The sequence below is a fragment of the Paenibacillus cellulosilyticus genome (assembly GCF_003182255.1).
Taxonomy (GTDB): domain Bacteria; phylum Bacillota; class Bacilli; order Paenibacillales; family Paenibacillaceae; genus Paenibacillus_T; species Paenibacillus_T cellulosilyticus.
The window spans coordinates 57672-115342 of the sequence record NZ_QGTQ01000014.1 but is presented as its reverse complement, the minus strand read 5'-3'; the positions used below and the strand labels follow the sequence as shown (position 1 = coordinate 115342).

42 protein-coding genes, 1 pseudogene and 1 other annotated feature (2 of these 44 cut by a window edge) are annotated in these 57671 nt (G+C 49.9%); of the genes and pseudogenes, 11 read left to right on the top strand and 32 right to left on the bottom strand.

Annotation, left to right across the window (positions count from 1 at the left end):
* Positions 1–1218: the 3' portion of a glutamine--tRNA ligase/YqeY domain fusion protein gene (locus DFQ01_RS17855; protein WP_110045263.1), read on the top strand. It extends 483 nt beyond the left edge of the window; only the last 1218 of its 1701 coding nucleotides appear in the window; the start codon falls outside the window, past its left edge; its stop codon occupies positions 1216–1218.
* Between the two features lie 395 nt (positions 1219–1613).
* On the opposite strand, the gene bshB2 is transcribed toward DFQ01_RS17855, so the two are convergent.
* Positions 1614–2276, bottom strand: a complete 663-nt coding sequence (bshB2, locus tag DFQ01_RS17850) for a bacillithiol biosynthesis deacetylase BshB2 (RefSeq protein ID WP_110045262.1) — start codon at positions 2274–2276, stop codon at positions 1614–1616.
* Between the two features lie 18 nt (positions 2277–2294).
* Positions 2295–2639: a YojF family protein gene (locus DFQ01_RS17845; RefSeq protein ID WP_110045261.1), complete on the bottom strand. Its 345-nt coding sequence runs from the start codon at positions 2637–2639 to the stop codon at positions 2295–2297.
* Between the two features lie 627 nt (positions 2640–3266).
* Between DFQ01_RS17845 and DFQ01_RS17840 the strand changes: the two genes are divergently transcribed.
* On the top strand, positions 3267–3950 hold the full coding sequence (locus DFQ01_RS17840) for a transcriptional regulator (protein WP_110045260.1): 684 nt from the start codon (positions 3267–3269) through the stop codon (positions 3948–3950).
* Between the two features lie 361 nt (positions 3951–4311).
* Here the strand turns inward: DFQ01_RS17840 and DFQ01_RS17835 are convergent, their stop codons facing one another.
* The 20 genes from DFQ01_RS17835 to gpmA all read right to left on the bottom strand — a co-directional run bounded on the left by DFQ01_RS17835 (position 4312) and on the right by gpmA (position 33112).
* Positions 4312–5112 (bottom strand): alpha/beta hydrolase, encoded by an 801-nt coding sequence (locus DFQ01_RS17835; protein ID WP_110045259.1) that lies wholly within the window; start codon positions 5110–5112, stop codon positions 4312–4314.
* Positions 5109–6131 (bottom strand): ABC transporter substrate-binding protein, encoded by a 1023-nt coding sequence (locus DFQ01_RS17830; protein WP_110045258.1) that lies wholly within the window; start codon positions 6129–6131, stop codon positions 5109–5111. The genes DFQ01_RS17835 and DFQ01_RS17830 overlap by 4 nt, the downstream gene beginning before the upstream one ends.
* A 70-nt stretch (positions 6132–6201) precedes the next feature.
* Positions 6202–7404 (bottom strand): helix-turn-helix domain-containing protein, encoded by a 1203-nt coding sequence (locus DFQ01_RS17825; protein WP_110045257.1) that lies wholly within the window; start codon positions 7402–7404, stop codon positions 6202–6204.
* A gap of 147 nt (positions 7405–7551) precedes the next feature.
* Positions 7552–9423: an arginine--tRNA ligase gene (locus tag DFQ01_RS17820; RefSeq protein ID WP_110045256.1), complete on the bottom strand. Its 1872-nt coding sequence runs from the start codon at positions 9421–9423 to the stop codon at positions 7552–7554.
* 45 nt (positions 9424–9468) lie between these two features.
* Positions 9469–9688, bottom strand: a binding site (T-box leader).
* A 219-nt stretch (positions 9689–9907) separates the two neighbouring features.
* Entirely contained in the window at positions 9908–10840 is a 933-nt protein-coding gene (locus tag DFQ01_RS17815) for a carbohydrate ABC transporter permease (RefSeq protein ID WP_110045255.1), read from the bottom strand.
* A 15-nt stretch (positions 10841–10855) separates the two neighbouring features.
* Positions 10856–11842: an ABC transporter permease gene (locus tag DFQ01_RS17810; protein WP_110045254.1), complete on the bottom strand. Its 987-nt coding sequence runs from the start codon at positions 11840–11842 to the stop codon at positions 10856–10858.
* Between the two features lie 109 nt (positions 11843–11951).
* Positions 11952–13685: a type 2 periplasmic-binding domain-containing protein gene (locus DFQ01_RS17805; RefSeq protein ID WP_110045253.1), complete on the bottom strand. Its 1734-nt coding sequence runs from the start codon at positions 13683–13685 to the stop codon at positions 11952–11954.
* 116 nt (positions 13686–13801) lie between these two features.
* Complete coding sequence (locus DFQ01_RS17800; RefSeq protein ID WP_110045252.1) at positions 13802–15574, bottom strand: sensor histidine kinase; 1773 nt, start codon at positions 15572–15574, stop codon at positions 13802–13804.
* Positions 15575–15589: 15 nt separating this feature from the next.
* Entirely contained in the window at positions 15590–17164 is a 1575-nt protein-coding gene (locus DFQ01_RS17795; protein WP_174812587.1) for a response regulator transcription factor, read from the bottom strand.
* A 231-nt stretch (positions 17165–17395) separates the two neighbouring features.
* On the bottom strand, positions 17396–20374 hold the full coding sequence (locus DFQ01_RS17790) for an endo-1,4-beta-xylanase (protein ID WP_146216895.1): 2979 nt from the start codon (positions 20372–20374) through the stop codon (positions 17396–17398).
* 173 nt (positions 20375–20547) lie between these two features.
* Positions 20548–21459: a hypothetical protein gene (locus DFQ01_RS17785; protein ID WP_110045249.1), complete on the bottom strand. Its 912-nt coding sequence runs from the start codon at positions 21457–21459 to the stop codon at positions 20548–20550.
* Between the two features lie 224 nt (positions 21460–21683).
* A complete protein-coding gene (locus DFQ01_RS17780) occupies positions 21684–22565 on the bottom strand; it encodes a glycoside hydrolase family 43 protein (protein WP_110045248.1) in 882 nt (293 codons plus the stop codon).
* Positions 22566–22589: 24 nt separating this feature from the next.
* Positions 22590–24242 (bottom strand): MGH1-like glycoside hydrolase domain-containing protein, encoded by a 1653-nt coding sequence (locus DFQ01_RS17775; protein ID WP_110045247.1) that lies wholly within the window; start codon positions 24240–24242, stop codon positions 22590–22592.
* A 21-nt stretch (positions 24243–24263) separates the two neighbouring features.
* Positions 24264–25895 (bottom strand): response regulator transcription factor, encoded by a 1632-nt coding sequence (locus DFQ01_RS17770; protein WP_110045246.1) that lies wholly within the window; start codon positions 25893–25895, stop codon positions 24264–24266.
* A complete protein-coding gene (locus DFQ01_RS17765; protein ID WP_174812586.1) occupies positions 25870–27651 on the bottom strand; it encodes a sensor histidine kinase in 1782 nt (593 codons plus the stop codon). Before DFQ01_RS17765 ends, DFQ01_RS17770 begins: the two co-directional genes overlap by 26 nt.
* Positions 27652–27660: 9 nt before the next feature.
* Positions 27661–28500 carry a carbohydrate ABC transporter permease gene (locus tag DFQ01_RS17760; protein WP_110045244.1) on the bottom strand — a complete coding sequence of 280 codons (840 nt, stop codon included), beginning with the start codon at positions 28498–28500 and terminating at the stop codon, positions 27661–27663.
* Positions 28501–28503: 3 nt separating this feature from the next.
* Positions 28504–29394, bottom strand: coding sequence for a carbohydrate ABC transporter permease (locus DFQ01_RS17755; RefSeq protein WP_110045243.1), 891 nt, complete (start codon positions 29392–29394; stop codon positions 28504–28506).
* Positions 29395–29477: 83 nt separating this feature from the next.
* The gene (locus DFQ01_RS17750; protein ID WP_110045242.1) at positions 29478–30851 is read right to left on the bottom strand and encodes an ABC transporter substrate-binding protein; all 1374 of its coding nucleotides are present in this window, start codon (positions 30849–30851) and stop codon (positions 29478–29480) included.
* A 269-nt stretch (positions 30852–31120) separates the two neighbouring features.
* Positions 31121–32266 carry an NAD(P)/FAD-dependent oxidoreductase gene (locus DFQ01_RS17745; protein ID WP_110045287.1) on the bottom strand — a complete coding sequence of 382 codons (1146 nt, stop codon included), beginning with the start codon at positions 32264–32266 and terminating at the stop codon, positions 31121–31123.
* Positions 32267–32389: 123 nt separating this feature from the next.
* Positions 32390–33112: a 2,3-diphosphoglycerate-dependent phosphoglycerate mutase gene (gpmA, locus tag DFQ01_RS17740; protein ID WP_110045241.1), complete on the bottom strand. Its 723-nt coding sequence runs from the start codon at positions 33110–33112 to the stop codon at positions 32390–32392.
* Between the two features lie 262 nt (positions 33113–33374).
* Between gpmA and katG the strand changes: the two genes are divergently transcribed.
* From katG to DFQ01_RS17720, 4 genes are all read left to right on the top strand, one after another.
* Positions 33375–35567: a catalase/peroxidase HPI gene (gene katG / locus DFQ01_RS17735; RefSeq protein WP_110045240.1), complete on the top strand. Its 2193-nt coding sequence runs from the start codon at positions 33375–33377 to the stop codon at positions 35565–35567.
* A gap of 201 nt (positions 35568–35768) precedes the next feature.
* Entirely contained in the window at positions 35769–37253 is a 1485-nt protein-coding gene (locus tag DFQ01_RS17730) for a spore germination protein (RefSeq protein WP_110045239.1), read from the top strand.
* 11 nt (positions 37254–37264) lie between these two features.
* Positions 37265–38347 (top strand): GerAB/ArcD/ProY family transporter, encoded by a 1083-nt coding sequence (locus DFQ01_RS17725; protein ID WP_110045238.1) that lies wholly within the window; start codon positions 37265–37267, stop codon positions 38345–38347.
* Positions 38340–39479 carry a Ger(x)C family spore germination protein gene (locus DFQ01_RS17720; RefSeq protein ID WP_110045237.1) on the top strand — a complete coding sequence of 380 codons (1140 nt, stop codon included), beginning with the start codon at positions 38340–38342 and terminating at the stop codon, positions 39477–39479. The genes DFQ01_RS17725 and DFQ01_RS17720 overlap by 8 nt, the downstream gene beginning before the upstream one ends.
* Positions 39480–39538: 59 nt before the next feature.
* Here DFQ01_RS17720 and DFQ01_RS17715 read toward each other — a convergent pair whose 3' ends face one another.
* From DFQ01_RS17715 to DFQ01_RS17690, 6 genes are all read right to left on the bottom strand, one after another.
* The gene (locus DFQ01_RS17715) at positions 39539–40558 is read right to left on the bottom strand and encodes an ABC transporter substrate-binding protein (RefSeq protein ID WP_110045236.1); all 1020 of its coding nucleotides are present in this window, start codon (positions 40556–40558) and stop codon (positions 39539–39541) included.
* A gap of 198 nt (positions 40559–40756) precedes the next feature.
* The gene (locus DFQ01_RS17710; RefSeq protein WP_110045235.1) at positions 40757–41509 is read right to left on the bottom strand and encodes an ABC transporter permease; all 753 of its coding nucleotides are present in this window, start codon (positions 41507–41509) and stop codon (positions 40757–40759) included.
* Positions 41506–42327: an ABC transporter ATP-binding protein gene (locus tag DFQ01_RS17705; protein ID WP_174812585.1), complete on the bottom strand. Its 822-nt coding sequence runs from the start codon at positions 42325–42327 to the stop codon at positions 41506–41508. The genes DFQ01_RS17710 and DFQ01_RS17705 overlap by 4 nt, the downstream gene beginning before the upstream one ends.
* The gene (gene tenA, locus DFQ01_RS17700) at positions 42315–42986 is read right to left on the bottom strand and encodes a thiaminase II (RefSeq protein ID WP_110045233.1); all 672 of its coding nucleotides are present in this window, start codon (positions 42984–42986) and stop codon (positions 42315–42317) included. The genes DFQ01_RS17705 and tenA overlap by 13 nt, the downstream gene beginning before the upstream one ends.
* 41 nt (positions 42987–43027) lie before the next feature.
* Positions 43028–44317, bottom strand: a complete 1290-nt coding sequence (locus tag DFQ01_RS17695) for an acetylornithine deacetylase (RefSeq protein ID WP_110045232.1) — start codon at positions 44315–44317, stop codon at positions 43028–43030.
* 244 nt (positions 44318–44561) lie between these two features.
* Complete coding sequence (locus DFQ01_RS17690) at positions 44562–45275, bottom strand: response regulator transcription factor (protein ID WP_110045231.1); 714 nt, start codon at positions 45273–45275, stop codon at positions 44562–44564.
* Positions 45276–45733: 458 nt separating this feature from the next.
* On the opposite strand from DFQ01_RS17690, the gene DFQ01_RS17685 reads away from it, so the two are divergent.
* Both DFQ01_RS17685 and DFQ01_RS17680 read left to right on the top strand, forming a co-directional pair.
* On the top strand, positions 45734–46108 hold the full coding sequence (locus DFQ01_RS17685) for a hypothetical protein (protein ID WP_110045230.1): 375 nt from the start codon (positions 45734–45736) through the stop codon (positions 46106–46108).
* Positions 46109–46197: 89 nt separating this feature from the next.
* A complete protein-coding gene (locus DFQ01_RS17680) occupies positions 46198–49752 on the top strand; it encodes an NEAT domain-containing protein (RefSeq protein ID WP_174812584.1) in 3555 nt (1184 codons plus the stop codon).
* 114 nt (positions 49753–49866) lie between these two features.
* Here DFQ01_RS17680 and DFQ01_RS17675 read toward each other — a convergent pair whose 3' ends face one another.
* Complete coding sequence (locus DFQ01_RS17675) at positions 49867–51627, bottom strand: glycoside hydrolase family 2 protein (protein ID WP_110045228.1); 1761 nt, start codon at positions 51625–51627, stop codon at positions 49867–49869.
* 314 nt (positions 51628–51941) lie between these two features.
* Here DFQ01_RS17675 and DFQ01_RS17670 point away from each other — a divergent pair, with 314 nt between their 5' ends.
* From DFQ01_RS17670 to DFQ01_RS17660, 3 genes and pseudogenes are all read left to right on the top strand, one after another.
* Positions 51942–52334, top strand: a complete 393-nt coding sequence (locus DFQ01_RS17670; protein ID WP_110045227.1) for an acyl-CoA thioesterase — start codon at positions 51942–51944, stop codon at positions 52332–52334.
* 24 nt (positions 52335–52358) lie between these two features.
* Positions 52359–54014 carry a helix-turn-helix domain-containing protein gene (locus DFQ01_RS17665; RefSeq protein WP_110045226.1) on the top strand — a complete coding sequence of 552 codons (1656 nt, stop codon included), beginning with the start codon at positions 52359–52361 and terminating at the stop codon, positions 54012–54014.
* Positions 54015–54136: 122 nt separating this feature from the next.
* Positions 54137–55115, top strand: a pseudogene (locus tag DFQ01_RS17660) (iron-hydroxamate ABC transporter substrate-binding protein).
* 60 nt (positions 55116–55175) lie between these two features.
* On the opposite strand, the gene DFQ01_RS17655 reads toward DFQ01_RS17660, so the two are convergent.
* The 3 genes from DFQ01_RS17655 to DFQ01_RS17645 form a co-directional block, all read right to left on the bottom strand.
* On the bottom strand, positions 55176–55952 hold the full coding sequence (locus tag DFQ01_RS17655; RefSeq protein ID WP_110045225.1) for an SDR family oxidoreductase: 777 nt from the start codon (positions 55950–55952) through the stop codon (positions 55176–55178).
* A 159-nt stretch (positions 55953–56111) separates the two neighbouring features.
* Positions 56112–57083, bottom strand: a complete 972-nt coding sequence (locus DFQ01_RS17650; protein ID WP_174812583.1) for an ABC transporter substrate-binding protein — start codon at positions 57081–57083, stop codon at positions 56112–56114.
* Between the two features lie 39 nt (positions 57084–57122).
* A protein-coding gene (locus DFQ01_RS17645; protein WP_110045223.1) for an ABC transporter permease crosses the window boundary here: on the bottom strand, positions 57123–57671 show its 3' portion. It continues 234 nt past the right edge of the window; only the last 549 of its 783 coding nucleotides appear in the window; the start codon falls outside the window, past its right edge; it ends in the stop codon at positions 57123–57125.

The following is a 57671-nucleotide window of genomic DNA, read 5'->3' as shown; positions in this document are numbered from 1 at the left end:
CGTATGCGAGATGGCGAGTTCCCGAATGGAGCGAAGACCGTTCGAGCAAGGATCGATATGAGTTCGCCGAATATGAATATGCGCGACCCGGTGCTCTATCGAATCATTCATGCGGAGCATTATCGAACGGGGAACGAATGGTGCATCTATCCGATGTATGATTTTGCCCATCCGATTCAAGACGCGGTTGAAGGCATCACCTACTCCCTCTGCTCGATCGAATTCAAGGATCATCGTCCGCTGTACGAATGGGTTCTGAATGAGCTGGACATTGCTGCTCCGCCTAGGCAAAGGGAGTTCGGTCGGCTGAACTTAACGGGCGTCGTCACCAGCAAGCGATTCCTGCGGACCTTGGTGCGGGACGGTTATGTAGACGGCTGGGATGATCCTCGTCTTCCAACGCTGCAAGGCTTGCGGAGAAGAGGCTTCACGCCATCGAGCATTCGCAGCTTCGTCGAAGCCATTGGCGGCATCCGTACGGAAAGCACCGTCGATATATCGCTGCTCGACCACTGCCTCCGGCAGGATTTGAAGGAAACAACGACAAGTCTTATGGCAGTTATACGCCCGCTCAAGGTGGTTATTACCAACTATCCTGAAGGTGAAACCGAGATGCTGTCGGTCGAGAACAATAGCGACAACAAGTTGTTGGGATCGCGGGAGGTGCCATGGAGCCGAACGCTTTATATCGAGCGGGAAGATTTTATGGAGGAGCCTTCTCCGGGCTTCCATCGGCTGGTGCCTGGTGGGGAAGTTCGGCTGAAGGGCGCCTACTTCATCCGATGCGAGGACGTTATCAAGGACCCGGATACTGGTGAAGTGGTCGAGCTGCACTGCTCCTATGACCCGATTACGAAGAGCGGCACCGGGTTCACGGGGCGCAAAGTGAAAGGTACGATCCACTGGGTATGTGCAGCCTATGCGGTTAAAGCAGATGTTCAACTGTATGAAAAGCTGCTGTTGGAACAAGACATTCCGAAGACGAATGATGGAGATTGGGCGGACATCATTAACCCGGAATCGAAGGTGATCATTCGCGATGTGCTCATTGAACCTTCGGTTGCCGACGCTATTAGTGTGGGTGTGGGTGCCGGAAGGGATCGAAGATATCAGTTCATGCGGCATGGTTACTTCTGCGTCGATACGAAGCTGACAACCGATGAACGGCTGACGTTTAACCGGATTGTGCCATTGAAGGATAGCTGGAATCGGAAGTGATTCGTTCGAGGATTGATGTGGGGTCGTGCGGTTGCTGATGATTGTGTCGCCTTGATAGTGTCGCCATTGAGGTTGCGCTACGCAGCATACGCAGCTGTACACAACGCCGAATTCAGCTATACGCAGATGGTGGGCAGCCGCAGTAGTCGTGGGCAGCCGCAGGTGTCGGTAGGCAGCTTGTAACGGCTGCCACAGCGGCTATTGTGGGGTTTATGTGTTTATAAAAAATCTAACGGTTGCAGCGGGCCTTATTGGTGCAGAATCAATGGATTCCGTTCGCAAATACACCGAATAGGCTCCCATGCAACCGTTAGTGTTCGAAAAGCTGCTATTGACGCTAGGGAAGCGCTGCTGCAACCGTTAGAGGTGTCAGCGACATTTTACAAATCAATAGGTTAGTCGTTAAACCGATACGTCCAGAAGCGCTCTCTGCCAAAGCGGTCCTCCAGCTCTCGATCCGACAGCTTGTTCTTACCCATCAACTCCGGCGCTTGGAACTGGGAGCGATGCGCTCGAATCGACGCAATCTTATTCTCAAGGAAGCCTCTCACGTCAACGATAACGTCCGCATGACCGATGTCCTCCGTCGTATTCTTGGAGAAGGCCATGCAATGAACAATTGGCCGGTCCTTCTTCGGCATCGCGGCAACCGCACGAATAACCGCCGCACCGGTGGCATCATGGTCAGGATGCACAGCGTAGCCAGGATAGAACGTAACGACTAATGTTGGACGAAGCTCCTCGAGAAGTTCGCTGATCTTCCCGTCCAGCAGCTGCGGTTCCTCGAACTCGATCATTTTGTCATGGAATCCGAGCAGCCTCAAATCTTGTATACCGATCGCTTTGCAGGAAGCCTTCAATTCTTCCAGGCGAATCGCTGGCAGCGTCACACGATTGGCAAAAGGCGGAACGCCCATATTCCGGCCCATCTCGCCCAATGTCAGACAAGCGTAAGTCACCTTGGCACCATTATAAATATGGATCGCCAGCGTGCCGGATGCTCCAAACGCCTCATCATCCGGATGCGGCAAAACGACGAGAATTTGTTCGTGGTTCATATGTCTCCCCCTCTTCCCTTAGAACGGCTGCTTGCTCAGCTGCAGTGCGACAACAAGTTTCCCCTGACCGTCATGGCCCGCCATGATCAGTCTCTCCGTGTCCAGCTGCTCGTAGTGAGTCAGCCCTTCGGTGTAGATCCAGCCAAGCTCCATTTTCAAACCGATCCGATAGGGCCCGTCACCTGATATTGCTCCGTGACCGAAGCGAATCTTCGTATTCGTAATGAAGATCGAAGCCGGATGCTTGTTGCTATCGAAATGAGCAGCATATGCGCCCGTCGTCATCTCCAGATGGATGTATAGATCCTGATTCTTCAAGGCTTCGATTCTTGCTTCAACGTCTGATTTATTAATAAGCTCCATCTCAGCGCCTCCTCAACTGACCACTTGTACATGTACATAACAAACACTACTTACAAAAGCATAGCGTAAATTAAAAGGAAGGGCAACGTTGACGCTTGTTCGACTTTCATTCTATGCGCTGATAATCGTATGCGACTGGGGATCTGGTGTTCGAATTATACTAGTTTGGTCTAACGGTTGCCCGAGCGCTTAATTGGCACGTATCAGCGTTTTCCCAGCTCTAACGGATGCGATCGCGCTTAACCAACTATTATCTCCTCGGATTGACGCCATACTGACGCTTTAAGCTCAACTGCACCCCTTAGCCATCAGAAGCAGCCTATTTCCGCTCATTAGGCTGTGGCAACCGCTAGGTCATTAAAGTTAAGGCCGATGCCAACTGAACGGTCGAGCTCCCCTACCATCCAGCATCCATCCATCCATTCATCTATCCATCCATTCATACATCATCCTCCATTCATTACTTATTAGGCTGCCATCTTGTACAATTCCATCCGGTATGTTACAGTCGTCTCATATTAATCGGTGTGAAGAACATACCGCTTCGATACGTCCTGCTCCAGTGAGCGTCGGCGTATAGGGGCGGTTTTTGTTTTTTAGTCCAACATTTCGATAGGACGGTGACGTATGAGTAGGTTTGACGAGGCTTATAAGCGTTGGATGGAGCAGCAAGTTGCGGAAGCCGGGAGCGTTAGACGAAGGGAATTGTTGCAGAAGGAATTGAGCAGAGGGTCGATCGATTTCTTGCAGTATATCTGGTTTCCCGTTATCGGTCATTTCGATCACTTATATCCGGAATATGAGATTCGAGATTTCAATAACGGTTATCGCTACCTAGACTTCGCCTATATGCCGGGCAATGCAAAGGGCTGCATAGAAATCCAAGACTATCGGAGCCATGCGCGGGACATCGAAGTCAGCCGCTTCAAAGATCTATGTATGAAGCAATCGCTCCTGGTGCTCGATGATTGGCTTTTTCTCCCGATCGCTTATTTATCGATTCACGATGATCCTGGAATGATCAAGCAGCTTGTCCTTTCGTTCGTCGGAAAATTTCTGGCCAACGCCGTGTCTTCCGATCTTCACTGGGCGGAAGCCGAAACGCTAAGGTTCGCTCATCGTCTGCTGCGTCCAATTACGCCTAGCGAGTTGTCCAATCACTTGCAGCTGTCGGATAATCGCACGCGTGTCTTTCTACGAAGGCTGCTGGATAAGAAGCTGATTGAAGTTGCAAGCGGGAATATGCGATATCGCACCTATCGTCTCTCCGGCAATAGTGGAATCGGGGATTTCGCATCATCATCGCGTTAACGGTTCTCACCGTTGCTATTGCACATAAATCGCGGGTTAGAAAATTGTAATGGTTGCTATAGAGGTTAGTTCGTCCAAATGATGTTGTTATCGATGGAAAATGACCATTTAAGCTCTCCGGCATCCTTTATCCATATCAATCATAGGTTTTATTCAAAATAAGCCTCAACACAACCGTTGCTAAGAAAGTGCTGGCAGCGTTCAGGCGGGCAAGCCGGGCGGGCGGGCAAGCCGGGCGGGCGGGCAAGCCGGGCGGGCGGGCAAGCCGGGCGGGCGGGCAAGCCGGGCGGGCGGGCAAGCCGGTCAGGCTGCCGAGAATCTCGACAGCCTGACCGGCTTCGTTTTCTTAACAATAAAATAATTACGACCAAATAAACCGAGGAATTTGTCCCAACGTAGAAGGTATGACGCTCACATGTTCTGTATCTGCGAACGTAAACCGTTCCAGTGCAATCCCCTTATCCAGCAGCGGCTCCATTCCTTGCGCGACAAGTGCTGTCCCTTCCAGCATGTCCGGAAGCTCATTCGCGCCTATCGCAAGCAGCAGCCGAACGTTTCTGTTCTGCTGCCAGCTTGCCCGGAACGATTCGAGCTCCTGCAGCACCTTGTTATCGGCCCACCACACCGAGGAGCTCCCAGCGATATAGTGTGAGAATAGGTGTGATCTCGTGAATAACGTATGCAGCACCAGCAATCCGCCAAGTGAATGCCCGACAATGGCTTGCCGATCCCGATTAATCGGCCAACGTTCCGCGATAACGGACATCAGTTCATTTTCGATAAAATCGAGAAAATGATCTGCTTCGCCGTTCGGCGGCCAAGCTCTTCCATCTGGACGCACGGGCAAGGCGGCGCCACCTACGTTCATAGTGAAATCGCGGCATCTGCGATCGACATCGAACGGCTCGCGTGACGGATAACCGATGCCAATCACGAGAATAGGGTCATACCCTTTTGGCTTGCGCGTCTGAAGTCTGACTGTCTCCGCGAGTGTCAGGAATAAGGCATCGCCATCAAGCGCGAACACTACCCCGTAACCTTCTGCAGGTGCCTCAACCGACGGAGTCGCTGCCATAATACGATAATCCAATCCTCTGTCCGAGGTCACTTCAAATTCCGTATATCGATCCATTAGGTAAGGCACTTCTGTCCACTTACTCATTGCTGCAGAAACCCGATCACATCGTCGATGACCTTCCCTTGTGCGTTATAACCGCCGCTGAGCCAGTAGTCGCTTGTTGTCTCAAACACATGTCCCGCTTTCACTGCAGAAGCACTCTGCCACAACGCGCTGTCCTTCAGCTCCTTCAACGCGCTGTCGCCTTGATGCCCATCATTGACTAGGAAAATATAATCGGCGTCCAGCTCAGGCAGAATCTCCAGCGATACCTCAAGCGCACCGCCTGTTACGACTTCGCTCTGTGCGAACCCGAGCTCTTTCGAAAGAACGGCTCCGCTATAGTAATCGCCGTTCATGAAGAACATCCCTTTGGCATTGAACCGGATAATGACCGCCTTATGCCCTTCTATGCTACTTGCCAGCTTCTCCTTGGCATCTGCCACTTTATTCGCATACGCGGTGATAGCCGCCTCAGCCTGACTTTCCGCTCCAACAATCGTTCCAAGCTTCTCGATCGAGCTGTTCACATTAGCTGAGGCATTATCGAACACATAGGTCGGGGCGATCTTCGAATACTGCTCATAGATGCCCTTCTCCGCGTAATACTTGTTGTGCAATACGATTAGGTCCGGCTTATACGCCAACACCTGCTCAGCAGACGGAAGTCCGCTTGCGAAGCTAAGCGCTGGAACGCTGCCCAATTTATCCTGCAAATAGTTTTGCGGTTCTACCCCATTGGACCATTGCGCTATCGGCAGGATGTCCAAGGAGATTAGCTGATCCTCCAGCATCGGTGCAAATATGCGAAGCGGCTTGGCTGGGAGCGTTACCTCATGCCCCAGCTCATCGGTTAGCTTGATCGGATAAGCAGCGGCTTCTTCTTCCGTCTTCGCACTCTCTTGATCTGACGATGTATCTGTTGAATCATTTTGCGCCTCAGTCGTCGTCTTCGTCTCTGCGTCACTGCTTTGCTTCTCGTCTGTACCACATGCGCTCAATACTGTAAAAGAAAGCAGCAATGCACTCAGCCATAATAGATGTTTCCCCGTTGTTGTTCTCATTCTAGACCCTTTCTTGCTAAGCATCCTTCGTCACAACCCCTGTCGTTGATAATGATTCTCACTAAAGGAATTATAGAGTAACGAGTTTGGCTGCTCCATGGACTAGAACAGGAAGAGGGGATGGATTATTACCTGTTAGCATCACATGTGCTTCCTCCAACATTCGTCGAACGGCAATGGCCGAATATTCGAACCACGGGTTCGATGGGAGAATATACACCTGTCCATTCTGCACCGCTTTGAGACTTCTCCATCTACTCTCATGCTGAAGCTTCAGCCAGTACATGCGAGTTTCCGCATTGGGACAAATAATGAGCATTAATCGTTCCGGATTCAACTCGCATAGCTGTTCGATCGTCATTGGCATATTTACGACTTCTCGCTGTTCAGGCACACCTCCTAGAGCTAAATCCGTATACAGCACATCCCGAATACCCGGATTGCTATACAGGAATAGCTGTTCGTCGAACAAACGCAGCGTAACGAACCGTTCGCTTCCCGCCTCCGCTGTGATCGTCTCCTTCACCTCAGCGAGCCGTGATTCATAATCGGCTATCCATCGTTCGCCTTCCTGCCTTCTCCCCAGCACACGGGCCATCTCTCTCAGCTGGCTTCTCCAATCCGTTCTACTAACGTTAAGCAGCTTGACGCCGCTCGCTGCGACCAGCTCTGAGCCTTGCGAGGATAACGCTTTATCGGTAATAAGCACATCTGCTTTGGCGTGCTGAATAAGCGCTAGATTGTCCGCCTCCTTCACATTCTCTGCGCAATCTAGATGAACTTGAATATCCTCTCGGTACAAGCCGTAATAGTAAGGTGTCCATTTGGGATCAATCGGAGCAGCCACCGGCAGCTTGCCGAGCGCGAGCAAATTGCCAAGCGATGACGTTGTCCATACCGCGACGCGCCTCCATGCCTGCTTGCTGTATACGGAGGGTGAGACACCCACTTCTTTCTTAAATTTTCGGCTAAAATAATACTCGTCGCTATACCCGACCCGACTGGCAACCTCGCGGACATATAGATTCGTGTCCCGAATGAGCTGCTTGGCATGTCCCATTCGAATGGCAGTCAAGTACTCCATCACGTTCTGACCAAATGCTTTGCGAAACGCCTCGCCAAAATAATTGGGACTAAGCCCCGCAAGCCTAGACAATTGGTCAATTGTTAAAGGTCTGTCGTAATGACTGACCATATAGGAACGAACACCCTCCAGCGTCAGTTGTCCCTCTTCTTCGTTCGAATGTAAGGCTTCCATCTCCATACCACTCATCCACCGTGCCTCTTGTCATTTATTTACTGCGACGTATGTCAGAAGACATTGTGAGCGTAGCATATTTAAGTGATAATGAAAATCATTATTATTATAAAAAGTAGGGAAGATGAAGAAACGCGCCCGTCGATTGGCGCGTTTCTTCATTTACATACGATTCGGTGTGGGTAATCCAAGAACGGATAATGCATCGCCGATCGTCTCTTTGCATTTCAGAGTGAGCCACAGTCTTAAAGGCTTCTTATGTTCTTCAGCCTTCAGAATCGGACAAGCCGCATAGAAATTGCTGAACAAAGCAGCCAGCTCATGCGTGTAATGGCATATCCCATTCGGGGACAATTCGCGACTTGCTGCATATAACGTATCCGGCCAAGCCGCGATTTGTCTAAGCAGCGCATATTCGGCTTTTTCAAGCTGCTCTATCGTGTCTGGAACAGTAGGCTGCATATTAAAATCTGACTCCGCTCTGCTCAATATATGAACGGCACGGGCATAGGCATACATTAAATACACGCCTGTATTACCCGTTATTTCGGTCGCTTGCTGGATATCGAATACAACCTCTGTAGACAGATTATAGCGAAGCAGATAGTAACGAATCGCCGCAGCGGCAATGATTCTGCTCGATAGACCGCTTTTATCTGAGCGTTTGTTTTCAATAACAGTCTCCATACGGTCGAGCAAATCGGATATTTTGATCCCGATCCCTTGTCTGCCCGACATGGCATACGATGCCTTACCGTCCGATGTATCAATCCCTAGCTCTCTTGCAGCCGCAGGACTTAAGGAGACGACGCCATAACTAACATGACGAAGCTTATCCGCTTGCTCGGTATAGCCCAATATCTCAAGCGCCTGTTTCACCATTGCTTGCGGGTATTCCTGTCTATAGTCAATCACATTGATGACCATATCCGCCTTCCCATAAGAAGCGCCAGCTCCATTGCCGCTTGTCGTCCACAGCGCATCAGCAAAGCGTTTATACTTAAAGTCCTGGTCCAGCAATCCGAACTTCCATAGATGATAGGCGATGTCCTTCGCCGTATAGGTCAAGATTCCGTTGGAACGAACCAGCACTTTATCTGCCTGATGTTCCGCATCAGCAGCGTCCTCATCTGCAGAAGCTTGTTTTAGCACCCAGCATCCTTCAAGCTTACCTTCGGTTTCTTTATAGAACTGTTTTGTCCCCTTTAGTAATGAAAATGCCGCGGTCCAGAACCCTTCCCTCACAATACTGCTTTCCCAAACGAGGAGATCATAGCTGATCCCAAACGCGCTCATCTCTTCGAGATGCTCACGTACGATACGTTCCGCTACTAGCAGCCCCACCCATGATAGGTTCTCATCCCCCTCTTCAAGTGAAAGAAGCACGTTGGTTCTTTCTTCAATTAATTGCGGATTGGTTTTACCTTGATACGCTTTATTCACGCTCGAATAAACATCCCAGCAGAAGTCGCCGAAACGATCATGTTCCTTCTTGTGTGTAATGTTCAACAATCCCACCACTGTATCGGCAAGTTGATTGCCTAAGTCATCGATATAGTTATGGACTTCAACAATGAAGCCCGTTCTTCTCAACATGCGGACGAGCGCATCACCGATACAGGCATTTCTCAAATGTCCAATATGTGCCGACTTGTTCGGGTTAATCGACGTATGCTCAATAACGACCTTCTCAGCTTGATGCGTCGGCAGCTGGAATTGTCTCTGCGCCCATTGCCCCCAGTTGATATACAAATTGATAAAACCCGGTTGCGCCACTTCTACTCTGCTGATCAATTGATCAACGTTCCCGTCCTGCTCTAGCTTAGTCTTCAATAAAGTAGCGATTTGGATCGGCGCCTTCCTTAATACCTTCGCAAGCTGCATGGCGGCGTTCGTCGAATAATCGCCATGGTCAAGGTGGGCGGGCTGTTCAATCTGAATTCGGATGTTGGCAGCACCGTCTTCTACCCCTAGCTCAACGAACAATGCCTGAACTGACTTCTCGATACGGTTAACAATCAACTGACTTATCATGGGATAACCCCCTATGTGTAAAATAAAAAAAGCTTTCGTCTCCATAAAAGAGACGAAAGCTTCTGCCAACGCGGTACCACTCTTGTTGTTAAACATCGATATGTTTAACCCCTCGTCAGATAACGGTCTTCGCCGTGACTTCCTACTCCATCGTTCAGAAGTCATTCTCATGGGTCCGCTTCGCCATGCTCGCAGTACCGGCTCTCACCAATCCCGGCTCTCTTTGACTTGCGTACACAGCTACTCTCCCAATCTTAGAATTTATTGTATTTCGTAAATTATATCCGAATGTTCTGAAAAGTCAATCATCTAGTGATGCATATGACCTCTTCGCTGGTAGCGGCAGCATCTGAACGTTAAATTGCCGTAAACCTTGTTATCTGGTTGAATCGATAAATGAACAAAGGCAACCGACCTTGTGGCCGGCTGCCTTCTAGTTAATTGAAAAATTCGTTTCCCGTTGCGTAACGTCCCGTGTCGACAATTATCCTTTCACGCCGCCAACCGTCATCCCTTTGACGAAATACTTCTGCAGGAACGGGTAAATGATGATCATCGGTACGGATGCTACGATCGTCATCGTCGCACGAATGGAGAGCGGCGACACTTTGTTCGAATCCGCGCTCGAGTTCGCAAACCCGGACTCCGCGCTCGAAGTCGTGTTCGAGTTTTGCAGAATCTTTTGCAGTTCATATTGCAAGGTGCTCAGATGTTCATTGGACGAGTTGTATAAGAATACATCAAACCAAGAGTTCCATTGCGAGACGGTCGAGAACAGCGCCACTGTCGCAAGCACAGGAAGACAGAGCGGCAGCACGATGTTAATGAACGTTCTAAAATCTCCCGCTCCATCAATTCTAGCCGACTCGAGTATGCTGTCTGGCAATTGTTCGATGAAGGAACGAATGATGATCAAGTTAAACACGCCGATGACACCTGGAAGAATGTAAACCCAGAAGCTGTCGAGCAAGCCCAAATCCCGGATGAGCAAGAAATTCGGGATGAGTCCGCCGTTAATATACATTGTAATAATAAAGGCGATAGTGACGAATTTGCGAAGCACGTATTCCGGCCGGCTAATCGTGTAAGCGACCATTGCTGAAGCGAACACGGTAACGATTGTACCAATGACACTGCGAAGAACGGAGATCATGGTCGCATTGTATACCGAGTTATCAGCGAACACGAACTTATAGTTCTCCAATGAGAACTGCCGCGGTAACAGGTGAATACCACCCTTCATCGAATCGGTTGCGGTATTGAAAGAAACGGCCAAAGTATTGATGAAAGGGTACAAGGTAACGATCATGAGTATAGTGAGAATTGCGTAAATGCTTATATCGAATATTTTGTCGCCAAGTGAAGAGTTCCGGCTCGAGAACTTTCTTGGCTTGGATACAGACGCCAAATTCGCCATGTTGAAACCCTCCTTCTAGAACAATCTGTCTTGTCCCATACGCTTAGCGACATTATTCGCTGCAAATAACAGAATGAAGCTGACCACCGTCTTAAACATGCCTGCCGCAGTAGCAAGTGGGAAATTGAATTGCTGAAGACCGTACTTCAGTACAAATATGTCAATGTTCTCGGAATAATCGACGTTCATACCGTTACCGAGCAGGTATTGCGGTTCGAATCCCGATTCCATCAAATATCCGATATTCATTATTAACAATACGATAATGACCGGTTTGATGCCTGGCAATGTAATGCTCCACATCCGTCGCAACCGGCCCGCTCCATCCATTTCCGCCGCTTCATATTGTGCTGGATCGATGGAGGAGATAGCAGCCAAATAAACGATCGCATTCCATCCGATATCTTTCCATACCGAGCTTGCGCCGAAGATCCCCCAGAACCACTCTGCCTTGCCGAGGAACAAGTATTCCTGACCTTTATCAATGACACCTATCCACTTCAATAGCTCATTAATGATACCGTCCGGAGCCAGCGTCGTTTGAATAATGCCCGCAGCGACAACCCAGGAGATAAAGTGCGGCAAGTAACTCACCGTTTGCACGACGCGTTTGAACGCCATCTTCTTAACTTCATTGAGAAGCAATGCCAGCGTAATAGCCGTAACGAAGCCCAGTATTAGATTAATACCGCTCATCGCCAGCGTATTTCTTACAGCTCTCAGAAATTGCTCAGAGAATGTTTCGTCCGTGAACAAAATCTTGAAATGCTTAAACCCGACCCATTTCTGTTCAGAAAATTTCAATCCCGGCTGATAGTCTTGGAAAGCGATCGTCCAGCCCCAAATCGGCACATACTTAAAGATGATCAGCCAGATCACAAAAGGAATGGACATGAGGACTAGCATCCGCTGCTGCACGAGTCTCGTGAAAAACAGTTTCAGCCCTGTTGGTTTATTCTCCAACGTCGAAGGAGACGTTGTAAGCATAGCGTCATTCTCCATGATTCTCTCTCCCTCCGTTGGGCACAAGAAATTAGGAAAGGAAAGGCCAGACTTATGCGCGGAACAGCACGTTAAGCCGGCCTTTCGCTTTATTCCTAGTTATAGCCCATTACTTTGCCTTAGCAATTGCTACGAGTTTCTGGAGTTGTTCCTTGTACCACTTCTCGTAGCCGGCGGTATCAAGCTTGTCGAACTCCTTCTTGTAATCGGCCCAGATGCCTTCGAAGTCTTCTGGCTTCGCAAGCGCGAGCTTCGCGTAGTATTTCTTGAGGAGATCGTCTTTCTTCGTTTCCCACAGTTGCTGCGCCGAGCCTTGCTCCTTCGGAATACTCCAAGCTGGGAACCACGGACGGTCTTCCGGCTTATCGAAGATGTCGGAATACGTTTTAATACCGTATTTGCCGAGAATCGTTTTGTCGCCTTCCGTCAAGCTCATCTCGAACACTTCCGGCTGGAAGCCAACCGAGCGCGCGTTGCCGTCTGCAAACGTGGACGTTGAATTGTATTGCGGGAAGTCCCAGTCATAAGTAACGAAACCGTATTTCTCTTTGAACGTTTGGTCGATTTTGTCGATTTGTTCCTGCGTACGGTAGAAGCGGCCTTGATCATTGACTTCGTACGTTTCGCCTTTGATTCCCCAGTTGATCAGAACTTGGTTCTCTTCTTTGAGCATATTATCCCAGTATTGAATGATGCGAGCGGGATCTTTCGCGCTCTTCGTGATACCGATACCGCGGTTGCTCGTCCATCCTGGTGGATCCTGGTATTGATCTTTCGTTCCATCCCACGTTACTGCGAGCGGGTAGTACACATAATCGTCTTGGCTCGGATCTTTTCTCGCAGCGTCCTTAAGAGCTGCTGTCGCTGTACCGATCTGCCAGCCGTAGTCGAAGAAGCCTACAACTTTCTTGGAAGACAGCTTAGCGATATATTGGTCATAGTTGTCTACGAAGGAAGACTTGTCGAACAGTCCCTTAGCATTCAACGTATTCAACGTTTGCAGCCAACGCTTCTCAGAGTCGGAACCAGCATAGGTTTTGGCATCCAGCGTATCGATGTTAACCTCAACGTTGCCGTCATTCGGGAAGCCATCCAAGTGCATCGGAACGTTGGACGTTGCGAAGAATCTCCAGTCATTCGTCAGCGTAAGCGTACCCGTCAGATCTTCGTCTGGGTGCTTGGCAACGAAATCTTCAATCAACTTCGTGTATTGATCCATCGTTTTAATTACCGGATATCCCGCTTCTTTCAACACGCGGCGTTGTACCCAGAATGCGCCTTGGTTGATGTTTGGATCCGAAGTGACTTCTCCGACTTGAGCGGAGTATGGCAGGAAGTAGATGTGACCGCCGTAATCAGATTTCATCCGCTCGAAATACGGGCCGTATACGCGTTTAATATTCGGGCCATACTGTTCGATCAAGTCATCCAGCGGAATGAATGCATTCGCTTTCATAACCTCTTCGATCGCAGCGTCTGGAACCATTACGTCAGGATATTTATCGCCTGCGATCATCGTACCGATCTTCGTATTGAGATCCCCGACCAAATGTTCGAGCTTGAAGTTGACGCCAGTTTGATCCTCAAGCACTTTACCGATCGTCGTTTCATTGGTGTTAACATCCTTCTCACCGGATACACCAAGGAACATCGAGAACGTTACTTTGTCTTTAGGCGTCTCGGTCGCTGATGCGCCGTCAGTTGTCGAAGCACTTTCAGTAGAAGGAGTGGTAGCCTTTTCTGTAGTAGACGAATTGTTGTCATCGTTTTTGTCACTTCCACAAGCAGCTACGGACATTGCCATTACAGCAGCCATCCCCGCAACTAGCAATTTCTTTGCCATACTGTCGAACCCCTCTCAATGCGATTTGTATTTGTAAGCACTTTCATTATAAAAGCATTTCAAGGGTTCGTTTACCGAATAAACTAAAGATTAAGCTTTGTAAATTATATAGGTTGCTATGTAATTAACGATTCTTTAACCATGATTCGGAACACGGTGCCCTCGCCTTCTTCACTTGCCACTTCAAAATGGACCTTCTCTTTGTAATAAAGTTTTAATCGGTAATAGACATTTTTGATGCCAACGCTTTCTCCAATATCCTCATCATTCTCCAGACCGCTAACGATCATATCCAGCCTCTCGGCCGGAATTCCCGCCCCGTTGTCTTGTACCGTGCAGACGAGTCCCTCTGCGGTCATCTCGACCGTAACCCGGATCAAGCCTGCCTTCTTCGACTTCTCAATGCCGTGAATACTGGCATTCTCGACAAGCGGCTGAAGCGTCATCTTCGGAATCATCAAGTCCAGCACCGACTCATCCGCTTCAATACGGAAATCCAGCTTGTCTCCGAATCGGTATCTCTGAATTTCAAGGAAGCATGCGACAAGGTCAAGCTCGTCCTTGATCGTTACCCAATCCTTGCCCCAGGTGAGCGATTTGCGGAAAATCTTAGCCATGTTATGAATGATCTTAGCGGTTTCCTCTTCCTTCTTTATCAAGCTGCGCATTCGGATGGTTTCGAGCGAATTGAACAGGAAATGGGGATTGATCTGGCTCTGCAAGGCGTGAAGCTGCGATTGGTTGCGCTCCAGCTGCAGCTCCTTCTTCTGAATGTCGGCAATGTAAACGTCATGAATCAGACTCTTGATTTGCAGCGTCATCCGGTTGAATTCAGCGGTCAACTGCCCGATTTCGTCTTTGGTGTCCTGTCGTTCGATCGTTTCGAACGAATGATTCTTTACTCTCTTCATTTGCTTTAATATTCGAATCAGCCTCACGTTAAGCGACCGTGTAAACCAGATGATAACAAGCGTCGAGAGAAGAAGATTCGGAACAGCCAAATACAAAACGAAGTTTCTCGATTTGTGTACCTCTTTCAGCACTGCAGACTCTTGAAACTCTCCGACGATCCGCCAGCCGCTCAGGTAGGATACGTTCAGGAAATCTTCGTCTATCACGATCGTTCCCTTCGGAACAGGGGCTGAGGAGAAGTCGGCCATTCTGGACGGATCGATTGAAGAGTTCGTTGAATATTGCACTTCATTGTCGTGAAGCAAGTACAGATTGCCGCCTTCCAGTATAACGTTGTTGAAAATCTCTTTGATCGCTTCCGGGTGCAGATCGATCCTCATCAGTTTCTCCCATTGCTCCGATCCTCCGGAATCGCTGATCTTGCTTATGACGCTCAGCACATCGCCCGAAGCGCCTAAATAATCGATTGTTGTCTTCAGCAGGTATGGAGTTGAAGGCTTAGAATCACGGATCAATTGATACCAAGGCTGCTGTCTTGTCTGATCCGTTATCGGTTCAACTTGCCCGCCGTAAATGATAGAGTTGTTGTTCGTATAAAGCGTAATTCGTTGGATGGTTTCGTAGACAGGGCTGTATTTGCTGAGCACGCTTATAATATAGGACTGATAATTAAGCACGTATGCGGCTGGAACCTCGTAGTTCTCCTCCAAATACTGGTTCAAGTAGGGATCATTATAGATGACCGCGGAGATCCCGACAGCTGCGTCAACTTGCGCCATAAAATCGTTGCGAATCTCCTCGATGGCGAGCGAGATGTCTTTCATTTTCTGATGCTTGACGTTTGTGGTCGTAATGTCGTAGAAAATGACGTTGGTCAGAATGACCGGAATAAACACGGACAAGAAATAAACGATCAGCATCTTGTTTCGCAGTCTAACGTTGTTTAGGCTAAACACTTCTCGTAAGTTCACTCGCATCGACCCCACCGCCGCTTAATTCTTCTGCAATAAAGCATTCTTGTATTCGGTCGGCGTTTTCCGTTCGACCTTCTCGAATTGGGTTACGAAGTAGTCGGCGTTGCTGAAGCCCACGCTCGAAGCAATCTCGTACACCTTCTTGTCGGTCTGCCGCAGCTGACGTTTCGCTTCATTAATTCGAAGCTGCAGCAGAAAATCATTGAAATAGACGCCATAGGTTTTCTTGAAAAGTTGTCCCAAATATACCGAGTTCATGTAGAAGCGCTCGGCGATGCTCTTTAAGCTAATATTCTCGTTATAATGATTCTCGATATAAGCTTTGATCTTGCCGATGTCTCCCTTGCCCATCATGCATCGAAGCTCCGATATGTACCCTGCGGATTCGGTCAGGAACGCTAGAAGCAAATTACGAAGACCCCGCAGCGTACGAGGCTCCGTCTTCCACTCGAGCATTGGTTTAAGCGAGGCCAGCTTCTTCTCGTCGCCTTGCATCGTCTGAATGATTCGCGTCGCTCCATGAACGCACCGGGACATCGCGGTTGTGATCGATTCGAAGGCGAAGCTCTGCTCACGGAATGTTGCGAATATCGTCTCCGTCGCCGCCTTCATCGCGTCTATATCATTCTCCTCCAAACGCTCCATAAGCTCGGTGAACAGTACGGATTCGATTTCTTTGTAATGCAGAACGCTATCCTTGACGTCGTCGTACAGGATCACACTTCGATCATCTCTAGCATATTTATGCTTCATCGCTTCCAGGGCGGATAAGTACGATTTGCGAACCTGAGCAAGATTCGACACAGCTTCCCCGATAAAAATCTTCGGAACGGCATTCCCGATGCCTCCGCAAGCCCGGGAAAGCTCTTCGCCGATCCGCCTTGCTTCTTGCGTGTCGACATTCATTTGCACAAGCAGGCTCCATTCAAACTCTCCTCGAAGATGAATGTATGGCTCGTTTCGGGAAGCCGTTCGTGTCAGCACTCGGGCGACTGCTCTCATCGCGCGCTCCGTCCACTCGATTCGTTCCGCGTCGCTTACTTTCCCCGGCACGTCATTCAGCTCTACGGCAATATACCTGATCGGCAATCGCTCCGGCAATCCGAATGTATTCGCCGCTTCATGAATCGACTCTTCCTCCGCCCTGCCGGAGAGCAGCTTCTCGAACAGGGAAGCATGCAGCAGGGCATTGCCCGCTTCGGTTCGGGGCTGCTCTTTTCTCAGCAATTCGCCGATTCGAACGAGCGAATCTACTAGCTCATTCTCGTCAATCGGCTTCAGCAAGTAATCCTGAACGCCATACCTGACGGCTTGCTGCGCATATTTGAAATCGCCGTATCCGCTAATGATGATGAACCGAATCGCCTTGCCTTGGCGAGCCTGTACCGCTTGAATCAATTCGAGCCCGTCCAGAACGGGCATGCGAATGTCCGTAATGACAAGATCCGGCTCCATTTGCTCGATCAGGGCAAGAGCTTCTTCTCCATCTTCCGCTTCCCCTACGACCTCGAAGCCGCAATTTTCCCATGGAATCAAGCCCACCAGCCCTTTGCGGGCAAACATCTCGTCGTCGACCAGAATGACTTTTCTCATGAGCTCCTCCTGTGTCCTAGACGGCATATGACCGTCCGGCATTTATTGAAATCGCTTTCAAACTATGAATCCTATATTAGCATAGGCTGTGTCTAAAGGTAATGTATGACATCGTTCTTCCTCCATTTAACAAATGGTACAAACGCAAATGGGATGAAGCAGAAATGCCGCTGCTTCATCCCGTTATACGTTTCATGCTTCTTTTTTGGAGCTATTCGTTCATTTTAACGATTACTTGCTCCACAGCCGGTACAGGATGACGGCAGCTTCAGCGCGGGTCAAAGGAGACTGCGGAGCGAGCTTGCCGTTGTTGCCTTGTACGATGCCGGCAGTAACGAGTGCGGCGACGCTGTCTTGTGCGTACGCTGCTACTTTAGAAGCGTCGCCGAACGCGCTCAGTGAGCCGGTTTGCTGCAACGATTTGCCTGCTGCTGCAGCAGCGCGAGCGGCGAGAACCATCATGTCTTGGCGGGAGATACTGCTGTTTGGATTAAACCGATTATCGCCCGTACCGTTCACGATACCGAGCTGTCGCGCGATGTTCACGGCATCGTAGTAGTAATCAGACTCGTTCACATCGTCGAACTTCGCCGCTTGCTCATTCGTGCCCTTTAGTTCAAGCGCGCGAACGAGCAGTACGAGGAAGTCGGCTCTCTTTATATTAGCTTGCGGAGCGAACGTCGTGTCCGTAGTACCGGTGATGATGCCGCGGGCAGCCATCGCTTCGATTGCCGGCTTCGCCCATGTTACAGATTGAATATCGCCGAATGTTTTTACAACGAATGCTACAGCGTAGTTACTGAAGTGTGTCGTCGTAAATACGACCGTTCCAGCTGCCGCATCGTAATGACTGTTAGGAACTGGAATGACTTGACCGCTACCATCGACGTACCAGACGATGATCTGATCAGGGTTAAGCAGCTCCTCAGCCGTTGGCTTATACGGGATGGATACCGTAATCGGCGCGTTCGGATCGTTCCAAGAGATGACGCTGCCGTCAACTAATACTTCAAGGTTGATAACCGGTCTGTCGCCGATTTGCTGGCGAACGGCTTCGTTTAGCGCTGCCGTCGATACATCGGATACGCGGATTGTTACATGATCCGCAGCACCAATGTCCGTTTTAGCGAGCATGTTGCTTGGGATGTCGATCGTAGCTTTATCGGTCTTAACCGAGATGACGCTCGCGCCCGAATCTGACAAGCTGGCTGCCGGCAATTGCACACCGTAAGACGTTGCGCCTGCTTGCGCAGCAATCTCCACAGTAACTTGCTTTTTGCCTTTAGCATTCGCTGCAGCTTGCTTCCACGCTTTCGTCAGATCATCGTTCGATACGACTGCTGCAGCTGCGCCATCCTTCATTTCAACCTTAGGTTTAATCGTTACTTGGCCAGCTTTCGTGTCGCTTGAAGTTTCCTCTGTTACTGATGGAACATAGCTGATTACACTTCCACCGCCACTGCTACTGCCACTTCCACTTCCACTTCCACTTTCACTACCGCCGCTGCTAGTGGTATCACCTAAACCTATAACCGTCCAGAATGCCGCCTTAGGCGCATAACTGTTGTCGAACAGCAAAGGCATGCCTGAACTGCGCCAGCTTTGTAAATCCGCTTTGCCCCAGAACGTAACGCGGTCGATATTGTCGGCATATTTTTTGTAAATTTCAAATAATGTGCCATACAACGCTGCTTGCTGCGCTTGTCTAGCTTCGTCAAGATGATAATTGTTATTGGCCGCGAATGAAATGTCCAGCTCAGAAACGCTGATTCTTAAGCCTGCTTGAACGAAGCGCGCAATTGTCGTTTCAACTTCAGTTGCATCAACATCGGGGTCTTGACCAACCCAGAAGTGGGATTGCATACCAATGCCCTCTACAAGCTTACGCGCTGGATCGGTGTTTCTGGAATCGGTCGCCCACTTCTCGTTAAGGCTTTCCGCCATTTGCGCGATTTCCTCAAACTTATAAGTTTCGTTATAGTCGTTGTAATAAAGTGTTGCGTCAGGGTCAGCCAAGCGAGCGGCTACATACGCATCATAGATATAATCCGCGCCGCTTTCGCCTTTGCTTGCGTCTGCGCCGCTCTCATAAGCGATATACCAAGGCGAATCTTTGCGCAGGCCTGTTCTCCAGTCGCTGCCGTCAAAGGTTGAGGTATTGTCGCTAAACGCTTCGTTTACAACGTCCCACGAAATGACTTCACCTTTGAAATGCCCCGCTACGTTAGCGATGTAGCTTTCAAGGTTCGCTTTCGCGCTTGCGCGGTTAGCTGCATCGCCTTTATTTAACCATGCAGGGGATTGTTGATGCCATACAAGCGTATGCGCATGAACGGCTATGTTGTTAGCCTTGGACCAAGCGATTAACTTATCGGCTGCAGTGTAGTCGTAAGTATTTGCCGCTTTGGAAATGTTCTCAGGCTTCATTACGTTTTCAGGCGTAACTACGTTATATTGAGCCTTAAACATAGCTTCGGTTTGAGAGATAATGCTTGCATCTTTCAATGCCGGGTCTGCTTGGTCGTTTTCTTGACCCCAAGGCGTTGCATCGGCATTACTACCCCAACCAAGAATATTGCCAATTAAGAAATAGTTGCTGTAAGCGTCTTTAAGAGATGGAAGGGTTGTTAAATCCCACTTAGATGCTGGCCATTCATAATCATCAGGAACAAACGGAGCTTCTGTGCTTGACCATTCAACCAGAACATTGCCGTTGTCGTCTGTAATTGTGAGGCTGTTGATTGTAAAATCGTTGCTGCCTGCTGTTCCCCGAATACCAATGTTTCCGATAAGCCCATTAGCAACTTCGCTGCCGCTCATTACGAAATCAACGGCATAATCTGAAGCCTCGTCCTTCACTACGCCGCTTGTGAATGAACCCGGAATGGTCGTAGCTAGCGTTCCGGCTGCGTAAGTATGAGCCGCGTCGCTTACAACAGCTGCGTCGCCGCCTGTATAACCACCGTTCTCATTGCCTGTAATCCAACGCACACGATAACCGTTTGCGCCTGTTGATGTAGCATTGAATGTAAGGTGATATTTCGCGTCTTTAACAGGTGTGAAAGCTACAACATCGCCCTCAGTACTAGAGGAGAATGGCCATTGTGTATTGTCTAAACCCAATATAATGTTGGCGCCTGACCAACCATCACCGTATGCCGTTGATACGACGTGAACGCCAGGAACAGTCGGCAGCGGTTTGGCCGGCATTTCATTGCCGCCTTGAACACGGATGATAAGGCTGTCTATTACAAAATCAGCTAAACCCGCGCTGGCTTGTATTCTAAGTCCTGCGCCTGATTCCCAAGCGCCTTCATAGCTCAATATGAAGTCTGTGGCTGCGGCAACCGATTTGAATTCCGTATAAGGGTCGCTCGCAAGACCTAATACAATGTTCGCGTCGCTTGGAATCGTAACGCCAGCAGGAATATGTCGGCCAATTCAACGCTGTACTCCGCACCTGTTGTTAAACCTAATTTGGCAGCGTTAACGTCAATGCCGTCCCAACTGTTTGCACGGTTAGAAATGTCAAGGGCTGCCGTGCCGTCGACGTTAGATATGGGTGTAAGCGTAGGATTGCCAGCTCTTGTAATATAATCGGTTCCGCCATTCGTCATGATGTCAACAAGCCCTGCATCTTCTTGAAGATCGTAGGCTACAACAACCTCATCCGAAACCGGAGTTGTGTCTGTCGGGTCTGTTGGGGTTGTTGGGATCGTTGAAGCATCACTCGTTGTAATGATGATGCTGTCAACAATAAACTTATCGATAACGGTGTTGGATTGCACTCGCAGATTAGTGCCTGCAGCAACATAAGTATCCACCTGAGCAGCATCTATCGTATATTCCAATGTGAAGCTGTCGCCAGCTTGTACCGCAACATTGTTTAACCAGGAATACTTGCCGTTGCTCTCGCCAAGTATCATTTGCGAATCGTTTGGTACGATAGCGTCAGAAGGTATTCGTCCTTGTACTTGAATATGAAACGAAGTACCTACAGCCGCGTTCAATAGCGAGGTCTTGATATCAACGCCATTATAGTTGCCCGTTCTGCCAAAAATCTCAATCGCTTTGGCCCCGTTATTGTCTACAACATTGAACTTAACGCCAGAGTTTTGCAGAGCATCCGTATACTCGACTGCGCTTCCAACTAATTGGCTGTCCTGCTGCATATCGTAGATGACATTCGAGCCGCTTTCAGTTGCCGCACTCGCCTTCTGCGCGATCCCAAACTGCGGCAATAACAATGTAACCGCAAACACTAACATCAAAATCTTCTTCAACCGTTTGTTCATCGTGTGACTTCCCCTCTAAAGTATTTTAAAGCGCTTACACAACGAAAAAGGACGTAAACTTCTTTTCCACATCCCTCATCTTATCGTTCCAATGTAAGCGTTAAAATGTAAAAAATAGAGGTTATACTAAAGAAATTAAAGAATATTCGAAAAGTCAAATGAAAGTGAGATGACCCAAACCATCTGAATGGACAGTTTGGGTCATCTCACTTTAAGAAGCTCTATTACACGCTTAACCGTCCGTCACTTTCCTGCAGCGGGATGAAGATTGGACGCTCGTCGGGCGTGCTATTCGGCGTATGCAGCGCGAGCAGAAGATCGCCTGCGAATGTGCGGAAAATCATACCGTGACCGCCGTCGCTATCGAAAAGCGGCTTAGGATCATGCACCCAAGGACCAAGAATGCTGCCCGATGTCGAGCGAGCGGTCGCTTGCGCATATCTTCCTTGTCGGAAGCTGGACCAGAGCAGCAGCAATTCGCCGTTGTCACAGCGATACGCGAACGGACCATCGGTCACGTAGCCCGTGCCATGCTTGTTCGAATGAACCGGATCGACCCATGCTGCGTCGTGTGCGGAGAACAGCACGACCGGCTCACCAATGGCGCGATCAAGCTCCGGCGACAGACGCAGCGCACAGACGGTTCCATTCTTGATCTGTACCCACTCGTGGCAAAATATGATCCACGGCACTCCCTCATCATCGATGAACAGCGTACCGTCCAAGCACTCCCAGTCTCGCGGCGTCACAGGTTCCTCACTATGTGGGACAAACGGACCAAGCGGATTGTCTGAAACTAAAATTTGCGTTCCACGACATACGCCATCTGCTTTAAACGTCGCAAACATATAATAGCGCCCACGATACGGATGCACTTCGGGTGCCCAGTAGTTTAAATCCGCCCAGAATGTAGGCGTCGGACGGAATGCGGGGAACGGTCCTTCCCAGTTCACTAGGTCCTTGCTGTGATAAGCGTCGAAACCAATACCTTTCGCCTTCCAAATATCCGCATCGGTCGATCCGTATAAATAATAGGTTCCATCCGTTTCGTGCGGCAATACGAACGGATCACGCATCTGAATCTGATCTTTCGTTAGCACAGGCATAGGTCGACTATCCCTTCCTTCCGCTCATTCATAGGTCGGCATAACGACGCCGGGCGCTGACTCGACTTCGAACCGTCCATCTTGCAACCGCAGCACTTCGTTCCCAGCGATCCGCAGCGGCAGTTCAACGCCGCCTTGAACCAATCGCCCTTCCACCATCTGGACCGACATACCGATTGCTTTACGTATCTTGCCAACACGGTCGGTCACAACACGGACACCTGCCGGAAACTCGCACAATAGCTCACCCTCGCGATAAATCGCACACATCGAATGCGTGTTATGCAGCTCAAACCGTACGCCATCCACATTCCGCGTATACGCCGTTTCATCTGCCAGCTTCACTCCGTGATCTCGCGTTTGCGGCAGCAGAGCGGTGAACCACAGTTCCCCTTCTGGCGTTGGGACAATGCCGCACAGCCGCTCGATGTAATCAAGCACGCATAGAATCGCTGGTGAATACGTTTCCGTGAAACCTTCCTCCCCCGTCCACGGACTCAGGCATTGACCGAAACGTTTCATACGCGAAATCGCCGAAACAATCGGCTGCAGGATCCAAGTTAGCTCTACGTACCGACCATGCCGCTCGAAGGCTTGTGGCGCGCGTATAAGGCTAAGGAAATTAACCGCCCCTGCCCACGTGTTATAGCTCGAGAATGGATCGAAGCGCGGATCATCAATCGCAATCGAGGTCAACGGATACTTGGCGAAAAACTTGCGCGTATTGAGCAAATACCGCTTTAGCGCAGCAGCGAATAACGCATCATCCCCTACCTCGCAAGCGAGTACGCGCAGCAGCACATCCGACTGAATGCGTACGAATGCGTTATGTCGATCCACATCGTAAAAGAAACCGTCCTCTTCATGGAAGCAATGTTCGAGCAGGCTCTCATGCGTCCGCTGTGCCTTCTGTTCCCAAGCGATCGCCGCATCTTCATGCCCTAGTTCTGCCGCCATTTTCGCTAGATATTTTCTACCGCAATAGACGCTTGCTGTCAGATCAGGTGCGAGCAGCGGCAAGCTGGGAACAGCCGGATCATACCGCTTCGGATCGTCCATATACGGCGTATCCGGTATATGCCAGAAACGCGGCGAGAGATCATGCCCCGTGTCGTACGCGCAGAACGCTTCGACGCAGCCTGTACCGCGCGTATCGCGGTATAACGCGAGCCAATCATCGTACTTCGCGAGCGCCTCATACATCTGCGTCAGGAACAGACGGTCTCGTCCGTTCAACTTATAATGGTTCCACGCGCATCGCGCCAGCGGCGTCACCAGTTGAATTTGCTTGAACACAGCGCCCTCAGCCGTTACCTTATAGGGCAACAAGCCGTCTTCACGTTGTAAGCGAGCGAACTGTGCGAATGTCGATTGCGCCGTCTCCGGCGCAAATCGCGCTAACAGCTCGGCATTGATCGTCCCGGTGCTTTCCAACCAACAGCCAAAGTAAATACCGCCCTCTTGCAAAATCGCGTTCCCTTGCGCATCCGTCTTTACACAATCTGCCAACTTGTCTACGGCAGCGTAGTAGACATCCTCCAACCCTTGGGGAGAGGCGGCGAACTTCACGCCCGACCGGACAAATTCCTCTTGCAACACATACCCTGCTTCCTTACCACGCACACCTGCTCGGGTTGCCACATCAATAGCTCTCATTGTTGCCAACAAATTGCTCATGTCAGGCTGCTCTCCTTTATCCTACTGCCGCTTGTACTCGGACGGACTACAACCAGTGATCGATTTGAACACCTGACTGAAATACGTCGAATTCTGAAAACCAACTCGCTCGCTTACCTCGTATACCATGTAGTTGCCGGTTTCGATCAGCTCGATCGCTTTGCGAATGCGGAATTTATTGAAATAAGTGACGAAGGGCTCGCCCGTCACTCGTTTGAACAGCTGGCTCAAGTAATTGCGGTTCACATGTAAGCTCTCCGCAATTCGCTCCAGCGTAATATCCTCATGGTAGCACTTTTCAATATGGTCGCGAATGACTTTGTCCACCAGCACATGGCTCTTCTTGCTGCTATGCTCCTCGCGAATTTGCATGAGCAGTCGCGATACGATCTCATCCATCCACTCAGTCATCCGCCGGACAGAACCACAGCGATTGAGCTGTACGAGCAGCTCCTCCAACCTCATCTCCGACGGTTCTTTCTGCGGGTCCGTAGAATGCAGCACTGTCCATAGCGAGCTGGCAATGCCCGAACAGATCCCCCGGCACACAGGAAGCGATACGCCGCTGCACGCAAGCTCCATTCGCACGATGTTCCACAACTCTTCTGCCCGCTGCCATTGCTTCTGGAAGATGGCATCATGCAGCAACCGCACATCGTCCATCGACAGATTGTTGCTCCCATCGGACTTCGCCACAGCCGAGTAGGTGTAGACACGATTCCACTCGTTCATCTCCGCGACTTCGACGGCGACGCGGCTTTCCAAGTAGGTATCGATTAACTGCTCATAACCTGCCTTGCCTGTACCCAGTCCCGCCAGCACCGATAACTTCATATATTGCAAAATATTGTCCAGCATTTCGTTCGATAGGCTTGTGATGAACGACAATCCGCTGTTTTCAAAGCCCCGATCAGGATCTTCCAAGAAGAGGACGACGAATTCTTGATCCGAATATTCCAGCACTTCCGCGGTCAGTCCCGGCCGCCGAGGCAAGTTCCCCTCTAACATCTCGCGAATAATATTGCCTGTGCCAAAACGAAGTAATTGCCAGTCCCGCTCTTCCCTGCGCACAGATACATCTGGACGTACAAGACTTAGCGTTAACGCTCGCACAATCGTTCGCTCGGGCAAGCCCATGAACGCAATACGGCTATGCGGAAGCTCCTCTGGACGGTATCGCGTGGTGATCAGATCGCGAAAAAATGCGGCCTTCATCGAGCGCTGCACAACTTCCTGCTGCTGCAAGTAGCTTGTAAGAAGCTGTTCTTGCTCATTCGATTCATTCAACAATTGCACGACCTCGCGCACGACGAATTCAATCTCTGTTGTGCTCGGCGGCTTCAGTAGAAAGTGATGGACGCCAGACGACACCGCCTTGCGCGCGTTCATGAGATCATCGTATCCGCTTAGGATGACAATCGGCACATTCGGGTTCAGCTTGTGGATCTCCTCCGTTAACTGAAATCCATCCATAATGGGCATGTATACATCCGTAATGATGAAATCAGGCTTCAGTTCGCGGTATTTCGCAAGTCCTTCTGCCCCGTCAGCCGCCGTGCCAATAATATGTACGCCCATATCTTCCCACGGGATATGCTTCAATAAGCCGTTAATGACGTATTCGTCGTCATCCACCAACAGAATCGTATTCATGGCTCAAACTCCTTCTTAGTTGCTCCATCTCTTCCTCGTGGTATATGAGCGGCAGCTTAATGACAACCCGTGTGCCCTGTTCGCCTCGCATGATTTGTACGCCATACATTTTTCCGCAATACAACTGGATGCGATCGATGACATTACGGATGCCGATACCTCTTGCTCGCTCCGCATCAAAGTCCTCCGGCACACCACAGCCATTGTCAGTAATCGTGACGACCAGATGCTTGCCTACTATCCTATCACTATGCGTCTCAAAGCTCACGGTGACGACTGCTTGTTCCCCTCGCTGCCAGTTGCCGTGAATGACCGCATTTTCGAGAAATGGCTGAAGGATAATCTTCGGCACAAGCACGTCGTGCAGATCGTTCTCGACATGCTCAACGCATCGAATGTTAAAGTTTTGCCGATATTCTTGTATCGCGATGTAACAACGGGCATGCAGCATCTCGTCGCGCAGCGCGACATACCACTTGTTATTGCTCAGACCGATGCGGAACAGCTTAGAGAGCTGTTGAACCATCCCGCTGATCTCATGCGCATTGTGATCGAGCGCCCGCCAGTGAATCAGATCAAGCGTATTGTATAGAAAATGCGGCTTAATCTGCGATTGCAATAGTTGAATCTCCGCTTCACGTCGGTCGCGGTGCTCTTGATTCAGCCTGCCGATCAAGTCCTTCAAACGATACACCATTCGGTTGAAATGCATGGCGAGATGCGAATATTCCTGAATGCTGGACATCTGCATCCGTACATTGAAATCGCCCTTCTCAACCGTTCGCATTCCTCTGACGATGCCATAGATCGGTGCTGTCAGCTTGCGCGAAAGCCAGAATGCTAGCGGAATCGTGACGAGCAGCAGGCCTGCCAGCAGCTCAACGATGAGCGTTCGAATCTCATGTGCTCCCTGCTGGAGAACATCCTTCGTAATCAACTGCTGCAGAACCCAATATTCCGTGTTGGCTCGACTCTGAATGACGCTGTAATGCGACCCCACCGTGTCTTGCACCGATGCTCCTTCTCGAATCGATATTTCCAATTCAGCGTTAGGCAGATTTGAAGCAATATACTGACCGCGTGAATCCCGAATAATATAGAAGTCGTCGCTCGCCTTCTGCGCGTCGTTACCGCTTACAATATCAAATAGATGCTGCTCTGGAATGTTAATCTTCACAATGCCAAGCAATTGACCGCGATTACCAGCAATCCGCTGGACGTAACTGATAAGCCGCAAGCCATCCTCACCGTCAGTACGCGCATGTGCGGCGATCCAGAAGCCGTCCGACGCCTCCATTCTCTCCAGCCAGCCGTCACTCGCCGCGTCCTCCATCGGATGCATAAAGTCGCCCGGCGGTGACGGATAATCATACTGGTCCAGCCAGTTCGTATACAATTCAATAGAGTACAGTCCACCTTTCACGGCGGTCAGTCGCTTGAATTCATCGCTGATCTGCCGGTTCTTCGTCACGAAATCATAGGCATTATCCGGTGGCATAGACAACACCTGCTGGATCATCGAATTCGTCACGATAAACCGTGCCGTATCTTGAATACCCGCCACGTAGTTAGATAAGTTCTGCGACTTCTCGTCAAGCAAATCCGTCTTCGTTGCGCGGATCTCCCGATAGGCAATGCTAGAATACGTCTCGTAATAGACAATGCCGCTTGCAAGCAGCAGCAAGCTACTGAAGCCCATGAAGCAGAGCATCATTAAGGTGAATAACTTCGTTGGGTACCTCACTAGTTTGCGCATGATCATCATCTATCCTTTTATCCCCGTTGTCGCAATTCCTTGTGTAAAATATTTTTGACCGAGGAAGAAGATTAGCAGGCTCGGCACGATCGACAATACGCTCATCGCGAATACCGAACCCCAATTCGAGCTCCCGCTAGAGTCAAGGAACAGTCGAAGTCCCAACGGTACCGTATATTTATTCACGTCGCTCAAGTATATCATCTGACCGAAGAAATCGTCCCAGGTTCCCATGAAAGTGAAGATCGCTGCCGTAATGAGCGCAGGCGAGCTAAGCGGCAGAATGATGCGCACGAACAGCGTAAGCCAGCCGCAACCGTCAATCTTCGCACTCTCATCGAGCTCACGTGGAATACCGCGGATAAATTGCACGATCAGGAAAATGAAGAACGCATCCCCCAAAAATTTCGGTACGGTCAACGGCAAGAACGTATCTACCCAACCAAGCTTATGGAAAAAGATATATTGCGGAATGAGCGTGACATGTCCCGGAAGCATGATCGTGCCGAGCATAAGCGCGAAGAACAACTTCTTCAACGGGAAATCGATTCGTGCGAATGAGAATGCCGCCATCGACGAGCTGATAATCGTTCCGATGACCGCAAGGACACATATCATGATCGAGTTCAAGAAAAATCGCCCGAATTGGATGTTTCGCAAGCCAAACCAGCCGTTATGATAATGCTCGAACGTGATCGCGCTCGGCCATAATCCTTTCGAAGTGAAAATTTCCGTTGTTGGCTTAACCGAGCTGCTAAGGAGCCAGAACACGGGATAGAGCATAAGAAGTCCGAGACCTAGCACGATGATATGGAACAATAACGGTTTGAGCCGATTCTGAAGTGCCATCCCCTACTCCCTCCCATCCGAATAAAAGACCCAATAACGCGAGCTTAAGAACATGATGCCTGTAATAAGTGCGACGACGACGAGCAGCACCCATGCCATGGCCGATGCGTAGCCCATTTCATGGAAGGAGAAACCCTTGATATATAAATACAGGGAATATAGCAACGTAGAATTAATCGGTCCGCCTGTACCATTACTTATGATGAACGCCTTCGTAAAGGTCTGGAACGACTGAATCAACGTAATCGTCAAGTTGAAAAAAATAACCGGTGTAAGCAGCGGCATCGTAATGCGCCAAAACTTACGCATAACGCCTGCACCATCGACAGTAGCCGCCTCGTATAATTCGCCCGGAATTTGTTTAATGCCTGCCAGAAAAATAATCATGACCGATCCGAATTGCCAGACGGACAACCCGACGAGCGAGAAAATCGCATATCGCGGATCGGCAACCCAGTTCGGTCCGTCGATACCAAACCATGCAAGCGCCTGATTGAAGATACCTTCCTTGCCGAACACTTGCTTCCATAGCACCGAGATCGCGACGCTGCCGCCAAGCAGCGAAGGGATGTAATAAATCGTGCGGTAGAAGCCCAGCAGCCGTATCCCTTGATTGAGCACTACGGCCACAACCAGCGCGAACACCAGACGGAGTGGTACCGATAAAAACACATATTGGAACGTAACCTTAATCGAATCCATCATCCGATAATCATCCGTGAACATCGCGCGGTAATTCGCCAGACCGACCCACTTCGGCGACGTTAGCAGATCGTAATTGGTGAACGATAAATACAAGGAAGCGGCAATGGGACTCAAGCACAGAAAGACGAACCCGATCAACCATGGCAGCAGGAACAAGTAACCAGCCAAATACGTTTTATATTTCTGCATCGTATACGCTCTCCAATCCGTGAGGCAAGAAGGAGCCTTGCATGAATAGCAATGGCTCCTCCTGTCTCATGTTCTCATTATGCTTATTGTGGTGTGTGCGCCTTCTCGATCAATTTATCAACCTCGGTCATGAACTCATCGGCAGCCTTGTCAATGGAACTCGCATTGAAGCTAATCTTCTCTTGCGTGGTTTGCAGCAGCTTGATGAGTTCATTGTCGAGTGGGAACTGTGTCCAGACAACCGGCGGCGCAGTGTCGGCTACGAGCGAGATAAAATCGTACATGACCTGATCGACCGGTGTTGCTTGCGTCGAGAGTTGATCACGGATTTTGCCTGCAGGCGGTACGCCGCGTGTCGCACCAAGGATGTCGCCAGCTTCAGGATCATTGACCATGAAGTCGATAAACTTCGCGACCATCTCCGGATGCTTCGTGCCCTCATACGCGACGATATACTGACCGGATTGCGGCGGAACCATGCCATTGCCAGCCGTCCCCTTCGGGTACATGAGCAAGCCTAACTTCTCTTCCGTTAATGCCTGCCAGCCGGCAAGCTGCGAAGCGGAGGCGCTTTGGATCGCAACTTGACCTTTCACAACAAGTGAAGTATCAGCAGCCGTTGCGGGGCTCGACACTTGCTCGTCGGCTGGAACTACCGCTCCTGCTTCACGCAATTCAGACCAGAACGTAAACCAATTGATGATGTCTTCCTTCTCGAAATGACGTTTGCCATCCACTCCGTATAGCTCTTTGCCGTAAGCGCCGAGATAAGAAGCCAATGCACCTGATTCGCTCGACAAGTCGTAGACGCCGTAGTTGCCTTTGCCTAATTTCGTGCTGATGTCTATCGCAGCTTGTTTCAGATCGTCATAAGTCCAATCCTTTGTCGGTATAGCAACGCCTGCCTTCTCGAACATCGTGGCATTGTACAGCAGCCCCGTCGAGTTAACGCCGAGCGTCACACCGTACAGCTTGTCGTTAAACGTTGCAGACTGAACCAGACCTTGGTTGAAATCTTCTAGGTTAATGACCGAGCCAACGTAGGGTGTAAGATCAAGCAGAGAGTTCTTGTCCACATACTCTTTGATGTTCCCACCCATCTGGATTAGATCTGGCGCGTTGCCAGCAGCGATCTGCGTGTTCAACTTATCCATGTAGCCGTCGAAACCTGAATATTCCGGCGTAATTGTCACGCCTGGATTGCGCGATTCGAACAGCTCAATCGCCTTCTGCGTCTTCTCGTGACGATCATCTGATCCCCACCAAGACATGCGAAGCTCCACTTTCTCTGCAGTCGGTGTCGTTGTGGTCGACGAAGATGTCGTCGAGCTGTTCTCCGCTGGCTTCGAAGCTGACGAGCTGGAGCTCCCGTCATTACTTGAGCTTCCGCAAGCGGTGAGCAGCATCGTCGCAGCAAGTGTGCTTATCGCGACGACCGATGTCTTTTTACTCAACATACTATAAATCCCCCCACTATCAAGATTACTTCATTACGGAATAGCTCTTCATCCCAGTCGAACTGAATGCGCTTTCATTGTATCGAAAACAACAAGAGAGATATATAAACAAAAGTAAGGCAATCGTTAAAAAATTACAGGAGCACGCCAAGGTAGGATGAATCGTCTTACGCTGCTCCTTGGTTAGACGCGGCCTAAACACCACAAAAAGACCTCAATTTCCACCGTAACGTGGACGTTGAGGTCTTTTTGCTGAAAGCTTCAATCCATTAATCAATCACTTGGTCTGACGACATCGCATTCGCGATATCATAATCGCTCAGCTCGATGTCGAGTGCCTCACCGAGCGCCAGCTTCGCTAGCTGGCTGCCAAGATAGGGGCCAACCGTAAGTCCCGATGCGCCAAGTCCGTTGGCGGCATATGCGCCATCCCATCCCGGAATAGCACCAATAACCGGCAGGAAGCCCGGAGTGAATGGACGGAAGCCTACTCGCGTCTCCAACACCGTGCTATTCGCAAGTGCAGGCGCTAGGGATAGCCCCTTATTCAGCACCTCTTGCATACCGCCCGCGGTAATTCTCGTATCGTAGCCAGCCACGTCATTCTCGTGCGTCGCACCGATCACGATCCGCTGCTCCTCGAAGCCGAGCAAATATTGATCGGTCGGCGGCATAATGACCGGCCAAGCGCCGGTGTCATACTCATCCTGCACCTGTAGATGAATAATCTGCGCCTTCTGATAGCTGACTCGAAACTCGATTCCGAGCGGCTGCAGCAGCTGTCTTGCCCACGCTCCTGCGCACACAATCACTGCGTCAGCCGTAATCGTCTGCCCTTCAACGACGACGCCTGTCACACGATTTGCAGCCGCATCAAATACGAGCTTAGCGTCTCCGTGCAACAGCTCCGCCCCATGCCGCTGCGCCGCTGAAATCATCGCATCGCGAAGCGCGCGTCCGTCCACTCGTGCTGCACCGCTGATCCGCACGGCATGATAGCCTTCTGCAAGCAGCGGAAACTGCTCAATCGTCTCGTTCTCATCGTGCCGAGAGATGTCGCCGATCTCTGGCGCATCCTCTCTGCGCAAACGCGCACGCTCTTCCATCTTATCAACCTTCACGATGTCCTCATGAATGCTGAGCGCACCTACCCGTGCATAGCCAGTATCCGTCTCTCCATCGCTATGTAATTGTTCAATGAGTTCAGGATAATAACGCGCTCCAGCCTTCGCCAGTCTGTACCACACTTGATTCCGCCGTTGAGACAGCCAAGGGCAAATAATGCCGGCCGCCGCCGCAGTCGCCTGCCCTTGATCTTGCCGGTCTACGAGCAGCACCTTCGCGCCCGATCGCGCCAGCTGATAGGCGGTCGAAGCGCCTAATATCCCCGCTCCGATGACGATAACGTTCTTCATTGCTGCAATCCTCTCCACTGTACGCTTGATCAATTCACGAGTAACTAGATTCATTGCCTACAAGCGTAACATCCCTTCCTCCTGTTTGCCAGTGGAACAGGCGCTTATCCTATTGCCCTGCGACTACTGTGATTGTATTGGACGTTTGCCGCCATTCCTATCGAGCAAATAGCTTGTAATAGCATTCAAATCGTCATCAAGCTCATATACAAGCGGAATTCCAGTCGGGACGCTGATTCCGACAATGCCATCGGAGGAGCGGTGGTCTAAATATTTGATCAGTGCTCTTATCGTATTGCCATGGGCCGCAATCAGGATATGATGATTATGCAGCAGCGCATCCTTAATATAGTGATTCCAATATTTCAGCACCCGCTCCTCGGTATCGATCAAGCTTTCTGTGAGCGGTATCTCTTCATCTGACAATGCATCGTACTTCGATTCGAATCTCGCATTTCTCGGATCGCCCGCTTCTAATGCCGGAGGCCGCACATCGGCTGATCTGCGCCAGGTCCGCACTTGTTCCTTGCCGTATTGCTCCTCTGTTTCTGTTTTATTCAGTCCTTCAAGCGCTCCGTAATGCCGCTCATTCAACATCCATGTTTTCTCAACAGGAATCCACGCGAGATCCAGATGGTATAACACAATCCATGTCGTTCGGATGGCTCTCTTTAGATAGGAAGAGTAGGCGATGTCAAACTGATAACCGTTCGCTTTCAAAATTTCAGCCGCCTGCCTAGCCTCATTAAGCCCGCCTTCCGACAGATCCACATCCGTCCAGCCTGTAAAGCGATTCGTCAAATTCCACTCGCTTTGACCATGCCGCAGCAGTACAATCTTCTTCATTTGGTTCATCCCCTCCCGTGTTTAGTTACATCTTAGGATTCCAAATCCATCCTGTAATTAGTCCGAAAGCATGGCGATTTTTCACCGCTTAGGCTTACCCTATCCCATCCAAATTTCATTAACCTCTTTAATTGATTAAACCTGCATGAAGATTGAATGAAACTTTCCATTCTAGCGTTGATTTCAGATGCGAATAGCCTTATAACTGGGAGTAAGAGCAATTTAATTTGCTACTATATTACAACCAATAGGAGATGATTCGATGGACGCTACAGCTTCTACTAACGCAGGAAAATGCCCGGTTATGCATGGCAGTGCTACGAGTTACAAATCTAGCGGCACTTCAAATAGAGATTGGTGGCCAAATCAGTTAAACCTGAGCATTCTTCATCAGCATGACAAAAAATCAAATCCTATGGGTGAAGAATTTGATTATGCAGAAGAGTTCCAAAAGCTCGACTACAACGCTCTTAAACAAGATCTTCGCGATCTGATGACTGATAGCCAAGACTGGTGGCCAGCGGACTATGGTCACTACGGTCCATTCTTCATCCGTATGGCATGGCACTCTGCTGGTACGTATCGTACAGGTGACGGACGTGGCGGCGCTGGTAACGGCACGCAGCGTTTTGCTCCGCTGAACAGCTGGCCTGATAACGTCAACCTCGATAAAGCACGCCGTCTGCTGTGGCCAATTAAACAAAAGTACGGCAACAAAATCTCTTGGGCAGACTTGTTCATCCTGACGGGTAACGTTGCACTCGAGTCGATGGGCTTTAAAACGTTTGGCTTCGGCGGCGGCCGTGCAGACGTCTGGCATCCAGAGGAAGACATCTACTGGGGCAATGAAAAAGAGTGGCTCTCGGACAACCGTTACTCGGGCGACCGTCAACTCGAAGATCCCCTTGCAGCCGTACAAATGGGTCTGATCTACGTGAACCCAGAAGGTCCAAACGGACAACCAAATCCGCTTGCAAGCGCTCGCGACATCCGCGAAACATTCGGCCGTATGGGGATGAACGATGAAGAAACGGTTGCACTCATTGCCGGTGGCCACACATTCGGTAAAGCGCACGGTGCAGGCAATGCTGCATTGGTTGGACCAGACCCTGAGGCAGCTCCAATTCATGCGCAAGGCTTGGGCTGGATCAGCAAGCACGGCAAAGGCAACGGCCGCGACACGATCAGCAGTGGCCTTGAGGGTGCGTGGACGCCAACGCCTACTCAATGGGACAACTCGTTCTTCGAAATGCTGTTCGAATATGAGTGGGTACTGGAGAAGAGCCCAGCAGGCGCACAACAGTGGGTTGCTGTTAATCCAGACGCTGACCATTTGGCTCCAGACGCAGAAGACGCCTCCGTTCGTGTTCCGACAGTCTTGTTCACATCGGACTTGGCACTTCGAATTGATCCGATCTACGAGAAAATTTCTCGTCGGTTCTATGCAGATCCTGAGGCATTCGCAGACGCATTCGCTCGTGCATGGTTCAAGCTGACGCACCGCGACATGGGTCCGCGCGCAAGATACCTCGGTCCAGAAGTACCAGCTGAAGAGCTGATCTGGCAGGACGTTGTACCAGCAGGTGACAACTCATTGACGGATGCTGACATTGCCGATATTAAAGCGAAAGTTCTCGACTCCGGCCTGTCGATCGGCCAATTGGTTTCGACGGCTTGGGCTTCGGCTAGCACATACCGTGGCTCTGACCACCGCGGTGGCGCTAACGGCGCTCGTATCGCTCTCTCGCCACAGAAGTTCTGGGAAGCAAACGAGCCTCAGAAGCTCGACAAAGTGCTGCGTGTGTTGGAAGGTGTTCGTGCAAGTCTGTCGAAGCAAATTAGCCTCGCCGATCTGATCGTTCTCGCCGGTACTGCCGCAGTTGAGAAAGCTGCTCAGAACGCAGGCTATGATGTAACGGTTCCATTCACGGCAGGTCGTGGCGATGCTACGCAAGAGCAAACGGACGTTGATAGCTTCGCAGTGCTCGAGCCAATCGCGGACGGCTTCCGAAACTACCAGAAGAAGCAATACAGCGTAAGCCCAGAAGAGCTGCTTATCGATAAAGCGCAGCTGCTTGGTCTGACTGCTCCTGAAATGACGGCTCTCGTCGGAGGCTTGCGTGTACTCGGCGCGAACTACAATGATACGAAGCATGGCGTTCTGACGGATCGGGTAGGCACGCTCACGAACGACTTCTTCGTGAAGCTGCTCGACATGAGCGTAGCATGGTGCCCAGTAGGCGAGAACGAGTACGCAGCACACCACCGTCAAACGGGTCAAGTAATGGGTACCGCTACGCGAGTTGACCTCGTGTTTGGATCGAACTCCATCCTGCGTGCGATTGCTGAAGTATATGCACAGAACGACAACCAAGAGAAGTTCGTCCGCGACTTCATCGCTGCTTGGACGAAAGTGATGAACGCTGACCGTTATGATCTGAAACGCAATCATTAATATTAATTTTGTAGTCGTATTGGATTAATAAAGTCTTATGAAAAAACCATCAATCCCTGTTCATTAAACAAGGATTGATGGTTTTTTCGTCTCTGCGCATGAATGAAGTCCGGCTTTTGCAGCACACTATGAACTGGAATAACCTTCAGATTAAGGACAAGGGTGGGTATAAGCAATGACACGCGGGAAGGGGCTGCTTTTATGACACTATTCAGAAGAACGAATCGCCTTCCCGGTAAGGACGCAAGACGAGATGATAATAGGCCAAACGATGATGCCGATGTCCCGCCAAGCTTGCAGCATACACTGGACAACTTCAAGGATTGCATGGATCTTGTCCATCACGCTTTCCCCGAAATCAATGTGAACCTTGTATACTTCGGGCATTTAGTTGGTGCTGAAGAGCTTTCCCGAGATGTCACTATACCACTGACAAACATTCGTGAGAATGAAGTACAGGCATTGCTAACGAGAAATCAATATAAGCTGACAACGAACTCCAAATCGCTGATCAAAGGCATATTAAATGGCGAAGCGGCTATTTTCCATAACGACAATGTATATCTGATGGATGTCTACAAGCCCGAAGCCCGCTCGATTCAACAATCCGAGACTGAAACGGTTATCACAGGACCACATGATTCCTTCATCGAGACGGCCTCTGCGAATTTATCGTTAATTAGACGCAGGGTCAAAAGCTCGCATCTAAAGGTAATCAAGCTGGAGGTCGGAGAAGTAACCAAAAGCATCGTGTATCTTCTATACATTGAAGGTATTGCGAACATGGAATACGTTCGGGAATTAACCGATCGGATTAACTTAATTGAAATCGATGCTGTACATGACGGCAACATGCTGATTCAATATATCGACGATTTTCCAAATTCCGTCTTTCCCTTATTCTCAACAACGGAAAGAACAGATACGGCGGTTTCAAAATTAGTGGCGGGCAGAATCGTAGGCATTCTGGATGGCAGCCCTTCGGTATTCTCAGCTCCCTCATCCTTTTTCGAATTCATGGCGTCCCCCGACGATTATTATCAGCGATGGGCGACCGGAACGTCACTTCGAGTGCTGCGATTCATCGCATTATTTATTACCCTTACATTCACTGCGTTGTATGTATCAGTAACGACATTCCACTACGAGATGATACCCGAAGCACTTCTATTAACGATAACTGAGTCTCGGAGCAAGGTGCCGTTCCCTCCGATTTATGAAGCGCTGCTTATGGAGGTAACGATTGAGCTGCTTCGAGAAGCAGGAGCACGGCTTCCAACGAAGATTGGCCAGACCATCGGCATCGTCGGCGGTATTGTCATTGGACAAGCTGCCGTGCAAGCCGGATTCACCAGCAATATACTCATTATTGCGGTCGCTTCTTCTGCAATCGCATCGTTCGTTATCCCGAGTTACGTCATGAGTGCTTCTATACGTTTAGTCCGCTTTGGTCTGATTATTATGGCAGGCATTCTTGGTGATTTAGGCATAGCACTCGGGATCGCCTATCTTGTTGTTCACTTGTCAGGGCTGACAAGCCTGAATTCGTCCTATTTGACACCTGTTTCACCGAACAACTTCAAAGATTGGCGCGATGTATTCATTCGTGCTCCCTTCTGGGCACTGCGAAGAAGACCTTCACAATCAAGAAGTCCGAACCTTGTGAGGAACAGAATGAAGAAGTAGCGCAGGAGGTCATGATGAGAGAGAAGCTGCATCCGTTTCATGTCGGTTTGCTTGTATTTATGGTTCAAGCAGGAGTGGTCAGCATCTTCCTCCCAAGGATGCTGGCACAGTATATGGGGTATAACGGTTGGGTATCGCTCCTGCTATTTTCTGCTGTTGCAACATTCAACATCTTTCTGATTTCCGTCGTTTATCGGCTAAGCGATGGCAAGTCCATTTTTCAGATCATTGAACAAAGCTTGCCAAAGGTTATCGTTTTCCCGCTGTATACCGTTTTGGTATCCGTATGGACATTAATAGGGTGCATAGCTGCAAAGCAGTACATTCTCCTTTTTACAGTGTTCGTTTTTCCGACTACTCCTCCCATGTATATGAAGTTCCTATTTGATATTATTGCCTACAGTCTGATTACGAAGGGCATATATAATATATCAAAAGCAGCAACTGTTTTTTTCTGGATGGTAATTTGGACCGCTTTATTGCTTCTTTTCTTTCTGAAGGGCTTTGAGTGGGTGAACCTGACTCCATTCTTTTTCAAAGAATCCTCTGATGTAATCGTAGGAGGACTCTCCATCTTCACAGCCTTTTTAGGGTATGAACTCGTATTGCTGCTCTTCCCCTATGTCAATTCGAAGAAGGGGTTTATGAGCGCCGTTTATTTCGGCAACTTCTTGACCACCTTTATCTATTTAGCAATATGCTTAACCTGTTTTGGCTTTTACAGCTTCAAACAATTAACAAGGATGAAATTCCCGCTAATCGACTTACTAGCCTACATCAGGCTTCCTTTTGTTGAACGGGTTGAGAACATCTTCATCGCCTTGTACCTAGTCTCAGCCTTGATGAGCATCACCATGTATATCTGGGCTGCTTCCGAAACGGCCCAAAGCCTCATACCCCGGGCGAGTAAACGTTGGATTACAGGAGTCCTCGTATGCGGTGCGTTTGCGGTCTCTTGGATTCCTGATGTGCTCAGCGAAGTGGAGCTATGGCTGAAATACCTTGGATACATGGCGTCCGGGATTGCATTCGGATTACCGCTCTTGTTAATCGCCATATTGGCAATCAATAACGGGGGAAAAAAACTTGTATAAAGTACTTCGTCTTTTCCTTACTGTGCTGCTGTTTGGGATCGTTACGGGCTGCGGTGATCAACGTATATTGGAGAAGCTTGGTCTCATCCAAACAACAAGTTACGACATAGCACCTGGCAGCGATGAAGACGAATCCAAGCAAAAACTATTGATTAGTGTGACGATACCAAGACCTGATTCTGGAACTGGAACCGGATCTGGTGGTGTGAACAGAGAGTTCCTAACCGCGATCGCGCAGACCAGCAAAGGAGGGAGAGTGAATCTGTCGAGACAAACCGAATTGCAGCTTGTTAGCGGGCAATTGCGGAACACGCTCTTCGGCTTAAGCTTGGCTAAACAAGGGATATGGGAGCATATTGATACGCTAGTTCGTGATCCCTCCATATCCCCTAAAGTAAAAATTACAGTCGTAAATGGAAATGCCCATGACCTGTTAGCCAAAAATTACCCCTTTCATCCCAGAACGGGACAGTACATCGATCGCATGCTGGAAAAGGAATCCCATTCCCAAGTCGTACCGAGCACGACTCTGTATCAATTCACAAAGGATTACTTCGATGACGGCATTGATCCTATAGCGCCTATGATCAAGGAGGCAGGTGACAACGTTAAGATCGATGGAGTGGCGCTGTTTCAGAAGGACCGTTATATCATGAAGATCGAGCCTAAACAGGCGCTGATTTTTGCGATGATGCGCACTGATATTAAGCAAGGGGATCTTAACGTTGACCTATCCGGGCAGAATCGAAACAATGAGCATGTTACGTTAAGTTCATTGGTCAGCCACCGCTCCGTACACGTAACGCCTCACAATGGCAATTTTCGAGTCGATATAAACATCAAAGTTTCTGGCTCGGTTCTAGAGTACATAGGCGTACTTGATCTTGAGAACGATAAAGACCGATCCACAATCGAGAAGCTGGTCTCTGAATATGTTCAAGCTAATGCGAATGAGATGATTGCAGTCATGCAAAAAAATCGTGTCGACAGTCTTGGGCTAGGAAAAAATATAAGGAGCACCCTTCATTATGCTCAGTGGCATAAGATGAATTGGCCGGATACTTACCAACGCATAGAAGTCAAATTTCATGTGAACGTTCGAATTAAGGACTATGGGATGTTTACCAAATAAAAAGCAAAAAACACGCCGAGTTTCGGCGTGTTTTTTGCTAGGAATGACTTTAGATCGTTCTATAAATTGCGGAAAGCATCTGCAGCCTTTATATCCTTCGACAGCTGCCCATGCTCGGTCAGCCACTCAATGACGGTGGTCCATGACTGCTCCGATTGGCTGCCGAAAGGCTCTTGTCCAGCATCCATTAACGGAAGCAGAATGTCCAGGCTCTTCTTCTCGATATCCGCTTCGAGCGGGAACTCGCTATTTTGCTTATCCAAAAGCAGCTGCAGCGCCTCAGCCGGATGTTCTTGCGTATATTGCTGGCCTTTGGCGGATGCTTCTACAAACTTCTTGATGGCATCCCCTTTGCTCGTCAACCCGTCTTCACTCGCGGTCAGCACGAGCTCGTAGTAATCTGGAACGCCAAACTGAGCGGGATCGAATGCCGTCACCTTCACGCCATCCTTCTCGAGCAGCAGCTTCTCGTGGTTGATGTAACCGCCAATAATCGCGTCCACTCGCTTGGTCGTCATGGATGGAATCAAATCCCAAGAGACGTCCGTATAGGCGATCTTCGAGGGATCTCCACCGTCTGTCTGTACCATCGTATTCACGATCGCTTGATCCAGCGGAATGGACGGGTAACCGATCTTCTGCCCGACAAGATCCTTCGGGCTGCTGATCTTATCCGAATCCAGCACCATCAATTGATTAAGCGGGTGACGGACAATCGCACCTACGGATACGACGGGAATGTCTTCTGCGCGTGCAATTGCGACTTGCATCTGATAGCTGAGCGCGAGATCCGCTTTGCCCGTCGCAACCAGCTTAAGCGCATCATTCGTATCTGCAGGCGTGACCAGATTGACCTTCAAGCCTGCTTCTTTGAAATAGCCTTGCTCCTCAGCCGCATACAGGAAAGTATGTACCGCATTCGGGTACCAGTCCAACAGCACCGTCAGCTCAGTCTCGGCAGGCGACGCTTCGGATTTCTTGTCCGATTCGGATGAGCAGCCAACGATGCTAATAAGAACTGCTGTGATTGCGAGGGATAACCCTGCTTTTCGTTTCCAATTGCTGAATTTCAATGTCATTCTCCTTTAGAGGTTGTTCAAAAAGTCCGCTTTTGATCACGAAGCATCACAGGAAGCGTATTCGGCATCGAATCTTGAATGAATCCGAGACTTCCGGTTCTCACGTAGCACATCACTACGCTCCGATCCTCATTCCCTGCTTCGTCCAACCTTCTCGGTGCTGAAAACCGAACTTTTTGAACACAACCCTTTAGCTATTTATGTTCTGCGGTATGCAAGAACCGCTTTCTCCAACCATAACGCTGCGAGAAACAGTAGAATCCCCATCGCTGATAGCAGCAGTACACCTGAGAACACCGCATCCGCACGCAGCATATTCGATGCCCGTTTCGTGTAAACACCCAGGCCGTTCTCTCCGCCGAGCCATTCCCCTAGCGTAGCGCCGCCAACGCTGAATGCGGCAGCCATCTTCAAGCCGGTAAAAAATCCTGGAAGCGCCGATGGCAGCTTCCACTTCAGCAGCAGATCACGTTTGCTCGCTCCCATCGTCTTCATCAACGCCCCGATATCCGGATCGGCCGATCGGAATCCGTCCGCCGTGTTAACGGCGATCGAGAAGAACGTGAACAGAATGACGACCGTAATTTTGCTCCAAATTTCATAACCGAACCACATGACCATAATTGGCGACAATACAATGATCGGGATCGTCTGCGAGCCAACAATGAGCGGATAGATCGTCTTCCGCGCTAACGTCGAACGATCAATCCATATCGCAGCCAGCGTTCCTATGACGATGGAGATCCCAAGACCCAGCAATGCCTCCCACAAGGTAACAAGCCAATGCTTGCCAAGCAGCGCCCGATTGTCCCACATGGAGACGAATACGTCGGACAGCTTAGGGATAATGTAGTGCGGGACGTCGAATACGCTTGTCCCCACTTCCCATATCACAGCCAGCAGCAGCACGAAAACAATAACGGGAATCGACGCGCTTACCTTCCGTTTCATACGCTGCCTCCCACCCGGCTTGCAGCCGTCCGGCCAAGCATCTCCAGCAGGTGCCGCTTCAGTTCGAGGAACGTATGATCCAGCGCCGCTTCATAGCTGCGTGGACGCTCAAGATTTATCTTCAGCTCACTGAGTTTCGCAATCGGCGACTCTGCCGCTACAAGAACCCGGTCCGACAAGAGGATCGCCTCATCGACGTCATGGGTAATGAACAGAATCGTTTTGCGGTGCTGCTCCCACACCTGCAGCAGCCATTCCTGCATGCCGACGCGTGTCATCGCATCCAATGCGCTGAAAGGCTCGTCCAACAGAAACAGCTCGCCTCCTCCGAGAAGAGAGCGCAGGAACGATACCCGCTGGCGCATACCACCGGACAGCTCATGCGGATATTTGCTTTCCGTTCCTTCCAGCCCCAAGCTCGGCAGCAGCTCCATCACTTGCCGTCTTGCTTCGCGTTTCGCCGTTCCTGCTAATTCGAGACCTAACGCCGCATTATCCAGCACCGTCCGCCATGGCATCAGGCTGTCCTTCTGCGGCATATAGCCGATCTTCCTCTTCGCAGCCGCCTCTGCAGCCGAATGCGCAGCTTCGCCAATGGCAATGGTTCCCGACTGAGGAGCAATGAGCCCTGACAGCAGCCGGAATAGCGTGGTCTTGCCAATCCCGCTCGCTGCTAGAATGCTAACGAATTCGCCTTGTTTAATGTCGAAGTCCAGCCCATGAAATAAGGGAAGCTGTCCATCGAAAGAGAAGTTCAGCCCGCGAACCGATAAGGCGAGCGGCTTCCCTTCGTTTGCTGCATGGTTCAAATCGGCCACTCTTCTTTCCGATAAGCCATATCCCAGAACATATATTCAAGCTTGGAAGCCACAAGGAAACGCTCTTCAAGCCGCGCCAGCTCCGATTCCGGCAAGCCTTCCGCGACACGATCCATGTAGTCGATCGTCCAATCGGTCAGCTCCCCGAATTCCTCCGAGCTGTACATCAGGATCCATTCCCGATACAGCGGATGGTCCAGCGCGCCTGGGATCTTCGCATATGCGACGCCGATCACCCGATAGCTCCACATACATGGAAGCAGCGCAGCTACCACCTCTGCCAACGACCCTTGCGAAGCCGTATCCAGCAGGAACTTCGTGTAGGCAATCGTCGTCGGTGCCGGAACGGTCTGCTCCAGCTCTTCACGCGATACGCCGAAGCGTGCGGCATAGTCTCTATGCAGCGACATCTCTACGTGCAGCGTGGAATGAAGCAGCTCTGCAAATTTCGTCATCGTCTCCAGATCGCGAGCTTTCATGCTTGCCATCGCGAACAGCTTGGCATAATCGATGAGATACACATAGTCCTGCTTCAAGTAATAAATGAAACGTTCAGGATCGAGCGTCCCTTCGCGCATCTCCACCAGAAACGGATGCTCGTGGCATTTGTCCCAAATGGCCTGGGTTGATTCATATAGTCTTTCGCTAAATCGACTCATCTATATCCTCCGTCCTCATATCGTTGTCTCTATGGTTTGTCTTAACGGATATTCTCTTTCTCTCGGTTGCACCAGTCTGCGATGAAGGCAATCATGATCTTGGTGTAATCGATCAGCTCCTGCATGTCCGTGCTTTCATCAACAGCATGGGCATGCGCAAGTTCGCCGGGACCGTAGATTACCGTCGGAATACCCGCACGACCAATCCAGCCCGCATCCGTAACCGTCGGGCTCATGCCCGCCTCGGGTTCGCTTCCGCGTACTTGCCGGTGACTAGCGAATAACGTCTTGAAGCCTTCGCTTTCCCGATCCAGCTCTAAAGATGGGAAGACCTCGCCTCGATCCTCAATCATCGATCGGCCTCCCCAGCGGAAGGTCGGGGGATGGTTCCGCAGCCAAGGATCTCCGGCTGCCACGCGCAGCAGATGCTCTTCGATCTCTGCAGCGACTGTCTCATAATCTTCGTCCGGGTAAAAATGCACCGTAATCCATAAGGCACAGCGGTCTGCAACAAACGCTGCATGACGGCCTCCTTCAATTACTGCCGGGTTAATCGTATTCGAACCGGCAGGGAAGCCAGGGTACGATTTGGTCACGGCCCAATGGCGCTCAAGCTCTTGGAGCCCATTAATAAGCTTGGCCATTTTCTCAATCGCGCTAGCCCCGTCGACACCGCCGCCTGCATGAATCATTCTGGATCGCATACCATCATGGTAAGTAACCGGACTTTGTACCGTTACCCAGCCGGTAATGACGCCGCCTTGCCCTTGAATCGCTAATGCGCTCGTATCCGCCACTACGGCGAAGTCCGCCGTACAGCCTCTCTCCATGCAAGCTCGCGTTCCCGCTTCGCCCGCCTCTTCGCCAATAACCGAATGGAACAACAAGTCTCCCTTCAGCTCCACGCCTGCCTCGCTAAGCAGCTTAACAGCGAATAATAGTGCCGCAAGGCCGCCCTTCATATCTGCGGTTCCTCGTCCGTAAGCTCTGCCATCGTGCAGAGTCAGCTGGAACGGATCAACCTTCCACTCCCCGCTGTCTCCGACCTCAGCAACGTCCATATGCCCGTTCAAGAGCAAGCTTCGATAACGTTCACGATCCGTACCGCGCTTCGTTGCCGTCACATTCGGATCACCGGGGTATACGTCCCACAGCTCCGTCTCAAAGCCGCAGGCTTTCAATTGCTCCTCCATAAACTGCTGTGCCTTCAGCGTATTCCTCGCTGGCGGACTAACCGTTGGAAAGGCAATCAATTCGCCCAGCAGCGCGAACAGCTCCTCCTGCCGTGCTTCCACTTGTTCCTGCAGTTGAGAAATGACTGAATGGCTCATCACTAATGTTCTCCTTTGGTTGGAACACAGGCGGGACAACGTAAAAAACCACTCGAAAATATACGAATGGTTACGATTCAATACATTCTCTACGCCAGCATTACCTGGTTCAGATTAACGGTCAGGGAAATAACGTTCCCAATCTCAGCCAGACTCCATCCAGCCCCCGCAGCCCTATATGAATAATTATTCTCACTATAGCTTATATGCCCGGCATTGACAACTAGAGGTGTACATTGCCGCGTTATATTGTGCTGCCTTCAGCTGTAGGCTGCCGATCTTGTACCAACGGAATGTCAAGCTTATATCCTATTCCTCTAATCGTATGGATCACGAATTCGCGTTCGCGCTCCGAGAATCGCTTGCGAAGCCGTTGAATATGTACATCTATCGTCCGTTCGTCCCCATTATAATCCGTCCCCCAAATAATTCGAATAAGCTCATCCCGCGAAAATACACGTCCCGGATATTCCGCAAGCTGAGCTAGCAGCTCGAATTCCTTGAGCGGGATAATCTGAACCTCTTCCCCATCGATGATCTCATAATTCTTCCTGTCAATGATCAGTTGATTCAGACGAATCTTGTCGCTGGATGCCAATGAATAGCGGCGGAATAACGCTTTTACACGGAATAATAGTTCCGGCAGCTCGAATGGCTTCGTTACGTAATCATCCGTTCCGCTCAAGTAGCCTTGCTCCTTATCGCTTAATTGGTCTCGCGCTGTAAGTAGAATAATAGGAATATCATAATTTTTACGAATAAATTCGCATAAGGTCAATCCGTCTACCATAGGGAGCACAACATCCATAATCGCAAGATCAACAGGCTGCTTCTCGAGTACAGCAATCGCTTCAAGTCCGTTCTGTACTTCCAATACGCGGAAGCCTTCACGTGTCAAATAATGACCGAGCAGCGTCCGCGTTTCGGAATCATCGTCCGCTATCAGCAATTGTTTCATTTACTCTTCTCACCTCTTATGCTGGTTTATAACGTGCTATGTTCTATCAAGGAAGACTCCTTGATATCATTCTGATAATGATAATTATTATCAGTAACATCCTACCAATTTTTTCTTTTCCCTGTCAACACCTGAATTCGGAGCAGAAGGACCGATTTAAACTGCTCTCCACCTTCTCCCAAAGTTGTAATCTAGAATTTATACTCCGTTCATATTCAACGTTTACAATTCGGCTCGTAGTCAAATATTGGGTTCGGGCAAGGCCTTATTTTTTTAAATTATCATTGATAATGATAATCATTATCCGGTATATCACCCGCATTGTGCCGTTCCCCGAGCCATGAAGAAAGGAGCAGATGCCCGTAAGCCATCATAATCGGATCGTACTAGCGCAGCATTCCACGACAATCGCAGCATCAACCGCAACATAATCCAAATTTAAGAGGAGCGATAATTGTATGAAACAAACTTTTAAAAAATCGATGGTTGCAATGCTTATGGCAGTAGTACTCGTAATGGTGATGGCGACTTCAGCCTTCGCTTCGTCTGAATCTTATCAATTCTATTACCAAGACGAATACCACGCACATTCTAGTTCATACATTGCAGGACCTGCAGATGTTGATGGTGGTAATGTGACGATTACATTGACGGGCAACTACTTCCCCGAGATTAAAGTAAGCGGCATCTCTTACTATGGTTCTTACAGCTCAACTACCGGTCTAACTACTTTCACATTCCCAGGAACCGCATCAGCCGATATTCCTCTCGATCTGAATGTTGTGGCCGGACCACATAGTGCATGGTATAGCTTAACGCTCACGTGGATCTAACGAACGTAAGCGTCGATTAAGTAAGGAAGCGTTGATCGATTACATCAACGCTTCCTACCATGTTCAATAAAACTAAAGGAGTATATCCCGTGATACGATCCATTAGAAGGTCAATAGCTATTCTGATTGCATTCACATTATTGCTTGGTCTCGTACATATCTCCCCTGCCGCTGCAGCGTCAACGGTTCGCGACGGCACATTCAACGTCTCCTTCCGATACGTCAAGGATGGCGAAAGCTCCACATCTGCTGCTGACAGCTTCATGTTGAAAGATACCGGCATGCTGATTATTACGAACGGCAAAGCCGTATTCGAGCATCAAATTACCAAACATAACTATGCGACCTTCGAATATTTCGGTGCACGACAACCCGGCGCAGCCAAGGCTGTCATCTCGACGAGCAGCGATGTTGAAACCGTCAGCGGAGCTGATGGCTATACGGCAGCTGTTGCAAGGGATGCGGAGAACGCCGATAACGTCGTCATTCAATTAGAGATTGAAGACGTCTATAAATCACAAGATATTCTGATGCACATCAACGACAAGGAAAACATTTTCGGTCTGCCTACCAGCTACAATCACTGGTACAATGCGCAGCTGGAGCTTCAATTGGATGGAATCGATCTCTCCCCTATTGACGACGTTGACAACGGCAGCGGCGGCAATGTCGATGTTACGCTCGATACGTTCAATGCACGCGTGGCAGCTGGCAAAGAGATTTATAACAATGCTGTTGAAGGCGAAACAGACGGTCTGTATCCTGCGGGATCGAGACAAGAGCTGCTCTCTCAGATCACCACAGCAGAAGCCATTGTGACAGGAGCGCCGAGCAATACCATTTTGCTGCAAGCGGCTTACACTATCGTGGATCAGGCCATCAAGAAATTCGAAGCGTCACGTATCGTTGTGAACAGAACTGTACTATCCAATTGGATTGCAGCTGCTAACGCGTGGCTTGCAACCAATCCGGTAGATACAGGTGTTACCGAAACCGGAGCCGTGGCTACCCTCACAGTGGGCGGAGCCTTCTCGGATGGCGAGTACCCTACCGATTTCCCCGACACCCAACGTGATGCGGACGGCAATCTGCTTGGCCTTACGGACAAAGTGAAATTGAACATCGCTGCCGCTGAACAGCTGCTGGCTGACCCGCTGGCGACGCAGTCCCAAGTCAATACGATGTACAATAACCAGTTGGCCCCATATAACTGGGACGCCATTGCTGCTCAACAATACCAATCGTCCGAAGTTGAGATTTACGTATTAGATTCGATGGCGCAAGGAACGAATGTTCCATCCATTTACGCTTCTGAGATCGCCGATACGGCCGTGTTCCTGAAACAAGCGGGGACGACAAGAACGGTTGCGAATATCACATTCCTGGATAATCCGGATGATGAGATCGAATTCACGGAGAAGGTCATTGCACAACCTTCCCTTAGCGCAAATACGGGACTATTCGGCAAATCCTATTCGAGCTCACCAGCTAAGCTTGTCACGCTGAGTACCAATGACATTGAGAAGGTATATCAGACGTACATCCGAGCAGAGAACGCAACCTATCCGCAAACGGATATGCTGTGGCAAGGTATCACAAAGCTCAAATACCCGATGACATTCGAAAATAATACGATCAAAGAAATTCCAGGCGTCACGCCAAGGGAAATCTTCATCAGTTTCAACGCATCCCAGCATAAAGCACTGCTAGCCTTGATTGATCAAGCCCAGCAGCTGCATGATGATGCCGTGGAAGGCAGCGCAGACGGACAGTATGCGACTGGCTCCAAGGAGGAGCTCCAAGCAGCGATTGATGCTTCTACCGAGCAAGGCGGATGGATGGCCGCTCCTCGCCCTCAAATTCTCGCTGCGACCACTTCGTTGCAAGCAGCGGTTGATCAGTTCAATACACAGCAAACGAGAAACGTGTCCTACTCTGTTGCCCATACATCGGATGAAGCGTTCTCGACGCTGGACAGCTATTTTGCCAAACCGGCTCAAGTCTCATATGTGGACGTGAATTCATTCAACGTGAAACTGACGATCAACAACAGTTCTTCGGTTTCGGCATTCAAAATCAAAACGGACAGCGATTATGCAGACGTCGACGTGGTTAGTGAGGACACAACAGCGAACACAAGAGTCATCTCGTTCGAAGTTAGCGATCTCGCTGCCCTGCTTGACGCACAGCTCACCATTGTAAACGCAACAACAAAAGCCGAGGAAACAAGCTCCGTTCGACTCAACTTCAATAATGTTGATAACGGTGCTCTCCTGACGCTGATCAAGGAAGCAACCACGGCACATGACAGTGCCGTAACAGGCACAGCAGCTGGTCAATATTCTGAAGTGGCCAAGACGGCTTTGCAGACTGCCATTACGGCAGCTAACAAAGAAGCTGTACGGACGCCAGCCGCTGCATCCGATACAACGGCGGCTATCCAATCCTTGCAGCGCGCCTTCGATACGTTCAAGGAATCGTATGTAAGCGGCGGCGGCACGGGCTCGAATTCGGGTACGACGACGCCATCCACCGGTCAAACGCCTCAGTATCCGGCTAACGGCAGCTACTATATGTCGTTCGAGATACTGAAGAATGGAACGAACGAGAGCTCCATTATGAACACTTACGTGTACACAACAGCGCTAGTCACGGTGTCGGGTAACACAAAGACCGTATCCTTCACGGTGAAACAGAGCAAAGAAATCGTTGGACTGAAGCTCAATGGCAGCAGCGGAACGGTAACGAGTGCAGATACGGCAAGTAATACCCGTGTTGTCACCTTCAAACTGTCCAGCTTATCTTCCAAGCTAAGCGGCTGGGTGAGCGTTAATTGGCCGGCAGTCAATTATGTTCACAGCTATGACGTGCAATATTTGTTCGATGAGGACTCTGCTTCGTACGCAGGCGATAACCCTACTGTCCCAGGCGGCGACGGCAATGTAGGCGCTCCTTCAGGTTTAGACAATCCGGGCAGCACGACGGGGGGCAGCAGTTCCGTAGACGACGAGGGCGATGAAGAGACTGCTCAAGAGAACGACAATGGGTCTGACAGTGAAGGAACGACTTCAACTGAACCAAACAACGGTTCGGAAGAAACAACGAATGCCGTGCAATTCTCGGATATTAATAACCACTGGGCGAAGTCCAGCATTGAGACAGCTGTGAAGCTCGGAATCGTAAATGGCTTCTCCGATGGCAGCTTCCGTCCGAACAATATCGTAACTCGAGGAGAGTTTGCAGCAATGATCAGCCGTGCATTGAAACTCGAAGATGAGGGTACGAATCCTGCATTCCAGGACTCGATTCCGGATTGGGCGAAGTCCCCTATCGCCCGCACCGTAGTTGCAGGACTCATGCAAGGCTTCTCGGATAACACGTTCCGTCCATCGGAACAGCTATCCCGTGCTCAGCTTGCCGTTATTATTGCAAGAGCCGCAAACCTTGAGCTGTCGGACAGCAGTACCACCAGCTTCAGTGACTGGGCTGACGTCCCGGCATGGGCGAAGAAAGAGGTAGCAGCCGCTGCGGATGCCGGTCTGATCCTGGGCAAAGGCAACAACTTTGCGCCTAACGATACAGCTACACGCGCAGAAGCACTGACACTCATTATTCGACTGCTGGAGTACCTTGGAACGAAATAATCGAAGCGTAGTTAAGCAATACGTTTTATGATGAGAGACAAAGCAAAGGCCGTCTTCGGTTTTCGAAGATGGCCTTTGCTCTTTGCTAATGTTGTTATTCCGTTATGAAGCGCATTAGGACAGATTGATTTGACGAATGAGTTCAAGCGGAACCTTCGGTTTCCGATCCTCCGTCAACAGGCCGTTAACCTCCTGCTGTACGTCTGTAATTTGCGTATAACAATACCCAACGAAATAGTCGGTTTCCTTGATCGCCTCGTGAATGCGACGGAACCGTTCGAGGAACCCCTCCTCCGTCGCCACCTGATTGCCGTAGCCCCAGCCCTTGTCGGACTTAAAGGCGATACCGCCGAATTCGCTCATCATGATGGGCTGTCCTTTGTACGAATAGCCGTCCGCGAACGCATACTTCCAATTGTTGAACGAGATGCTGTTGTTGACGACCGCATCCTTGTCCGCATAGGAGCGCATGAACTGCTCCTTCGTCTCCGCATAGTCATGAAGCGTAAGGATATCCGATACCGTATGCTCCCATCCGTCGTTCGTAATGACCGGTCGATTCGGATCATAGGCTTTGGTCAGATGATAGATCGCTTCTGTAAATTGCTGCTGGCGTTTGTTCTTGCGTATGTTCGCGACGCCCCAGGATTCGTTGAATGGCACCCAGGTAATAATCGACGGGTGATTATATTGCTGACGAACGACCCCCATCCACTCTTCTGTAAAGGTTTGTACCGCGTTATCGTTGAACTCGAATGTCGCAGCCATCTCGGACCAGACGAGCAGGCCTTTCACATCACACCAGTACAAGTAACGGGCATCCTCAACCTTCATATGCTTGCGCACGCCATTGTAGCCCATCTCGAGCGTCTTCTCGATATCTTCGAGAATCGCTTCTTCGGAAGGCGGCGTCAGATGACTATCCGGCCAATAGCCTTGATCAAGGATGAGCCGCTGGTAGATTGGCGTATTGTTCAGCAGCACCTTTCCCTGCTCGATCGAAATTTTGCGCATGCCGAAGTACGAGTACACATGGTCGACAACCGCATCGTTCTCATACAGGACGAACTCCACATCATACAGATTCGGGTGAGCAGGCGCCCAGTGGGTTTGCTTCCAAGGACCGTTCGCCTCGTGTACGAGATCAACCTCAAGCTGCATCCACGGGCGGTCAATCGTCAAGCCCACCTGCTTCACAGGTTGTCCCTTCAGTGAGATGATCGTCTCCAGGCGCAGTCGATTGGAGGCTGAATAGCCCTTCACTTGATATTCGAAGCGGATCGCGTTCGCATCGAAATCTGGCGTCATTTTGACTTGGTCGACGTGTGCAGGATGAACAGCTTCTAGCCATACGGATTGCCAAATGCCCGTCGTCTGTACATAGAAGCATTCGAAGTTGTCCTGTACCCAACGCTGCTTGCCGCGCGGCTGCGTCGCATCGAGACTATCCTCGACCTTGACCGTCAGCTCGTTAGCCGCTCCGAACGTTATATACGGCGTAATATCAAATGAGAACGCCACATAACCGCCTCGATGGCAGCCCACGTATTCACCGTTCACCCATACCTTCGCATCGTAATCGACCGCTTGGAAATTCAACACAATGCGCTTGCCTGCTTCGTCAGCCGGAACGTCGAAGCTGCGATTGTACCACACATTCGAATGATGCGCTTCTTCTCCAATGCCGCTCGCTTTCGTCTCGTAAGTGAAAGGAACGTTAATGATCAAATCGCCGCCAAACTGACGGTGCCAACCTGCCGCCTCACCTGCGTTGTCGTCGTCGAAGCCGAAGTTCCATTCCCCGTTCAAATTCGTCCAATTGTCCCGAACAAACTGGGGACGCGGATAATCTTTCATATATTTCTTAGTCGTCACAATGTTCAGTTCTCCTTTGCGATGATTTATTACAATATTATTGTTTTTATTGATAATATAAAGGCCATATAGCAGATGTGTCAATAATCACCTTATATTTATTGCATTCGTCAACAATATCTCGCAACCAATCTGGTCAATGAATTCGATTTTCGAGCGTGATCCGCTCTATTAATACAATATTATTGTAACAAATAGAATGACAGAATAAACCGACCCTTTTCGAGTAGTCCGTCTATTCATGCTATAGTGAATACAGGGGCTTGTTAGTCCATCACATTTGAACGTTTTAGCTACAAGGAGGATGGTTTGCAATGAAGGTCAGTCTTGATCTGATTGTTCGTTCCACCGAGATCGATGTGAACGGGCATGTGAATAATGCCAAGTATTTGGAGTATCTGGAGTGGGGCCGTGAAGAGTGGTATGACGAGAACCAGCTGCACTATGAAACGCTGCTAGGGCATGGCGTTCAAACGGTAACCGTCAACATTAATATCAATTACCGCAAAGAATGCAAACAAGGTGATCGGCTCACGGTGACGACTGAATCGCAATCGATCGGACGCAGCAGCTACGTGCTTCGCCAAGAGATCGTGAACGATCGCGGAGAGCTATGTGCAGATGCATTCGTAACAAGCGTGACGATGGACGTCGAGACGAGGAAAAGCCGTGCTGTTCCCGATGTGCTGCGCGCCTTGTTTGAATAGATTTCTTGTGGGGAGGACTTGGGCGTGACTACTGTGACCTCGGAGTGGATAAACTCGCATTTTCCAATCTATTCGGCTGCCAATATTCAATCGTTATACACCACGACGAATATGCCGACGCATAAAATAAACGAGCCTTCGCCCGTGCTAATTGGCGTCGCCCGTGGCAAAGGCATCCTTCGCATCGATGATCACGCCCACGAGCTGGCCGAAGGGAAGGTCGTCCTGCTTCCAGCGCACAGTCACGCTGTCCTAATTGCGAATCCTCAGCATCCGCTTCATGCTTATCGACTTTCCATCCATACGATGGAACAGACAGCTCCTCTGCTTGCTGGGGCAATGATTCAGAAGAGCGAGATGACTTCCCATTCCAATATGAAGCTTTTCTCTCATGTATCCGGCCTCGTCGCCCTGATGGAGGAGCTCTATATCCATCGAGCGACGGCAAGTGAAATACGCCATGTTCAGAATCAGATCGTCTTTCATCAAATCATCCTTCAGCTGTTGAAGCAGAACAATGAAAACGATGCAGCAGGCGATCAACCGTCGCTGGAGCGCAGCATTGCCTATCTAGAGAACCATTATATGGACAAAATATCTCGCGAGCATCTGGCTGAAATTGCTGGCGTCAGCCATTCGCATTACTCGATTTTGTTTAAACGAATGACCGGCTTCTCCCCTAAGGAATACTTGTCCAGACTGCGTATTCATCGTGCCATGGAACTGCTTATTAGCGGGTCAGGCACGCTTAGAGAAATTGCACTGGAAGTCGGCTACAAGGATGAGTTCTATCTCAGCCGCCGTTTTAAGCAGCACACCGGTACTTCGCCTTCCGGCTATAACCATCGGACGAACCCGCGTGTAGCTGTACTGCTCCCGCCTTATGCCAGTCACCTGATAACGCTTGGCTTGGAGCCGACTGTTATTATTGCTGAGAGCAATGAATACGTGAATACGACGGAGCTGGAGCCGCCGCAGTCGATCACGTTCATTAATGCATCAAGCTCGTCCGAGCAAATCGATGCAGCACTACTCCACAACGGCATCGAGCTCATTATTGCAGCCAACATGCATTTGGATATGAACGACTTGAACCTCGAACATCTGCGGGCGATTGCGCCTGTCATTGATATTTCGTGGATGGATCTCGGCTGGAAGGAGCATCTGCGGCTCATTGCCAAGGCCGTTCATCGGAGCGAGCTTGCGGAGCAGTGGCTTGCGGCTTTCGAACAAGAGGAACAGGAAGCACGCCCACGCGTGCAACAAAGTGCTGCAGCAAACGAAATTATTACGGTTCTTGTGAGCAAAACGGATGGGTTGTATGTATATGGCGCTCGTAATGCCGGATATGTCCTGTATCAATCGCTTGGACTGCGTCCTCCTGAACGAATACGGCGCGAGATCGATAAGCTCGGAGATCGGTTTCACTCCATCCCGATCGAACTGTCCGAGCTGCGCGATTATGCTGGGGATCGAATCTTAGTTAGTGTGTACCCGGATGAGAAAGGCTCAAGCTCACATTCGGATGCCTTATTCAACTCCTCCTATTGGCGTGCGCTTCCAGCCGTTCAGCGAAAGAACGTACATCTACTTGAGCTGGATGAATGGATTCCTTACAATCCGATATCCATCCGATTGCAGCTTCAACGGGCCATCGCTTTATTCGTCACCAATCAATAGTACAAGCCCATCTCCAAACAAAAAGGCATGGTTTGGCGTAAGTTGGATGCCTATAATAATCCTTGCGAGTGAGAATGATTTTCACAATCAAAGAGCATATCACAAGGGAGAGGCATCATTATATGAAAAAGCTTTTCGTTCCAATTATTTTATCGTTCATCCTTCTTCTGAGCGCTTGTGGAGAGTCCGCGACGAACAGTACGGATAACGCAAGCAATACGTCCGCGACGACTTCCGCGGTTCCTTCGACCGATACGACATCTGATGCATCGGCTGCGCAATCCGGCACAAGAACTTATGAGTCTGATAACGGTCCTGTTGAAGTTCCAGCTAATCCGCAGCGTGTTGTCGTTATTACCCGCTTCCTAACGGGCAACGTCATGCAGCTTGGCGTACCGCTGATCGGCGTAGACGAAATGTCCAAGGACAACCCGAATTTTGCAGATAAACTGAAAGATGTTGAAGTCGTAACGGAAGACAGCGTCGAGAAAATTATGGAGCTGAATCCGGACCTCATTATCGGCATGTCCGATATGAAGAACATCGACAAGTTCAAGCAAATCGCACCAACGGTTACGTATACGTATGGCAAGGTCGACTACTTAACGCAGCAGATCGAGATCGGCAAGCTGTTGAACAAAGAGAAGGAAGCACAAGCATGGGTTGATGATTTCTCTGCAAGATCGAAGAAAGCCGGCGAAGAAATCCGTGCAAAAATCGGTGAAGATGCAACCGTATCGGTTATCGAGACATTCAACAAACAGCTTTTATGTGTATGGCAATAACTTCGGCCGCGGAACGGAAATACTGTACCAGCCATTTGGCCTGAAGATGCCGAAGAAGGTTGAAGAAGCAACAGCAACGGATGGCTACTTCGCTCTCTCGTCGGAAGTGATGGGCGATTACTTCGGCGACTATGTCATCTTCAGTAAAAATGCAGAAGAAGACAACTCCTTCCAAGATACGGAGACGTACAAAAACACGACTGCTGCGAAAAACAATCACGTATTCGAAGCTGACGCAACCGCATTCTACTTCAATGACCCGCTTAGCATGGAATACCAGCTGCAGTTCTTTATCGATCACTTTCTTGGTGAATAAAATGAATAGATAGAAACAACAAGCAAGCCACGTCCCTTGACGTGGCTTGCTTGTTGTTTCTTAGCTTTCACTTAGCATCTTGTCGGTAGATTTACTAAGTTGATTCAGAATAAATTGCGGTGCAATTCGATTCATCATCATCAACGTATTGCTCTGGCCAGGCCGGATCTCATAACGATCCTGTTCCAGACCCTTGATCGCTTGTCCAACCATTGCGACGACATCCATCGGCTTGGAGCCTTTCATATCATCCGCATCGAACGAATCAAGCAACGTCGTCTGCGTCAATGGAGGCGCCAATTCAAATACTTTCACGTTCGTATTTCTTAGTTGGACGCGCAATGACTTCGTATACGAGTGCAGACCCGCTTTAGAAGCACAGTAGATTGGCGACATCGGCAGCGGAACAAACGCAAGTCCAGATGTGACATTCATAATCGCAGCAGCTTCCTGCTTCTTCAGATGTGGCAGAAATTGCTTCACCATGCGGATCGGACCGTTGAGATTTGTTTCGGTTTCGATGCTGATATCGAGTAGATCGATTTGGCTATCATGCAGATTGATTTTGCGCATAGTGCCTGCATTATTGATCAGGACATTTAACTGAGGAAACTGACCGACCACTGTATCGTGCAGAGCAATAATTGCTTCTGGGTCGCTTACGTCACTTTGAATCGTATGTACCTGTGGCAGCTGCTTCTTCGCTTTCTCCAATCGAGACTGGTCGCGCCCCGTAATAATAACGGTATTGCCAAGCTGAATAAGCCGCTTCGCCAATTCAAATCCAATGCCCGAGCTCCCGCCCGTGATCAGTACTGTGTTAGACGCTAGTTTCATGCTGTTTGTTTATCCTCTCCGTAGGGATGATAGGTAGCGAGACTTTAGTACTATAGTACAACAAGTTTTTATTAAAAAATACGTGTATTTCATACACAAATGACCCACGAGAGGGGCACTTGGTCAAAGTGTCCTTCTTGTGGGTCACGGTTCGGGTTCTTATTCCGTCATCCAATCGCGAATAAATAACTGAACATCAACACGGCTCTTCCTTTCGCCAAGCTCTTGGGCCGTATCGGCGATGCGCTGCTCCTCCTGCACAATGCTTGTGAGAAAAGGGGCGGTGCCGTACGCTTTGCGATCGAACGAACCTAACCAGCCGGCATGCTCGATGCTGGTCAAGCCTGCGAACAGCTCGGCCGCGTCGTGGACTTGTGCGCCGATCCAATCATCGTATTCGCTGATCGAATCAATCGCAAGCTTGAACAACGCCTCCCTCCCCTGCAAGCTTTCAGGTGTCGTTACGTAAATGTCTCGCTGAGCCACAGACTGTGAGCTATCTGCGATAATCCGTATGCCGAGCGGTTCAACATGGCTAAGCTCCGGCTCGCTTATTGCCCAAGCATCTGCCTCCCTCTGTTCCATGGCATGCAGCGTATCGGCAGGCGCAAGCTCAACTGCCTTGATGTCATGCTGCGACAAATTCGCTGCATCAAGCGCCTGCAGCAGCAGCAAATGCTCGTTGGAGGAAGGCGCGTATGCGACCTTCTTTCCTTTCAAATCGGCCATTGTGTAGATATCGGAATCCAGCGGGACAACGATCGCATAAGCGGCTGGATTGGCCGGTTCGGCTGCCAAATAAACGAGCGAGGCGTCCTCCCGGCGCAGTAGTGCGGGAACAGCATCCCCGATGGCGCCAATGTCGACGCGGCCTTCCTCGATGGCTCGAAACAACGAAGCGTCGTCATCGAACTGCTGCCACTCAACAGCAACCGATGACGACTGCTTCGCTAGCTTTGCTTCCAGATCGCCACGATCCTGCAAGCCGATCAAGGCACTGCTGCCGCTGTAACCGAGCTTCAGCTTACCGTTGTCGATAGGCTGTCTAACTAACTTATCGACTTCGGCATCCTGCTCTCCGCAGCCGGACAGAAGCAGCGCGATCGACAAGAGCGCGAGACCTAGCTGCAACCATAGCTGCGACCTTCTCATCGATCATCAGACTTACCGTTAACCATTGTTGGCAAGTCCTTTCCGCCAACGTGTAAACCGCGACTCAATGACCGCCAACAGGTAGTTAAGCAGCAGGCCGAGAACAGCGAGCAGAATAATGCCCGCGTACATATCGGGTATTTGGAAGACCTCCTGCGAATTCAAAATATAAAACCCGAGACCTGCCGACGAACCGATCATCTCGGCGGCAACTAACGCCGTAATGCAGTACGCTCCTCCCAGCCGAATGCCCGTGAAGATACTCGGCGCAGCCGCAGGCAGAATGACGCGGAAGAATAGAAATAACTGTGATCCACCCATCGACTTGGCGGAATCGATCAGCAGCTTATCAACTTGCTTCGTTCCACTAACCGTGTTCAACAGAATCGGCCAGAACGATGCCCAGAATATAATCGCTGTCTTGGATGATTCGCCAATGCCGAGAAACAAGATAAACACGGGGAACAAGGCAAATGCCGACACTTGTCTCGCTAGCTGGAGCAGCGGATCGAGAATTCTCTCGAACCGCTTGAACCAGCCAAGCAACAGCCCCGTAATTGTCCCTGC

Coding starts and splice junctions, on each gene's coding strand:
- DFQ01_RS17825 (WP_110045257.1), bottom strand. CDS start 7,404: ATGAGTGGTATGGAGATGGAAGCCTTACATTCGAACGAAGAAGAGGGA.
- DFQ01_RS17840 (WP_110045260.1), top strand. CDS start 3,267: ATGAGTAGGTTTGACGAGGCTTATAAGCGTTGGATGGAGCAGCAAGTT.
- DFQ01_RS17730 (WP_110045239.1), top strand. CDS start 35,769: ATGACACTATTCAGAAGAACGAATCGCCTTCCCGGTAAGGACGCAAGA.
- DFQ01_RS17655 (WP_110045225.1), bottom strand. CDS start 55,952: ATGAAACTAGCGTCTAACACAGTACTGATCACGGGCGGGAGCTCGGGC.
- DFQ01_RS17690 (WP_110045231.1), bottom strand. CDS start 45,275: ATGAAACAATTGCTGATAGCGGACGATGATTCCGAAACGCGGACGCTG.
- DFQ01_RS17800 (WP_110045252.1), bottom strand. CDS start 15,574: ATGCGAGTGAACTTACGAGAAGTGTTTAGCCTAAACAACGTTAGACTG.
- DFQ01_RS17845 (WP_110045261.1), bottom strand. CDS start 2,639: ATGGAGCTTATTAATAAATCAGACGTTGAAGCAAGAATCGAAGCCTTG.
- DFQ01_RS17830 (WP_110045258.1), bottom strand. CDS start 6,131: ATGAGAACAACAACGGGGAAACATCTATTATGGCTGAGTGCATTGCTG.
- gpmA (WP_110045241.1), bottom strand. CDS start 33,112: ATGAAGAAGATTGTACTGCTGCGGCATGGTCAAAGCGAGTGGAATTTG.
- DFQ01_RS17765 (WP_174812586.1), bottom strand. CDS start 27,651: ATGCGCAAACTAGTGAGGTACCCAACGAAGTTATTCACCTTAATGATG.
- DFQ01_RS17695 (WP_110045232.1), bottom strand. CDS start 44,317: ATGAGCCATTCAGTCATTTCTCAACTGCAGGAACAAGTGGAAGCACGG.
- tenA (WP_110045233.1), bottom strand. CDS start 42,986: ATGAGTCGATTTAGCGAAAGACTATATGAATCAACCCAGGCCATTTGG.
- DFQ01_RS17725 (WP_110045238.1), top strand. CDS start 37,265: ATGATGAGAGAGAAGCTGCATCCGTTTCATGTCGGTTTGCTTGTATTT.
- DFQ01_RS17780 (WP_110045248.1), bottom strand. CDS start 22,565: ATGCCTGTGCTAACGAAAGATCAGATTCAGATGCGTGATCCGTTCGTA.
- DFQ01_RS17805 (WP_110045253.1), bottom strand. CDS start 13,685: ATGGCAAAGAAATTGCTAGTTGCGGGGATGGCTGCTGTAATGGCAATG.
- DFQ01_RS17745 (WP_110045287.1), bottom strand. CDS start 32,266: ATGAAGAACGTTATCGTCATCGGAGCGGGGATATTAGGCGCTTCGACC.
- DFQ01_RS17835 (WP_110045259.1), bottom strand. CDS start 5,112: ATGAGTAAGTGGACAGAAGTGCCTTACCTAATGGATCGATATACGGAA.
- DFQ01_RS17710 (WP_110045235.1), bottom strand. CDS start 41,509: ATGAAACGGAAGGTAAGCGCGTCGATTCCCGTTATTGTTTTCGTGCTG.
- DFQ01_RS17770 (WP_110045246.1), bottom strand. CDS start 25,895: ATGAATACGATTCTGTTGGTGGATGACGACGAATACGTCATTAACGGC.
- DFQ01_RS17810 (WP_110045254.1), bottom strand. CDS start 11,842: ATGGAGAATGACGCTATGCTTACAACGTCTCCTTCGACGTTGGAGAAT.
- DFQ01_RS17790 (WP_146216895.1), bottom strand. CDS start 20,374: ATGCCGGCCAAACCGCTGCCGACTGTTCCTGGCGTTCACGTCGTATCA.
- DFQ01_RS17750 (WP_110045242.1), bottom strand. CDS start 30,851: ATGTTGAGTAAAAAGACATCGGTCGTCGCGATAAGCACACTTGCTGCG.
- bshB2 (WP_110045262.1), bottom strand. CDS start 2,276: ATGAACCACGAACAAATTCTCGTCGTTTTGCCGCATCCGGATGATGAG.
- DFQ01_RS17820 (WP_110045256.1), bottom strand. CDS start 9,423: ATGATAAGTCAGTTGATTGTTAACCGTATCGAGAAGTCAGTTCAGGCA.
- DFQ01_RS17760 (WP_110045244.1), bottom strand. CDS start 28,500: ATGGCACTTCAGAATCGGCTCAAACCGTTATTGTTCCATATCATCGTG.
- katG (WP_110045240.1), top strand. CDS start 33,375: ATGGACGCTACAGCTTCTACTAACGCAGGAAAATGCCCGGTTATGCAT.
- DFQ01_RS17795 (WP_174812587.1), bottom strand. CDS start 17,164: ATGAGAAAAGTCATTCTGGTCGACGACGAGATGTTTGCCCGCAAAGGG.
- DFQ01_RS17685 (WP_110045230.1), top strand. CDS start 45,734: ATGAAACAAACTTTTAAAAAATCGATGGTTGCAATGCTTATGGCAGTA.
- DFQ01_RS17815 (WP_110045255.1), bottom strand. CDS start 10,840: ATGGCGAATTTGGCGTCTGTATCCAAGCCAAGAAAGTTCTCGAGCCGG.
- DFQ01_RS17785 (WP_110045249.1), bottom strand. CDS start 21,459: ATGAACAAACGGTTGAAGAAGATTTTGATGTTAGTGTTTGCGGTTACA.
- DFQ01_RS17715 (WP_110045236.1), bottom strand. CDS start 40,558: ATGACATTGAAATTCAGCAATTGGAAACGAAAAGCAGGGTTATCCCTC.
- DFQ01_RS17670 (WP_110045227.1), top strand. CDS start 51,942: ATGAAGGTCAGTCTTGATCTGATTGTTCGTTCCACCGAGATCGATGTG.
- DFQ01_RS17755 (WP_110045243.1), bottom strand. CDS start 29,394: ATGCAGAAATATAAAACGTATTTGGCTGGTTACTTGTTCCTGCTGCCA.
- DFQ01_RS17775 (WP_110045247.1), bottom strand. CDS start 24,242: ATGAGCAATTTGTTGGCAACAATGAGAGCTATTGATGTGGCAACCCGA.